The organism is Psychrobacter sp. CX18 (genome assembly GCF_057396215.1).
The window spans coordinates 1-57,671 of sequence record NZ_JBXYJH010000007.1; the positions used below are offsets into that span (position 1 = coordinate 1).

Here is a 57,671-nt window from a genome sequence, read left to right on the forward strand (position 1 = left end):
AAATGTGATGCTGACCATTTCAATAATCTGCTCATCATTAAACATGCCACTGCTTTTCAAAAACCCTAACACGGGGTCACATGCCTTAGCATAGACAGAATACAGAATACATAAAGGTGGTACTTCGGCATTCAGCTTGCCTTCTGCTTGTGCTTGTTCAATCCACCCCCCAAGATCATCTGACATGGTTACTAGCATATCCATATAACTTTCGTGCGCGAGTAAATACTCACGAAGTTGCGAATTCTCACTGGGTAGATTAGGCATTTGATGACTAAGTTTCAGCCTCATCGCCCATTGCGTGACGGCTTTTAACTTATCTAAAGCAGATAAATCTGTTTGATTGATCTGATTAATTTTACTGACCCCTTTATGCATCGTATCGACCAGTGCTTCTACAGCAAGCGCTTCTTTACTCGGGAAATGCCGATACAAAGAGGCTTTTGCGATACCTACAGTATCCGCAATTTCATCTACCGTCATAGCATCATATCCCTTAGTCGCTAGTAGTGTATTTACCGTCTCTATAATAAGTTTCTCACGTTCAATCATCATTCTTTGCTTGAACGTAATTTTCGCACTCTTTGCTTTATCAGCATTGTCGACTGCTGTCATAGATTCTTTAATGGTTTTGCTCATCTACCTTCTCGAAGTGTGTTTCTATTCAGAATACAAATATTCTCTATATTATTCATTATACCCAATTGGTATGATATTTACTAACTTGTATTAAATTTTACTAAATAGTATATAAAAATATTGTAAGTTATAAAATTATACTATACAGTATAAAAATACACCGATAAGTTCGATGATTAAAATCTATATTATCAACAATGGGCTGTATAGATAGAAAGAGAAAGAGAAAGAGTGTATGAAAGAGAGTTAAACCACCACTAAAGATAAAAACTTACCATAGGATAAAACAATGAAATTTAAAAAACTAACCACATTAGTGGCTGTTGCAGTATCCAGCTTAATGTTAACGGCCTGTATGAGTAGCCCTTATAAAATGGATCGCTCTCATCATCAAGGCGCTCAGAATCATGCTGGTCATGGTGAACAAGCCATGACAGCGAAAAATCTCGTGCAAGTTGCTCAAAGCAACAAAGACTTCAGTATATTAGTAGAAGCAGTGGCGGCGGCAGGACTAGTTGATACGCTTGCCACTACACCCAACCTAACCGTCTTTGCGCCAACCAATCAAGCATTTGCCAACTTATTGACTGAGCTTGGTATGAGTAAAAGTCAGCTATTTGCCAATACCGATTTATTAAAGCAAGTGCTTACGTATCATGTCGTTCCTGCGACAGTTTACTCCTATCAAGTGAAACCCGGAATGATAAGTACAGTTCAAGGTAGCAAGTTTGCTATTACTAATGACGGTAAAATTAGTGACGGTAAAGGACGGGTTGCAAACCTTGTAGCTACCGATGTGAAAGCTTCTAATGGGGTGATTCATGCTATAGATAAAGTGCTTCTGCCATAAGATAACTTGAATTACCTTATATTTAAAAAGGTAAATTGCTCAGGGTAATTCTCATTCTCCTATCTACTCTGAGCAGTTTTATCTTTAAATGACCTGCAAACTTCACGATAAAAATTTTCAACTTTGGATAATATTTTTAAACCATAAAATGTAAATATTGCCATTATTGACATCACAATCAACGTTTTATGCGAGAATTTTTCTAAAATAACCCTTAATTTAATACCTATACCCGCTAATACTCAAATAAACTCTGCAACCATTAAGTAGACAGCAATGACAAAACGTATTCTTATTACGGGAGCCACTTCAGGTATGGGGTATCAATTAGCCATTGACTACTTACATGCCGGCTGTGTTGTTTATGCGGTGGGACGTAACGAAAAAACCTTGAATGAATTAAGTGACCTAGGGGCAATCCCTATCAATGTCGACTTAACCAATCATCAACAGGTCATGAGGACGTTAGCTAACATAACTTCGCTGGATATCGTTATTTGCTGTGCTGGGGTTTGTCAATATATTGATATTATCGATGAGGTAAGAGCAAACGATAGGTCTGACAACGGCTTAATACCTCTAGACACGCTTAATAATAAGACGCTGAATCTTTCAAAATTAGGATTTGATAGCTTGAAGATTATGCAGGTGATGAATAGCAACTTTAATTCATTGATCTACTCCATTGAAGCAGTATTACCTGCGCTTAAAAAAACACAAGGTAGATTGGTTGCTTTAGGGTCTGCTTCCGCTTACGTCCCCTTTGCTCGTGCTGAGGCTTATGGTAGCTCTAAAGCCGCAATACATTATTTAATGCAGACCTTGCAAATTAGTCTAAAACCACACGGCATAAAGGTAAGCTTAGTCATACCTGGATTTGTCGAAACGCCAATGACGGATAGAAATGATTTTGAGATGCCTTTTTTACAGACCCCTAAGCAAGCCAGTCATGCCATACGTCAGGGAATTGATAATGGTCAGGATATAATTGCGTTCCCGAAACATCTCACTATTCCACTAAAGGCCTTGGGTATTTTGCCCAGTAGAGTGTGGCAATTTGTTTCTAATAAACTATATAACCGCTAACGTTAATAATCCTAATAGATATAGTCGGCTAACTTATAAAAGAACGAATATCTAAAGAATACATGATCAAAGAATCATGATAATAAGAGACAGTTATGAATCGTTCACATACTCAAAGAACCAAACCAAAGACGATTGCCATTATTGGTTCAGGTGTTTCAGGCTTAACGTGCGCTCATTATTTGGTGGGAGAACATGATGTGACTATTTTTGAAGCCAAAGACTACCTTGGCGGGCATGTGAATACCATTGATGTCACACTAAAAACACCGAGAAAATTTAGCAAAGATAGTATTGAAACCGCTGCAATTGATACCGGTTTTATTGTGTTTAACGAGCGAACTTATCCCAATTTTTTCCGACTACTGGATGAACTTAGAGTACCGTTTCAAAAGACAGATATGAGCTTTTCGGTACAAAACCCTGCTATTCATTTTGAATACAATGGGCATAGGTTAAATAGCTTACTATCTCAACGTAAAAACGTAATTAGTCCGAAGTTTTGGCGCTTTGCCAAAGATATTATTACCTTTAACAAGGACATAAAACAACTCTACCAAGACTATAAAGACCTTGATCAAGAGATCAAATCACTTACTTTATCTACTGAAGAAGCCAAACAAAACTGTAAATTCACTAATATAAAAAGCCAGAAATTAAAACGCAAAATAGCTTCTAAAACCAAACAGCTTAAGCACCTAAGACAAGAGACCTTATATGATTACTTAAGCAAGCATAAATATGGCAAGTTATTTCAGGAAAACTACTTATTGCCAATGGTCTCCTCGATTTGGTCAATGGAAATTGGGACATCTCAATCATTGCCATTGATATTTTTTGCTCAGTTTTTTGTTCATCATGGTTTGCTTGATATCGTGAATCGACCTCGATGGTTTACCATTAAAGGGGGTTCAAAGCAGTATGTGAATAAACTGGTCAATCGATATGCCAAACTTGGCGGTAAAGCTTTGGTTAATAGCCCTGTTCAATCGGTAACCCGCCATAGTGCGAATTTAGATACGAATAGCGGAGCTGGCGTTACTATTATCTATAAGGACATTTATGATAATGATAAATCGTCTGATTTTGATGAGGTAATCTTTGCATGTCATGCTGATGTTACAAAAGTTCTGTTATCTGATATCAATGAACTAGAATCGAAAGTGTTGGGGTCATTTACCTTTAGCGACAATGAAGCCATTTTGCATACCGATACAAGCGTACTCCCCAAAAAATCGCTGACGTGGGCAAGCTGGAATTATCTGCTGCCTAACGATGCAGAAACGTCTTATCAAGATTTAAAACCCTTTTTGACCTATAACATGAACATCTTGCAACGCTTGGTTAAAAAACATAATTACCTAGTGACGCTGAACAAGCAAGTGGATGATGCGCATGTGATTAAACGCATTAATTATCGACATCCTGTCTATGATGTTGAGATGACCCTTGCTCAGCAGCAATGGCTGCGTCTTACCGCTCAAGATAATCATACGCACTTTTGCGGGGCTTATTGGTTTAGTGGCTTCCATGAAGACGGCGTCAAAAGCGGCTTAAGAGTATGCCAGCATTTAGGAGCCAACATAAACATTCTTGTTAAAGTGAACCTTTATCATTTATCCCATAATGCTGAGCCTAATCCAATTTTCAAAAGAGGCGCGCTACCTGTTAAAGCCGATAAAAATGCTTACAAATTAAGTAAGCGAGAAGTGTTCTCAGCCAGCACCAATACCGCATTAAATGCCCTATTTGAATAGGGTCTGTTGAACATTCAAATATTAATTTTAAAGCACAACAACCTATACTGTAGAACGCACGGATAGCTATGACTACGCATACCAACACAACCTTTAGTTTCAAAGAAAGTTGTCACAACTTGCCTCACCAAATACTGACCGGCACAACATGGCACGTCCGTCACATACCTAGCAAACACCGTTTCAACTATCCATATCGCTACTGGGGACTAAGCTTAAACAGACTTGCAGAAAGTGACTTTCCTGTAGAGTTGGGGCTAGATACTTTACTAACAAGTGAATCTAAACTTAGTAGATACCTAAATACTTTTAAGATATTTAGCACTCAAGCCAAAAGCTTTAAAAGCCTACATAGCTTTGATTTTTCAGATTATTGCAAACTAGATAGTCTCGATGATAGTAATTTAGAAAATGCTGACTATTTATATGATTATCCAAAAACGCAATCAACAATTAGTCATATCCAAAGCTTATCTAAGGACGTACCAACCAATAATATAAAAGCAGCAAAACTATGGCGAATTAACATTTTACAACAGTTTGAGCGTTTGACGAACAGCCAACCAACGGGAGATATTTTGGCATTAGTGGTTGGTCGCAATTTAGGGATTTATTTCAGCCCTGTAAATTTTTACCTAGGTTTTAATGATGTAGGCGATGTCAGTCATTTACTTGCTGAGGTGAGCAATACACCTTGGAATAAACGCCACTTTTATGGTTTTAAACTCACGGGTAATAACACTGAGTTTAGCCATAACAAAGGATTTCATGTCTCGCCATTCAATCCAATTAACCAACAATATACATGGAGGGTTAATGTTAAAAAGACTGATTTAAAATCAGTCAATATCAGTATTGGTGTGTCCGATAGTAGAGGCCAAGTGTTTGAGGCAGGCATCAATATGCTCGCGCAAGCAATGACCAAAGAAAATGTATCTATAAGTATCAAGAATAGCCCCTTTTTGAATTATAGCTCACTAGGACGTATCTATTGGCACGCGTTTATATTGTATGTAATAAAAAACGTACCTTATGTTGGCTATAACCAATCATTGGTTGGACGGAATCAAACCGATGCGAAACATAGTAGGGTTCAAAGCACAGAAAGTGGATCTAAGACAGACAACACCAATATAGACATAAGTACAGCAAGCAATACGAATACCAAGACTTTTCATCAACAACATTCGAAGCAAGGCAGAGATCATATAATGTCACCTCAAAATAAATACCCTACAGACAGAGTGGCACAGTATCCTACTGAAAAACTTATTCCATCATTTGTCAAACAGGTTGCTAATAGTACCGCACTTGCTCCTATTAAATTTGGTATTGATACAGCATCTCGTCGTATTTTATTTAAAGCCCTATCTTATCTACAGCATGGCAGTATTACCGTTATTGAGAACAATAGCTCCGATGGGGTTAGTAATTCTATTAAAGATAATGGTTTTAATAGATACGCTGATAAGTTTATTAAGCGTCGCCAGAAGAATAAGGTATTCACTTTTTCCAATACACCTAAAGACCTTCATCATAGACTCAACGGTGACGGCGCTGTTGGTGATCCATTACATGCGACTGTAAACGTTCATAACAAGGACTTTTACCGTAAGCTCATTTTAGGCGGTGATATTGCTCTTGCAGACAGTTATATAAACGGCGATTGGGATGTGGATGACTTAACTGCTTTGATTCGCATTGGCGCACGCAATCGCCAAATAGATAAACAACTTGAAGGTATGTTAAGCAAGCTGAGTAAAGTGTTTGAGTTCAGAAAGCATCAGTCTCGAACGAATACGGTGCGCAACTCAAAATCGAATATTTTGGCACATTACGACCTTGGCAATGAGATGTATAAGACGTTTTTAGATGACAGTATGATGTATTCGTCTGGCATTTATTCATCGCCAGAGTCAACATTATTTGACGCGCAACAAACGAAGCTTAAAACCCTGTGCGAGTTATTAGAGCTAAACCCAGAAGACCATGTGATAGAAATTGGCACGGGCTGGGGTGGATTTGCTATTTTTGCTGTACAAAACTATGGCTGTCAGGTAACAACGACGACCATATCAGATGCCCAATATATCGAGGCTAAACGTCGGGTCGAAGAGGCTAGACTGAGTGATAAAATCACACTGTTAAAACAAGACTACCGTAAGTTAAGCGGGAAATATGACAAACTTATCAGTATTGAAATGGTAGAGGCGGTTGGGCATGAATATTTACCTACCTTTTTTGCTAAATGTGATAGCCTTTTGAAATCTAACGGTATTATGGCACTACAAGCCATAACCTTTAAAGACCAGGGTTATGCGGATTATTTGAACTCAGTTGATTTTATTCAGTCGCATATATTTCCTGGTGGATGCTTGCTATCCAATCAAGAAATTATCACACAGTTTACCAATCAAACGGATATGGTCGTTAAATCACTTACCGATTACGGCTACGATTATGCCCGTACTTTAAAAGATTGGCGACAAGCATTTATAGCTCATTTGGACGATATACGAGCAATGGGGTACGATGAGGCGTTTATCAGACTTTGGCAATTTTACTTTTGCTATTGTGAAGCGGGCTTTTTGGAGCGTACCGTCGGCGTTGTACAAATAAAAGCGGTCAAGCCCGATTATCGGTAGTCATTACAATACCTTTATGACTGATGCACTATAACATTCAACCTTAAATGTCCCATAGAGGAGAACCTCAAATGAATTTAGCATACATTTGGATTTATATTAGCTCGGTCATCGTGTTTGTGTTGGTAGATAGCGTTTGGCTAAAGACCATGACGCAGACGTTTTATCAACCACGTATTGGGCATTTGTTGTCTGATACGCCAAATATGCTAGCCGCCGCTGTGTTTTATCTGTTTTATATCTTTGCCTTATGCATTCTGGTCATTTATCCGCAAGTCAAAGCACATGCCCCTCTTTGGCAATTGTTTGTTTTTGGTGCATTGATAGGCTTGATGGCATACGGCACTTTTGACTTTACTGTTTTAGCTTTGTTCAAAGACTATAGTACCTCAGCGGCCTTAATAGATTTTGCATGGGGTGGATTTATTACTGGTACCGTTGCGGTTTCCGCTGGTTATTTAAGTTATAAATTTGGCTGGTTGACGTAAAGTCATTATGGTTATATTACCTAAAAAAGCCACCGTATAAAACGATGGCTTCAATAAATGTTGACACTTAATATATGAGTTCACCTCTTAGTGTGCTCGAGGATTCTTAATATCCAAAGCGGATTTATCAAGCGGCGCTGTCAGATTAATCAACTGATTTCTACGTTGCAGCTTCGCACCACCATCACGAATGAGAGGTTGATAAACCAGTGACGCAGTACCAGGCGACCACTGTCTAAATAGCGTATCAAACGGAATGGAGACGTAAATACCTTTATCGAGACTGCCTTCTCCAAATTCCTCAGAGCTGACATCTGTCTTAGTAATCCAGCCCCCCATCTTCACGCCGTTATCAAATTGACGAGACAGATCCAAAGTAGCCCCTTTATCACCCGCTAAATACTGACCCGCTGACAACTTCATATCGACATCATACCAAGGGGTGTCCCAATATAAGCTCACATTCCCTGTGGTTACTTCATAATTTTGCAGACCAAAATGCTGATCAAAGTCACGCTGACGGACGCGGTTTAAGTCAATACCAACCGCCCAAGGTTGATCAGGACGACGGTATAAAACTTCTGCACCGACACCAGCAAACATCGATTCTAAGTAACCTGCGTAGGCCAAGCCATACCAGTTGTTACCAAATGACTTAAACTGATTCCACTGCAAGTTTGGCATCAGAATTCGGGACGTGGTCATATAATCACCGAAATTAGTACGGACACGGGGTAGTTTGCTGTGCGCCGTGTAGCTATAGTTATCATAATTATCCACCACACGTATTTGGGCATTCGCATCGACCCAAGAGCCTTGCCATAATTTATAATCCGCATTAGCATTGGCAAAAACACCAAATAGATAGCCATCAGGACCACCAATACTTTGTTGAATGCTTGGTGAGAACCTTATAGACCCCTTTGGTGTATTAGAGTGCGCCACAACTTGAGCGCTTGGAGTGTTGTAGCTTGGCGCAGCCGACGTTATGGTTAACGGTTGTTCAATGCGTTTTGAGGGTGGTAACAATTGTTTATATTGCTGTGCCCATGTTTGAGGGTCGATGTTAAACACACCAACAGGCTCACCATATCTCGACACTTGAATTTGAACCATTTTAATATCAGACGTAAGAACTTGACTTAATATCTCCATGCCTTGTTGCAGTCGTTCTTTGATAAACACGCCGTTATAGTCTTCTACATTGATAAGAACATTACCTTTATCTATCGTTAAATCTGTAGCCTTCCAGCCTGTAGCTTGAGATAATGCATTTAATAATGGCGCATTCTGCGACAATGACTCATCTTCAATCCCTAAGTTAACCCGATATTTAAGTCCAGAGTATTGAGTAAAGGGAACCTTATCAATATGTTGGACCTGTTGAGCTTTAGGTTTAATTTGCCCCAGTTTAGTCAAATCACCTGCTAAAGACAGTCCGAACATCATCGTGTCACCGCGCTCATATCCAGCGCTAAGCGCATAGCCTCTATCGATGTCTTGCCAAGTCAGACCTACATTAATAGGAAAGTCCTTGGATTCATAGTTTTCACCAAACAGTCGTTCAGATTTATAGTCATTACCATCATATTCAATCTTCACTGTGAGTGGATCATAAGGGGTATGCCATTGCACCCCACCAAAGAAGGAAGCCGGTCCAGTAAACCATGATTTTGGACTTAATTCACCGCCTAATCCTTTTTTATCAGCAACGCGCTCATCAAAGCGATCATCAATGACGCCCAGCGGATTGTCGATATTGCCCCGAGCGCCCAAATAGCCCCAGCCCATACCTAAGCTAAAGTCAAAGTCGCCATAGCGTTTATTAGCAACAACGTATTCACCACCAAATATACTGGTACCTGCTGGATCTCGCCAACCAACAGCTACCTCTGGAATCCAGCGATCTTCCTTTAATAGCTTAAGTTTAACGTCTAGAGACTTATCTTTAAGGTCTTGGGTTGGGCTAACAGGTCCATAAGAGACCCCATCAATATTGGTATAGCGGACGGTAGTCTCTAACCGATCAAACGGCTGTAATAAGATATTGTATTGCGTATATGGATCGACATGAGACACATGTGTCACTAGAGTACCTTTGTCATGCATACGAGCAGTAGGCGTCTGTAATAGACCTACTACGCCCCAATCGCTAGAGCTAACAGGCAGATCCCTGCCCGTTTCAGGTTGCTTATTATTAAGATTAAGATTGAGATTGAGATTAATAACCGCACGGTCTTGTCCATTAGGTAATGATAAGTCTAACCCTTGAGTGGCAATAAACTGAGCAACTTCCTCAGCCAGCTCATCTGACCAGCCATTTTTAGCACTTGGCACCCATAACCAAGACCCAGAGTTCGGTGCCATTTGATGTTGGGCGTTCCATTTAGCAAGCGTAATATACTGCACTGTGCCATCAGGTGATATTAGATAGGCGTCATCAGCTTGTACATTTTTGTTCAAATGAGAGTGGCACTCATCAATATAGCTTTTTGCACTCACTCCAGATTCAAAGCTGACGTTGCAGGCTTGAGTGTCATCAAATAAGACAGTGATAGTATTAGGACGGGTCTGTACACGTACTGAATCCCCTGCTTCAAAAACAGGTTCGACGCTTGGGTTGACTTGCAGATAACGAGGATCTTGCTTAGGAAGAACAACACGTCCTGTCGCAGATAACGACTCAATCCACTGCTTTAAAGACAGTAAATCTGCTTGACTACTGGGGTCGCTGTTGATTGCGAATTGTTCAATTTTCTGGCCTAATATATTTTGTTGTTGTTGTTGCAGAGCAACTTCTGACTTTGACTCCCATATCAGCGCAGGTTCATAGTATTGTTGAGGATTTTGTTCAAGCTCTTGGATTAACCACTCCCCCATTCGCTGTCCTTCAGGAGGAGTTAACGCTTTGGAATGACTAGGGGTTTGTATATAAGAGTCTACAACCTTATCATTTCCAAATTGATGAGTTTCAAATTGATGAATATCTTGAGGCTGTTCTGTATTGGCATAACTGGGCAAGCTGATACAGGTCGCTAACGCAAGCACTAACTTTTTATAACTTAATGTTGGGGGAGTAAGTTCTTTTAGCTTCATGATGTTTTCCATACTTGCCACGATAGACAATAATTTTTGGAAATACAGTGTTGTCCATACACAGGCTCGTTCATATTATTTGATTCAAAGGCATACCAACTATCATAGGAAGGCTTATCATCCATGGCCGCTGATTTTGATACAGTATATTCATGTACCCACTGAAGCGTGGATTTATCTCCGACATAACTGTCATTATCAGGAATGGCACTACCCATCAACTCGCGTCGCTCTTGTACAGCAGTCATACCATCAACCGTATCAACTTCTCGGATAAACTGGATCGGTTTTGATGACGACCAGTTTAAAGGTGTAATCGTACGTTCACGCCAGCTATATTCTGGCGTAGTGACCGATATTAATCGACCATTTGACCACTTAAAAACAGAGCGGTCAGCACTGTAATAAACCTTTGTATGGACATTTGGCCATTGATCCGTTGCCCCTTGAGCCAGCCAAGCTACCTGACTATTCATTGTGAGTCTAATGTAGTTAAAATCTGGACTTAAATTCGGTTGAGTCGCCTTATTTTTAAATAGACTATTCGATACGCCGAAGCATTGAGTACGTTCACCAGAGCAACCCGTTTTAACCCCACAGCCGAACAGGCTTAAAGCACTAGTTACGACCAATAGATTGATAAGAGACTTATATGATTTTTGCATTTTCTTTCACTATTTGATTATGAAAAAATATGCCTTAAATTTCTACAATTTAAGGCATATTACTATCAACCAATCACTATTAACTAATTTAGCTAAATAAAGATTATTTAGTCGTTCCAGAAGTTCCACTTGTTCCAGAGCTACTAGATGAGTCAGAATCATTACTTGCTGCAATAGCGATACCGATAATACCGGCAGCGGCTAGCGGTGCCCATGAAGGAAGCCCACCAACGGCAGCATTAACTGCTGGTGTCGGTGCTGGGGCAGGTGCTGGTTGCGGGACAGCAGGGGTAGGGGTTGGTGGAGCCGGCTGAGGAGCCGGTTGCGGTACTGGCTGTGGCGCAGGTTGTGGTGCTGGTTGCGGCGGTGGCGCTACTGGCATACCTTGTGGAAATGCACTACTGAACCAGTTATCACACTGTTGCATAGATACGCGTACGATATCGCCAGATGAATTGACATATTGATTAATCATCATATCAGGTGAATAAGGAATATATTTACCTTGAATAGCACTAGCAACGCCATCACGTCCACCGCGACGACCCGTCCCGATATCACAGGTACCATTGGTATACTGCGGTGCTAAGTCACCCAAACGACCTTTCGATACCGCGACTTCATTACCACGTAGTAGTGGTTTATGAAAAGTACTCGATCTATAAAATTTAGCGTTGCCTGATTTAATAGCACTTTGGCATTCAGCTAAAGTATCATAACCCACATTACCATGAGAATCGTAATGCATTGCAGCTTGAGCAGAGACACTAATCATACCTAGTGTCATTAACGAAAGAGCGCCTAGTATCTGTTTCAATTTTAATTTCCTTTTTATTTATAGTTAAAAATATTATTAACAAAACTAAATTTAACTACTAGACTAGCATTTTATTTAGTAGATTTACACTATAATTTTACAAAAATTAAGGTTATTTTCAATAAAAACTTTAAAAAAGTCACCCTATTAAAGTTTAAGTTATTCTTCTTAAATGCTGCCTAAGATTTGAAACCCTGACGAAGTCTTTGTTTTTGCAATTATTATTTTTGAAATAAAATCATCAACTATTCTTAAAAGGCATAATGTTTTAAAGTTATTATATTTATTAATTTTATAATTAAACAAAAATTAAGTCCTATAAACTGTGATGGTCTAAAATTTATCGTTCTTTAAAGGCTATATTTTTAAGAGCTATAGTGTGATGAGATAATTTATCTTAAAGACCGCATAAGATACTGCAACTTAATCATCATAGATACTCATACATTTTCAGCATTAACCCTACTCATTTAACCTGTTACACTATCTATGAAGTACATTGAAGTACATTACTAATCAGATATCCGTTCTTCTTAAAAAATCTTAGCTTTTATTAAATACACTATAATCCTTGCAAATGCTAAATTTGATATCGATGCAAGTTACCTAAATACTATTATCAGACCCAACACTATTGTCTAATGAGCCATCCTCTATCTGACGTTCCAGCTATCGCGGCGACACTTCCTCAGCGTAAAATAATCCATCTGGATATGGATGCATTTTATGCCAGTGTTGAACAACGCGACTTCCCCGAACTTCGCGGTAAGCCTTTGGTAGTAGGTGGTGATCCAAATGGACGGGGTGTGGTTGCTGCAGCTAGTTATGAGATTCGCAAATTTGGCGTTCGCTCTGCAATGTCCTGCTATGAGGCGAAACGTCGCTGCCCTGACGCCATATTTGTACGTCCTCGATTTGACGTTTATCGTAGCGTCAGTCAACAAATCAGACAGATTATGCTCAGTTTAACCGACCTTGTTGAGCCATTGTCCTTAGACGAGGCGTACCTTGATGTAACGGGTATCAAAGCACATCATGGATCAGCAACGTTAATGGCAAACTGGCTACGCGCTGAAATCTATAACAAGACCCAACTACGAGCCTCTGCGGGGGTGTCATTTAATAAGATGTTGGCTAAGATTGCCTCAGACATTAACAAGCCAAACGGCATTGCGGTAATTACACCCGAGCAAGCCGATGACTTTATCACGGCGCTTCCCATTGAGCGCTTTCATGGGATCGGCAAAGCAACAGCGCGTCGTTTACATGAGATGGGAATTTATACTGGGGCTGATTTAAGAGCCATGCCAGTCGATACATTGGTAAATGAGTTTGGCAAGCGCGGTCGCTTTTATTCTGAAATTGCGCATGGCAATGACACCCGCCCTGTCAAGGCAGAGCGTAAACACAAATCGGTAGGCAGTGAGACTACTTTTCGTGACAACATCAGTGATACAGAGCGATTATTGGATCAGATATTTGAGCAAAATGCCGATGCGTTTACCCAATTGAGCAAAAAAGGTCGGCTCGGCCATACCATAACCTTAAAAATCAAGTATTCCGACTTCCACCAAATTACCCGCTCACACACCTTGCACACCCCCTTTCCTACCGCTGAATCTGCCCATTATTGGCTGCGCAAACTGCTGGATGATGTGCCTCGACACTTACCTATTCGCTTGGTTGGCGTTACCTATTCTAATTTAACCACTCCTGACAGCCTTAACGCTCAACCTGACTTATTTGGACTATAAAAATACTATAGGTAACTCAAAAAAGGCTTGTTTCTGTTAAACTAGCCACTATTGAATTTGGGGCAGACTAGAACAGATCTAAGTCATAGTTTTCCTAAGTCATAGTTTTCGCCTTTTTTATTTGAACGCCTTGACCACTTTTATTTTAAGACGATTAAAGACCGCCTATGAGCCAGCATAACAATCAATACCCTACTCCTGACGACACCTTAAACCATTTAACAGATACTGAGTCCGTATCTTCAACTGAGGGCTATCTAAGTGTCGACGATTATGACTATGAGTTACCTGATGAATATATTGCACGTTATCCTTTAGAGCAACGCAGTGCGTCACGTCTTATGTACTTGCCGGCGCATAACGACTGTCAATTTGAAGTACTGGATAAAAAATTTACCCAGTTGCCTGAGCTATTAAATCAAGGCGATTTAATCGTATTTAATGACACCAAAGTCATGAAAGCACGACTTTTTGGAAAAAAAGACAGCGGCGGAAAAGTTGAAGTGTTGGTAGAACGTCTGACCGATGATAAGCAGTTTACCCAAGATCAAGCTAAGGGCGGCAAGATTTACGATAATGTCGCTCTATGTCATGTACGTGCCAGCAAGGCGCCCAAATACGGACAGAGACTATTGTTGGCGGATGGCAATATAGACTGTGTGATGATAGGTCGTCATGAGAACTTGTTTATACTAAGCTTCAAAAATCCAATCCTTGCAGATTTGGAGCAATATGGCGAATTGCCAATTCCGCCCTACTTTGAGCGTCATGCTGATGAAACCGATAATATCCGATATCAAACCGTATTCCATGACCCTACTAAGCTTGCAAGCGTTGCAGCGCCAACTGCAAGTCTCCATTTTGATGATACGGTATTAGCTAAGCTTGCTGAAAAAGGAATTAATACCGCTTATGTGACCTTGCATGTTGGAGCAGGTACTTTTGCGCCTGTAAAGACCGATAATCTTCTGAATCATACCATGCACAGCGAGTATGCGAATTTGCCACAAGATACGGCTGAATTGATTAACCAGACTCATAAAAATGGTCATAAAGTGATTGCCATTGGTACCACAGTGACCCGTGTGCTTGAAACGGCTTATCAAAAAACTGCCGATACCCAAGGTCAGATTTCAGCATGGGCGGGCGATACTGATATATTTATCTATCCCGGTTTTAAGTTTGGAGTGATAGATACTTTATTAACCAACTTTCATTTGCCCAAATCTACTTTGCTAATGCTAGTATCAGCCTTTGCGGGTAAGCACAATATTGAGCGAGCTTATCAGCATGCTATCGAACATAAATATCGCTTCTTTAGCTATGGTGATGCGATGCTGCTAGAGCGTAACGACTCTTAACCCCGGATCAAATCCACTTATTTTTATTAATCAAAAGATATATAAGAGAAGACTATGCAAGCGTTGACCCCTATCGACCCTAATGCTGATAAGATTGAAAAATATGAGCTGCTATTAAAACAAGCTGAAGCCATTGTCAGTAGTGAAAGTGATTTGATTGCCAATATGGCTAATCTGACTGCGTTATTAAAAGACACCTTTGGCTGGTTTTGGATAGGCTTTTATCGAGTGGATACTGAGTCTAATCAGCTTATTCTTGCACCTTTCCAAGGCCCACTGGCTTGTACACGTATCAATCATGGCAAAGGGGTGTGCGGTGAGGTTTGGGCAACCGGCAAGACGCAAATTGTCGATGATGTTAATGCGCATCCGAATCATATCGCATGTTCAGCATTATCACAGTCAGAGATTGTGGTGCCGGTCAGAGATAGAAATAATGAGATTATTGCCGTATTAGATATTGATTCGGATAAACTGGCGACGTTTGATGACATAGATGGGGAATATTTGGAGAAGTTGATTGAGCTGTTTAGATAATACCTTCTCTATGAAATACCTTCTCTATGTCATACTCTTTGAATCTTATATTTTAGCGTTTGCACTCACCTTCATCGATAGGTTAATTTCTAGATTTGTTATAAAATCTAGTGACAAAAAAATAGAGAGGGCTCTTAATTCTTTATATAGGGCGCTCTCTATTGTTAGGATTTGAAATCTTTTCAATTTAAAAGGGTTTATTATTTCTATTTAGACTAAATCATCTTGCCCACTACTTTAATCGCTATGCCACCACCAGGAATTAACTCACTAGCGATATCGGCACTAATATCAACCAGCATTTCACGAGTTAAAATTTCGCTAATTTTATTTTTGTACCATTCCCCGTTTTCGATGACTTCCCCTGTTAGTCCATTTACTTCAATAACTCCTGTTTTATCAACCGTACCCCAAACGAACTCAAAAGCAAAAACAGGCACTAAAAATAGATGAATTTTATCAAAGGTGATGGTGTCATTATGGATACTATGAGCATTTACAGCTTCACTATTTAATAAAGAACAAGCTTTTTGAATAACTGCTTGCTGAGGAATAAGGGGTTCAATGACATTCTGGTTTTCAGAAACGGCAGTTTGCTCCTCAAACTTATATTTTTCATTATAGTTTTTAAATATGTCTGGATTAATATCTCGGTTTAGCCCATCAATAAGTCGATTACAGTATATTTTTCGATGACATGATTCTAGTGCAGGTATATCAATTCTTGCTTTGTCTTTAGTACGAGCCACCTCATAGGTTTCATCTCCAACCTGAATTGACTGTACGTAAGGGTTATGGATAGGCACTTGATAAGTGATTTGGCATTCATAGTCAACGGATTTGGTCGCTTCTATATGCCAGTATGGCTCTAAGCGACTTTCTTTGCGCGATAACTGAACGGTTTCTTCTTTTGGACGCTTTAGGGGATTAAGTTTTGCCATCATACCAAAGGCATTGAGCTTCTTTTTTTCTGCTTGTTCCTGTGCCGCTCTAAAGCTATACACTTCATCGAATACAAATAATTTACTTGCTTCTTCTTTAATTAATACTTGTTGTTGAGTCGTTGCCATATTTAGTCCCTAGCCTTTATATTTATGAGATAAACCATATTACTATTTTAGGGCATTGACTACTATAATTTATTTAAACTCAGTTTCTCTAGTGAGAGTCCATAGGCTCAATATTTTAATTTTGTGATAATAAATTGAAGCAAATATAGATATACTGCTTAGGTAAGAAGATAGTAGCGAAAGCGGGATAAGCTCCATATATTAAACCCCTCTTTTAAACAAATTTGCAATTCATCAAGAAAAAATGTGCTAAATGGCGTATAATAGCCCTCCTAAATCACAAAGCGATGGCTTATGACTCGTTTTAATTTAGCTTTGTGAGCGTCAAACCCTATTCTACATTGTGAAATGTAGCCACTCACCGATTCAAGGAAGCTACCTATGCCTCGTATTAATCATAAAACACACCCTGACAAAACCTCTGAAACATCCGATCAAGATGTAGCCTCAAAAAACGCACCTATCCCAAACCATGTTGAGTTTCAGTTTGAGGAACCGACGACCAAAGCCAGTACAGCAGGTACTGAAAAGCTGCAAAAAGCATTGGCACGTATGGGTTTAGGCTCACGTCGTCAGATGGAAGAAGTCATTAAGTCTGGTCGTGTCTCAATCAATCAATCCCCTGCCACTATTGGCGACCGCGTTACCCAAGGTGACGAAATCCGTGTGGATGGCCGTCTAATTAAGTACAAATCTGAGCGTGAAAAGCGTCGTCGTGTGCTGGCCTATTATAAGCCTGAAGGCGAGATTTGTTCTGCCAATGATCCTGAAGGTCGTACCACAGTATTTGAGCGTTTGCCGAAGTTGACGCATGACCGCTGGGTAATGGTGGGTCGTCTGGATATTAACTCAACGGGTCTGTTGTTATTTACCAATGATGGGGAGCTGGCGCATCGATTGATGCATCCGTCAAATGAGATTGTGCGCGAATATGCGGTACGTATCTTGGGCGAGTTGACCCCAGAGATGATGCGTAATCTTACTGAAGGCGTTATGCTTGAAGACGGTTTAGCGAAGTTTGAGGAGATCAGACAAGGCGGCGGTGAGGGTGTGAATAAGTGGTATCACGTCAAGCTCAAAGAAGGCCGTAATCGTGAAGTGCGTCGTCTGATAGAGTCGCAAGGTCTTAAAGTAAGTCGTCTACTTCGTACCAGTTATGGTTCGGTTGATTTGCCAAAAGAGCTACGGACGGGCCGCTTTATTGAGCTTGATCGAAAGGATATTCACCGTTTAATCGAGTTGGTTGATATGCGTCCTCGTGAAGATATGGGCGTTCATGGTAAAGCGAAAATTAAGAAAGAGCGCTTCCAGAAAAAACCCCTTAAAGCCCGTCCGGTTCGGGATGCCCGTAAACAACGCTCTAATAAGCGTTAAAAGCTAAGCGCTAATCAGAACTCATAGCCATTACCTTCCTGAAAATTTAAGCCCCTTTATACAGTGTAAAGGGGCTTTTTGAAGTTATGCCTTTTTAGGTTATCTTCAGTAGTAACACCTATTATATTCTTTATTTTTTAACCTTTATGCTCTATCGTCCAGATAACGCTGCATGGCCTGCATTTCTTGAATACTCTCTTGTTGACAGCGGCTTAGGAGCGCATCAAGCTTTGTTTCAATCTGTATGAGTAACGCAATTAACAAATCTAATGCCTGAGCTTGATTATTTGCAAGGGTTGCGTTTTCGGCAGTGGAACTATTGGTATGTTGTAAGCGGTTGTCATGACGGGCAATGATCTGATAGCTTTCAATGACTTGGGGTAATCGGGTATTTAGTAGCTTTTGAATAACAAACTCATCTTCTGTCGTATTTAAAGTACGATGACTTAAAGGTTGTCCAGATTGTTCAATATCATCTCGCCATGCTTGATAGACGTCAGCTTTATGATCAATTCTTTGGATGTACTCAAGCGCACTGCTAGGTAAATGTTGTAATTGCTCAGAGGTCAAGTCCAGCTGAATCATTTCCGGTGGCGGTAACTGTGTCGGCTCAACATATTTTAGTGTGCCAGGGGTAATACCGACAGCACGGTGAAAGGCAATCCAGCCTTTGCGACCTAGGTAGCCTGTCACTGCTAGTGCGGCTAAGCCTGCTCCTATTGATACTATCATTTATTGATACACCCCGTTAATGGCTGTGATATGTGTTTTATTTGTCCTATTTTTCCTATTTTTCAAAGCGTTGCTGCAGATAACGGTTGGTAGCCAGTAGTTTTTGACCATCTTGATGATAAGCGGCGTCAAGCAAGTCATCAAACTGTTTGTTCACCGTATCGAGTACTTCTAATAGCGCTTCTCGGCCAGTGACATTTGAGTTCCTAATCTTGGTCGTATCGGCTCGGCTTAAGGTATTATTGTCTGTAACGCTATTCGACGGTCTAATATCCTCAATAATTGTCCTATTTGATGAGGTATTTACTTGATCTAAGTCATGCAAACGACGATAGTCAGCGACCGCTTCTGGAATATGCTTGTCCATGACATTTTTTATCATGATATAAGTTTCATCTACCGCATCTTTGTCATCGATGACGCCGTCATTGTTGGTATCGCCATAGAGCATGCGAAGCTTTTCACCTTTATCATTAATAGCATCTAGCTTTTGCTTGATATCATTCGGTATGCTCTTTTCAGGTATAAAGCCAAGTTTTGGCATCGCCTTATATGCTAACATCTTGGGCTGGGTGATTTTTTTGACACCGCGATATCCCAAATATAGTCCAGCAGCAGGCAGCACGCCATACAGTATAAACATCAATAGCATTGCGGTGGCTTGAGTCATAAACTATTCCTTTACTAATATCGGTGTGACATCACGGTGTCAAATCAATTAAATATTTGATGTAGCGGTTTAAGGTTAGTATCTATTTTATAAAAATTATTAAGGTTAACCAGATGGATTATGTATCAGGCTTTGCACTAGGGTTATCGCTCATTTTTGCTATTGGCTCGCAAAATGCCTTTGTCTTAAAGCAAGGTCTCAAAAAACAGCACGTGCTTGCCATCTGCTTATTTTGTGCCGCTTCAGATGCGTTACTGATTTCAGCCGGGGTGGCAGGATTTGGTGCTATTACTGCAAAATACCCGAATGTGGTTCAATTTGCAAAGTTGGCAGGAAGCTTATTCTTGTTAGCCTATGGTTTGCAAAGCTTATACGCCAGTGTTCGTAAATCACATGCGATTACCGCAGAGTCGCAAGTCGTGACTAGCTTACGAAAGTCATTGTTACTTTGCTTTGGATTTACGTGGCTCAATCCTCATGTTTATCTGGATACATTGGTACTGGTGGGCATGGTATCGACGGGTGCTGCAAGTAAATTATGGTTTGCGGTGGGAGCGGTCAGTGCGTCATTTGTGTTCTTTTTTAGTTTGGGCTATGGGGCAAGATTACTCTCCCCCCTATTTGCTAAACCCAAAGCTTGGAATGTGCTCGATGCATTGGTGGGAATACTGATGATTTATTTGGCGTGGCATTTGTACAGTGGTTAAGCTTTTTTCTATATAGTTTTAAAAGATATAGTTTTAAAAGATACAGTTTTAAAAGATACAGTTTTAAAATACGGTCTCAAATAGCGTGTTAAACATGACTCTTTCAGTTTAAAGTAAAACGCTAAATTAACTGCGGAAAAATAGTACGTAGACCACTGACTAAGATCTCAATTGCTACCGCAGCTAGCAACATACCCATTATACGACTGATAATATTAAGTCCAGTATCTCCCAACAGTTTACTCAATCGTCCCGCTGCCATTAACGCTAAATAACAGAAGATTGCTATCATTAATCCAGCAATAATGATGGCCAGTTTTTGTTGCCAAGAGTGCACTTGAGCAGAATAAATAATTACCGTAGAAATACCGCCAGGACCAACCATCATCGGTATCGCTAATGGCACAACTGCCGCCGCTGAGCTTCCCATAGTTTCAATACTGTCATCAAACTCAACATTTTCTTGGTCAGGTTTGACAGGGTTACCCTCACCATTCATCATATTGATGGCAATCAAAAGCACCAAGATACCACCCGCTACTTGGAATGAGCCGATAGATATCCCTAACGCTTTTAGCAGAAGTTCACCAGCGATAGTAAAAAAGCCGATAGTAATAAACACAGTGAGACTACTAATACGCGCAAAACGGCGCCTATCAACCATGTTATAGCCGCGAGTCGAATCTAAAAAAAGCGTTAAAGCACTAAACGGGTTAATTAGAACCACAAACGCTAAAATTATCTTAACAATTTCGGTGTCCATAATGGGCGCCTTAGTTTGCAAAAAAGGGCGTTATTTTAACCCTTACTTACCTCGTTATAAAGACATTCTGAGAGCGTCATTTAAAATACCTTGATCCATACCTTAATCTTCATAAGCATACGACATGACAACATATACGCTTTGACATTTTAAACGCTATTATTAGGCGGAAAAATCCATGCCAATATCAAGCGCTGTGGTGCTGTGAGTAAGATAACCCATCGCAATAAAGTCTACTCCTGTTTTGGCAACATCAACCACACTATCAGGGGTAATACCCCCAGAGGCCTCTGTTTTGACTCGTCCACTGGGATGAACTTTGCATATCGCCACCGCTTCTCGCAAGGTATCAGGGCTCATATTGTCAAGTAGTACCAATTCTGCACCGGCATCAATGGCCTGTTGCAATTGTGCCAGCGTATCCACTTCTATTTCAATAGGTATAAGATGGCCTGCTAACTGTTTCGCCTGCGCTATTGCATTAGGAATATTCCCAGCAATCGCAATATGATTGTCTTTGATCAAGATGGCATCGTCCAAGCCCATTCTATGATTGCGGCCACCCCCACAGCGTATGGCATATTTTTGTACCGCTCTTAATCCTGGAATGGTCTTACGGGTACAGGTAATTTGCGCTGGATAATCGGCAATTAAATCAACAACTTGTCTAGTCGCAGTAGCAATACCACTTAAGTGGGTCATAAAGTTTAACGCCGTACGCTCTGCCGTTAGCAAGTTACGCGCATTGCCGCTAATAGTCGCTAAGGTTTGACCTTTCGTTACCCAAGCGCCGTCATGCGTTTGCGGTGTAAACTCAATATTGGCATCAACTTGTGCAAAGGCCAATCTTGCCAAATCAAGCCCACAAACAACCCCATTCTCTCGTACTGTCAGTGTGAGTGTAGCCTGCTTATCAGCCGGTATCGTTGCTTGGGAGGTAACATCTCCACGGCGACCCAAGTCTTCTAATAATGCGACTTCAATCAATGGCACTAGCAACACATCATTTAAGGGTGGCTCATGAACATCCGTGGAAGAACTTGAGGGTACATCGCGACTTGAGGCCGAAGTTGACATAAAAGGTCCTTATTGGATAAATATTATTTGATGAAGATTTTAATTAACTTTTATCAATTTGATTAGTTTGGCGGTATTTTAATTAACGGTGCCTAGCTATGCAGCGTTTTTTAGTTTCTAACGCTTATTAACGCTAGTTAAATGCTATCTAATTTTAATAAAGCTTATAAATTTTTAAGAAACTAAGTGCTTAAATAAGAAATTAAGTGCTTAAAAATGACTAATTTATATTAGTTTTAATGCTCAATATGAGCATAAATATAACGAAGATAAGTATCTTTAGCAAACATTAATCAATTATAAATATTATGTTTTAGACAAAACAGTGATAAAACAATTTTATAATTCATTATCAACGGTTACTTTTAGGCAGCTTACTATCCATTAGCAAGCTTTGTAACTCAACATCAAATCGGAAACGATATAACTTTGCCGGTCGCCCTCTTCCGATATGGCTGCTATTTCCCGTCAGCTCTAGTAGGTTTTGACTTTCTAGTAGACGCCTAAAGTTTTGCTTATGTAATGGCACACCAGACAAGGCTTCCACGCTCTGTTGCAACATCAACAAAGTAAACTCTTCTGGCATTAAACCAAATATCAATGGACGATATTCAATCTTTGCCCGTAGCCTTGATATGGCAGTAGCAATGACGCGGCGATGATCATAATACATTGGCTCACCGGTAACCTGTTGCCAATTATCAGGTAGCTTAGTGGCATCATAAAATGGTGATTCAGGAATCAAGCCTGCTTCATAAAGCATCTCGTAGCGCAGCAGGGCATGCTCAGCGACCCACTTGGTAAACATCTCATTGGCCGAGTCACTCTGATTATCATCACTGGAGAGGATGCTTTTAAAGTCCGTATCTTGTTGACAGTCCCCTCCCCAACATAAATAAATACGTTGCAGGCGCTTTTTTCTTTCACCTTTATTTTTCGCTGAGTTGGCCCAATCCTTTAGCCTTTCTGCAATTTGAACGCTGTGTCGGATAGTGTCTTCATCGGTATGATTTTCCCATGGGAAATAGTCGTACCAATCTCGCCAAATCGAACCCAAATGAGTTGCTTTATTGACGTCATTGCGCTCATTAGACTCTTGTACGAGACCCATATAGCTAACATATACCAATGCATGGCCGTCCTTGTTACGCCTATTGGTATCCACAAAGGTATATAGCTGCTCAATATAGCCCAAAGGTTGCTGGGTCTGCTCTTCCACCCACTGTCGCACACCAGCTTGTAAAGAGCGATGCAACGGCATAAGCGGCCCATTTGGCAGTAGCTTACCCCCCTCTACCGTAAGGACGCGGGCCTTATTGTCGGTAATAGCAATCAATACCGCCACCACTTCTGTAGTGCCGCTACCTTGACTATGGGCGTGGGAAAACGACAAGCTCATACTTCTCTTCAATCAGGTTATTAACAATAGGGCTTATTAGCAATAGGGCAATCTTAATCAAGCTATCTACCCTATCTTGTGTTGCAGTTAGTTGCAAATTTAGAGCCGTAGTATACCGTTTAATAGCCACAATTACACGATATGTAAATCCTATTTAGTGGATAAATTAAGACGATCTAACCGTAAAAAACAGATCCAAATTGGATATTAAACCTCAAATTTATTACACAGATGTAACAAATATTTTTGGAAAAAACTTGTATTTATGCTCAAAATGAGCATAATTAAAGCTCAATACTATTTTAGATGAAATTAATTATTTTAAATTGAAGCTCAAAGACTAAGAGTTTAGCTACTGAACTAATTAGCAGCGATTCATTGCCTACTAGTATTTATTGGCATTAAGAAATTATGAAATTAAGACCTAATGGGATAAAGACTTAAAGAGACGAACACTTAAAAAAACTACGACTAACATAAAAATGGATTTAAATGTTTACTGGGTTTAAGTGCTTAAGGACAATTACTAATGATTGATTAAACGTCTTTCTTCACCTTGCAGACAGTACCAATAAACAACCTCTAGTCACTATCATTTTTTAATTTTGCATCAGTTCTATAAACGTTACAGGGAACTTACTATGACCACCTTACATGCCAGCTCAACCGCGCCAGCAGAAAAAGTAGAGATTTTTGCCTACGATGCACCGACCCTTGCTCAAAGCAATCAGCAATCAGCCATCAAGACCATTGATATAGAGTATGCCAAAGCAAAGATACCCGCTGAGCTTTCTCGTAGTGAGCGTCAACAGGTAGAAGCCAATATCAAACGACTGTTAAAAGAACACAATGCGGTATTGGTTGCCCACTATTATGTCGATCCCTATATTCAAGATTTAGCGTTAGAGACAGGTGGCTGCGTCGGCGACTCGTTAGAGATGGCACGCTTTGGTAAAGAGCATGAAGCTGACACTTTAGTGGTGGCGGGTGTGCGCTTTATGGGAGAGTCGGCCAAAATTCTAAGTATGGAGAAGACGGTGCTAATGGCCGACTTAGAAGCAGAATGCTCTCTCGACTTAGGCTGTCCTATCGATGAGTTTAGCGCCTTTTGTGACCAGCACCCTGATCGTACCGTGGTGGTCTATGCCAATACTAGTGCTGACGTAAAAGCCCGTGCAGACTGGGTAGTAACCTCCTCTATCGGTCTTGAAATCGTCACTCACTTGCATGAAAAAGGCGAGAAAATCATCTGGGGTCCTGACCGTCATTTAGGGAAGTACATACAAAAACAAACTGGTGCCGATATGCTGCTTTGGCAAGGCTCTTGTATCGTCCATAATGAGTTTAAGGCCCGTGAGCTTGAGCAATTAAAAGCAGAACATCCAGAAGCCGTGGTGTTAGTGCATCCTGAGTCACCCGATAGTGTTGTGGCACTCGCGGATGTCGTCGGATCTACCAGTAAGCTGTTAAATGCAACGCATGAGATGGATGCCAAAACATTCATCGTAGGAACTGATCTTGGTATTCTTCATGAAATGCGTAAACAGTCGCCTGACAAGCTCTTTTTAGCCGCGCCAACAGCAGGTGAAAGTGCCACTTGTAAAAGCTGTGCCTTCTGCCCTTGGATGGCAATGAACGGTCTAAAAGGCATTGAACAGTGTTTAGAGCATGGTACAGGCGAAATTAAGCTTGATCCTGAGCTTGCCACCGCCGCTCTTAAACCACTACAACGTATGCTTGACTTCGCTGCTGAACAAAAACGTCGAGTGGCCGCCAGTGGTGATATCGTTAAAGACCGTCCCTTATTTGAAAAAGTTGGTCCTGCTTAAGTCAGAGCCTATTTATTAGCCTTTTTATTAGCTGAATAATATTTATTCAGCTGTTCTGCACCGAGCATATCAGCTGAAACACATTGCCCCATTATTCATTTTATTGAGATCAATTATGTCACTGCCTAAAACCCACCTCGAGAATCGCATTTCAGATCTGCATCGCACTGGTATGCGCCACTCTGATATGCGCAGCTCAGCAGCTCAGTTGACTGATCATTGTGATGTGTTAATTATCGGTGCGGGTTTGGCAGGTTTGACCACTGCCCTGTCTTTACCTAACGACCTTCACGTTATCGTCTTAGCCAAAGAAGACTTGCAGGCGTGCTCTAGCCAGTATGCTCAAGGCGGTATTGCGGCAGTGATTGATCAAGAAGATAAGGTGGCAGATCATGTTAGTGATACGCTAATAGCTGGCGATGGCCTCTGCGATGTGCAGGCCACCACTCACATTCTCTCACAAGGTAGGCAGGCCATAAACTGGCTACTTGAGCGTGATGTGCCTTTCACCACTCAAGAGGCTGATCATAAAAATGGTCATAAGACGGGTCATAAAACAGATGCAAGCAAACTTAAGCTGTCAGACTTGCACTTAACTCAAGAGGGCGGACATGGTCGGCGCCGTGTTGCCCATGCCGAAGATGCAACAGGTCGCCATATCATGACCAGTTTGCATCAACAGCTGGCACTTGCAGAGAACATTACCGTTTTACCTTTCCATGAAGCGTTAAGCCTAATAACGGAAGGTGACAATAACCCTGTCTGCACAGGTGCACAAGTGTTAGATGCCCAAAATAATTGCCTAAAGCAAATCAAAAGTAAGGCTGTAGTCCTTGCCAGCGGTGGTCTGGGTCAGCTATTTAGCCGAGCCACTGCACCCAATGTGTGTGTCGGTGATGGGATTATGATGGCATGGGAAGCGGGTTGCCGTTTGGCTAATCTTGAGTTTATTCAATTCCACCCGACTGGTCTGGTCTATGATGATGAGCGTGGCGATAGGAACTTTTTGATTTCTGAAGCGGTACGCGGTGAAGGTGGTTTGCTAATTAACCCGTTAACTGGCAAACGCTTTATGCCAGACTACGATGAACGGGCGGAATTAGCGCCACGTGATATCGTAGCTCGTGCTATCGCTAACGAAATAGCACTCAATGCTAATACTATTTCTAATACTATTGATCACACCATTGCTCACGTGAACGACAACGACCATACCAATACCAATACCAATACCAATACCAATAACAAGATAGATGCCAATGACAAGTCTGGCTGTATCTCAAGTGAGGTCGATGAACCCAACAAGCTTGGCTATGTACATTTAGACATATCGCATAAACCGGCTGAATTTATACGTGAACATTTTCCAGATATTTACGCCCATTGTTTAAGCTTGGGTATTGATATCACCACTGACCCTATACCGGTCGCCCCTACTGCTCATTATACGTGTGGCGGTGTGCTAGCGACGGCAACTGGGCTGACCGATGTCAAAGGATTGTATGCGGCAGGTGAAGTCGCCAATACCGGACTGCATGGAGCCAATCGTTTGGCCAGTAATTCATTGCTTGAGTGTGTGGTAGTGGGTCAACAAGTGGCTAACCATATCCCTAGCTATTTGGCAGACCTTTCTCATTGGGAAGCGCCACCACAGGTATCACATTCAGGCGCTCAATTTGCAGTCGCTATTAAGCCGCACGTTGAATCTACTCACCTTGAATCTACTCACCTTGAATCTACTAAGGCCAGTGATAAAGCAGCATCAAAGCTTCTGAGAAACATGACAAACACAACAAACTCCACTGAGCACCATTGGGATAGTGCCACTCATATTGCGGCGTTAAAGCAACTGATGACGACCAATATGGGGATAAGACGTCATGAATCTAGCTTGCAAAAGGCATTAGAGCAAATCTACTTATGGCAACAGCAATTCCATTCCCAGCTAACTCAAGCGGATAGGGCTCAGTCTGATGGTAACTTTAATCTAGATTATTATCGTTTTAATCGGTTGCTTACCTTAGCCTCATTATTGCTTCAGTCTGCGCTCACTCGTGAGGAAAGTCGCGGTGGTCATTATCGGAATGATTTCCCAACGCCGACAACTTCCCCCGCTAGCAGTATCATTTATCCGTTATCTGGTTATCCTTTATCAGATAATTTAAAAAATCCTGCTCCGGTGATTGGTGCTGACACTGGTACTGATATTGGTGCTGACATCAAGACTTTAGCAAATCTAGACAATCGTCAAAAGACGCTTGAAACTGTAATTTTAGAAGCGCAAGCCTCTTAGATTGTAGATGCGCAAGTCTCTTAGAGTCTTTGCAATATTCAAAAAGTCTTTGCAACATTTAAAAAGTGAGCATCTGTATTCATATACCAAACTACGGTGCTTTCAGGCAAAAGACACTCTGTTTTTATAAGCAGGTTGTCTTTTTTAATGTCGTCTGTCCCCTCAGCTAACCTGGCTATGGTAGAATCGCAGCGATTTCCGTTCATTTTAGCTATCAGCAATGCTAATTTGCGAATGTTCTACACGCCCTAGCCATAGATAAATATCGATATAGACATATACATGATACCAAATCTAGAAATTAACCTATTAAGAAATGCAAGTCCAAACACAACAAATCAAACGCTACAAGTAGCTGATTTAATCCGCCTGACCGAGTTTAACAAGGGATAGGTTAATTTATAGAAAAGCTATGAAACAAAAAGCAAAAGCAATCGAGCTTACCACCACACCCTTTCAAATATCGACGAACCCCTCATGCAATTACCTGAAAACCTCGATAGTTTTATCACACTCATATTGGTATTAACGCCTTTATTTATCGGCTTTGCCTTACCTTTAAATAGTACCGTCATGCGTTATTCAGAACGCCTGCTTGGCTATTTGGTTTATATTATCCTCACCTTAATTGGTATTGAGCTGGCACAGGTGCAGGGTCTAGGTAGCCAAATAAAAGACATTGTGTTGTACGTTGGCGTATTATCGGTACTGACCATTGGCGCTGGGTTGGCAGGACTGATGCTATTTGATCGGTTTATACCGTGGCGACCTGTCGTTAATAAGGGCAGTACTGAGCACAAAGTCAGTATCAGAGGTAGTTTGGTTCAGGTATGTTGTGTGGTACTTGGATTTATTATTGGGAAGGTGTTGCCCTCAGGTTTTATGCCTCCAGAAAACACAATGACCGTCTTACTTATGACCCTGATCTTGTTGGTGGGCATTGGTCTTAAAGCATCAGGCATTACTCTAAAAGAAGTGGTACTTAGCAAACGTGGCATGCAAACCAGTGTGATATTTACCTTATCGGTACTGCTCGGCGGCGTGATATTCGCGATGATATTTGATGATGTGTCGTTGACTCAAAGCTTGGCACTAGCATCGGGCTTTGGTTGGTATTCTCTCTCTGCTATCGTCATGACCGATGCTTATGGGGCTGTTTGGGGCAGTGTCGCGTTATTTAATGATTTGGTTCGTGAATTTTTCGCATTACTGTTTATTCCGCTATTTATGCGACGCCATCCCTCAGCTGCCGTCGGACTTGGCGGAGCGACCAGTCTTGATTTTACGTTACCTGTTATTCAGCAGTCAGGCGGATTGACAGTCGTGCCGTTGGCCATTAGCTTTGGGTTTATAATTAATATTGTTGCGCCCGTACTGATGGTGGTATTCGCCTCGTTTGGATAGGTTTGGGTAGGCGTCATCAAAAAGGACGCCTATTAATACTCTATTTGGACTTACACAATTTGGATTCACACAAAAGTTGCAATGTCAGCCATCAATATGATTATTAGAACTCATAACCTATAAAACTATTCCCCACTTGCTTGCTTGGTAAATAATCGCATTAACCGTTTGATTTTCCCGACGCGGTACATTCCCTCACTACGAATCTGTTGCACGGGTCGCAAAGCGGCAAAGTCACCTGCAAACAGCCAATTCATCAAAGAAAAACTGTGCATCATCATGCTGTTATGTGGGCGACGCACACGCTCATAACGGCGCAACGTGGCAAGCTCCCCCCAGCATCTACCGCCACTACGCTGATAGTCTTCCATCAGAGTATCCACCAAAGCTGCCACATCCAGCATACCTAAGTTTAGACCCTGCCCTGCCAGCGGATGCACCCCATGTGCCGCATCACCGACCAATACTACGTTTTCTTTCACATAGTGCTGCGCTTGCTGAGCGGTCAATGGGAAACTGGCGATGGACTCAAGCTGCTCAATATCACCGAGCGCATATTGACTAGCGGCGGCCAATTCTGTTCGTAATGTATCACCATCTTCTTCATTTAATTGCAACAGCTCAAGGGCTCTATTACGCGGTAAACTCCATACTACAGACTGCCAATGTTGCGGATGAGCTTTGTCCTCAGTGGTGACATCTGCTAAGGGCAGCAATGCCAATGTCCCTGTCGGTAGCATTAACTGACGGGCCGTCGCACGGTGCGGTTGTTGCGTCTTAATAGCGCAGCAAATTGCCGTCTGTTTGTAGTCGAGACTATCCACACCAATACCAGCCTCATGTCGCACCATGGAACCTCGGCCATCCGCGCCAATTAATAGCTTGGCTTGTAGTATCGTTTTAGGGTGACCCTCATCAGACTCCAAAGTCACCTGATAGCCTTTTTGCTCGCCGTACCAGTCCAAAGCTACCATTTTATGACCGGCTAAAACCGTTAGATACTCACTGATATCGGTTTCTGCCAGACGCTGATACAAGGCACGTTCAATGACAAATGGCTCAACCATACTGCCAAGCAGTTGTGGCACTGCCTCATCACCAAACCTAAGCTCACCTTTGCCATCTTGTTGCCATACCTGCATTTGGGTATAGTCCGCTTTTCGCCCTGACGCCGCAATGAGCTGCCATGCCCCCACTTCTTTTAACAGCTCAATACTGGCGATACTTAAGGCAAATACCCGTGCGTCACGCTGCTCAAGCTTTTGTAGCCACTGTGCGTCACTAAGCTTGGGACGGGCATCCACTAAGGTGACATGCTGCTGCTGTTGAGCCAGTTTTATCGCTAAGGTAGCACCAACGATGCCCCCTCCGATAATAAGGGTATTCGACGATTTTAAAGAGTTGACGGACATAATGTAGTTCCACGAATGAAGAAACGAGTAATGACACGAATGATGAAACGAATGAAGAAACGAGTACTGACAACAAGAATTAAACGAATGATAAAATAATACCAAATTTAAAAATTATTCTATCGATAAAGGTAAGTCCAAAATGCGACAAATCAAATGTTCAAATAACAGGGTCAATTAGTCTAACTCCGTCTAACCCAGTCTTATATATATAAAGATAGGCTATTTGATAGAAACCATATTATGAGGACTCACATCATAGTCATAATTTGGTTCTTTTATTAGCTAACACTTATTGGCTAACACTATTGACAGGTTGACTAGAAAAAGCGGTTTAGCCTCGATTGCAGCGGATATACTGCTTGAGCGCGCAAATTGCGGAGGCTTAGGATGCAGTGGCTCGCGAAGCAGGAGACACGGTATCCTTTAGCATTCCGCTATGCGTGCTCAAGCAGATAGTAGCGAAAAAGCGAGATTGGCTCCCTTAACTTAGTCTTTAGAGTGTAGTGTGCACATATCCAAAGCTTAGAAACCGTTTAAAGACAAGCTATGCTAAGACTTTAACCCCATTGCGTAGCTTGCGACCAAGGGCTTCACATTTGGTATTTTGTCAAAGGCAATCAAGGCCACATTACGCGCCAGTTTGACAGCGGGGTTGGTATGGGTGAAGCCATGAACCACGGCATCACAGAAGCGAATGACTCGCTTTTGGTCTTTTTGACGTGCCTGCTCATACGCTTTAAGCATACTTGCCTCGCCAATATCCTCGCCTCTTAATACTTGATTTTCAAGCATCTTAGCAAGCACATGCGCATCACGCATACATAAGTTAAACCCTTGTCCTGCCACAGGATGTAAGGTGTGAGCCGCATTGCCCATAATGACCACTCGCCCTTCAACCTGACGATCAGCCAATACCCGAGTTAACGGATACGCCCCGCGTCTACCGGCTTTTAAAAATGTACCGGCACGCTGTCCAAAGGCCTTTTGCAATGTCGCTAAAAACAGCGCATCATTATCCAAGTACTGTTGCTCTTCACCGCGTTTACAGACCCATACCACCGAACGTCGATAGCCTGCCTGTATAGCGTTGTTATCGTTGCCTGCACTATTAAAACTGCCATCTGTTAACGGTAATACCGCCAATGGCCCCGCTGGACTAAAGCGCTCTATCGCAATATGCTCATGCGGTTTGTCGGTCTGCACCACGCCAACGATAGCAGATTGCCAATAGTCATAATCTTTAGTAGCAATGCCCATCAACTTGCGAACCGTCGAGTCACGCCCATCACACGCGACTAGTAAAGTTGCACTTAGCGTTTGCTGCTGTGCTGAGTCGGTATCATAAGTAATCGTTACGGAGCTACCCGACTGCCCGTTACTATTACTACTGGAGCTGTTACTGGTGCTATTTCTGACATCAGTCACTGTTGCCCCATCAATCAGGGTAATCAAAGGACTTGCCTGCACCGCTAGCAATAGCTTGCGACCTAGCCAAGCGTTTTCCATCACTTGTCCAAACGACTCTACTTTCTCTTCTTCTTTATTCAGCTGCGCATAGCCAAAGCTACCCTGTTCACTGACTTGCACCGAATCAATACGGCAGGCATGACTTTGTAGCTCATCCCACAGGTTAATCTCTTGATAAATCTGTACCGTCCGACGTGACAGCGCGGTATTACGACTGTCCAAATAATGCGTGCGTTTTGCATCCTCTTCTGGACCCATATTAGGATAAAGATTGCGCTCCACAATAGTACTCGCAATACCTTTATCAGCAAGCAACAAGGCAAATGACAAGCCAACGTGCCCGCCCCCTGCGATTAAAACGGTTTGCTCTGTTATGGCCTGCGATGTTGACATAGTATCAGTATCCTCGTTTGATTTACCTATTGTGATAATTGTCGTTATTAGCTAGGTTTAATTAGGTTTGATAATTAAGTGTAGTGACTATTTTCATTGATTAAGGTTTATGGTTTATTGATTAAGGGTACTGCAGTGACTTATGTTTTATTTAATAATGTTTCGCACCATTTTTCTTACCGCAACCCAATCCTCTTAATCTATTTCTTTACCCTTTATATTACCCTGATTTGACCCTTTAATACACATTCAATCACTCGGGATAATATTTACCATTGTCATACTTTTGTCTATTGTCCATGTTACTCTTTAACAGAGATTTATTTAAGCATGATTGCACCGATAAATTACATCAATAAAATGCTTAATAAGACTTATCAGCAGCCTCATTGATACAGCTTAAATAAAAAACCATATTATAAAATGCCTGCTTTGAACGTCACCATTTACAAATTTCGACTTTTAGCCTGTGCTAATTGGCTTGAATTTCGATATTAAACAGCCATAATAAACAGAGGTCTGTTCATAAATCACTCCATGAATAAAGCCACAAATTAAATAATAGATAAAACCATAAATAAGATAAGGATTATAACTTGACTGAAACTGTCACTCGTAAAGTAAACTTAGACTTCTTAACTTCCCCTCAGCTCAAAACGGTCGTTGGGGAATATAATAACCATCTAAAATATATCCAAGACCGTCTTGGCATCCATATTAATCAGCGCCAACACAAGTTTACCTTGGCAGGTGATTTAACCGCCGTAGAGCGTGGCGACTTTATCTTAAACAAACTTGCCAATGAAGCCCAAACCACCGAAGATATCGCTCCACAAGAGCTACACCTCATTATTCAAGCCAGTATGTCTCGCGACTTTGATAGCTACGCGACTCCAGCAAAAGAAGACTCAGATGAGGCTGTCTCTGAAGACGATGACCTTGACCCTGAGACTCCTAATACCATCGCCTTAAAGACTCGTAAAGGTAAAATCATCCCACGCGGTGGCAACCAAACCCGATACGTTAACCGTATCTTGACCTCTGATGTGTCATTTGGTGTGGGTCCTGCCGGTACAGGTAAGACGTATCTTGCCGTAGCCTGTGCGGTTGATATGCTTGAGCGCAATGAGATAGAGCGTATTTTGTTGGTCCGTCCAGCAGTGGAGGCAGGGGAAAAGCTAGGCTTCTTACCCGGTGATTTAACCCAGAAGATTGACCCTTACTTACGTCCTTTGTACGATGCCCTATATGAGATGCTTGGCTTTGAAAAAGTAGGTAAAATGATCGAGAAACAAATTATCGAAATTGCACCACTCGCTTATATGCGAGGCCGTACGTTAAACAACTCATTTGTTATCTTGGATGAGGCACAAAACACCACGCCTGAGCAAATGAAAATGTTCCTAACCCGTTTAGGCTTTGGCTCACGAGCAGTCATTACTGGGGATGTGACCCAAGTTGATTTACCCCGCGGTCATAAGTCTGGTCTTGCGCAAGCCATTCAAATCTTAGGTAAAATTGATGAGATTCACGTCACCTTATTTGAGTCAAAGGATGTGGTACGCCATCAGCTGGTACAAAAGATTGTCGAAGCGTATGGGGTTTGGGATGAAGAACAAGAAGCGTTAAAAGAAGCGCGAAAACGTGCTCGTATTATGGAACAAGAGCGCAAAGAAGCTGAGGCTAACTCAAAGTCTTAGCGTCATTCAATTTGATGGCAATACACTTTTATTGTCAACTAAAGCTTTTTGTTCGCGACGAACGTAGGACTCACAATCCTTTGGTCCTACTTCTTTGGTTTTAAGTGTCATTTTTAGCAGTTTAGAATTTAATATCAAAGAAATAAGGCTAGATAGGTTATATCTGGCCTTTTGTTTGTCTGACACTTTATAGTCCTTTCCATCCTCTTAGCTCTTAGCTTTTAGATATCCAATCTATTAAACTTGAACGATTCTATTAAGCTTAAACGATACATTGAATTAACCCCTGAGTCCTCATATGAATAACTTTAGTAACCATATCGTTAATGTCAGTCATTCAGAATCTGTCCTGAATGACTTTATTGAAACTAATTATTCGGTAGACTTTATCGAAATAATATTAATAACCACGCTCAACGTTATGGATAAAAAAGCTGAGAATGGTATTCGTCTGCCCTATTTTGCAGAACTAAAGTCTTCAGAATGGCTTCAGAAGCCTAAAGAGCTGGGTGTTTATATCACTGATTCGACTGAGGGTCGTGCGTTGAATTGCGAAGCGCGTGGTAAAGACTATGCGACCAATATCTTATCTTATCCCAGTGATCTGCCGTTATTGCTTTTAGATGAGATGCCTGCGATACCCTTAGGCGAATTAGTGATTTGTCATGAGGTGGTGGTGTCGCAAGCTGAAGAACAACATAAGACGGTGCAAGATCATATCACGCATCTTTTGGTACATGGCATATTACATCTTTTAGGGTTTGATCATGAATTAGGTCAGGCTGAGCAAGACGAAATGGAGAGCTTTGAGATAGAAATTTTGGATAAATTAGGGGTAGCCAATCCTTATATTGCCAAGTAAGATGGTTTAAGACGGCTCATTTAGGACAGCTCATTGAAAACGGATCATTTAAAACAGGAAGTTTAATGGCACTCATCAATATAAAATCAGTCAAAACCATACCCTCAATAGTTATCGCAACCCTGTTAAGTGGCAGCTTATTAACCGGTAGTCTATTAAGTAGCTGTGTCAGCTCGACGGGTGAGATACCTATTACGTCGCAACAAAGCGGCAATCAAAGCATTAATCAAAGCCTTGTTCACTCTCAAGAAAGAGAGGTTGTCTTTATTAATAAAGACGAGGCCATTAAACGGTTAAGCTCAAAAGATGCCTATATAAACGCGTTAAGCGATTTTGACTGGCAGGCTATTTTTAAAAGTGACCATAAACTTAGCCAAGATGAATTAAAAACATTTTATGGCAAATCCGTACTAGCGTGGGATGACAGCTCGATAAGTAAAGTAAAGATAGCTGTAGATTTACTTAATAGTAGGATTGCCAAGCTGAATTTAAACGCTCCTAAAACGATAAATATCATATTAACCGATGGCACAGACAATGGTGGTTCGGCCTATACTCGAGAAGACTATATCGTTTTACCGATTACCTTTATCGATGACAGTAACTCGCAAGCGTTCATTAATTGACTGGTGGCTCACGAATTCTTTCATGTTTATTCTCGCTATAATGCCAAAGACCATGACAAACTTTATGCCACTATCAACTTCCATAAAGTGCCACCCGTTGTTTTATCTAAGCCATTTGAAACCCTTAGAATCACTAATCCTGATGCACCCTATTTAGAGTATGGTATTGATCTTGACTATCAAGGCCAGGAATACACCTTTATCCCCTTATTGCAGTCTTTTATGCCGTATGACGTTGAGAGTAACTTACCCTTTACGTCCTATGCAATTGACGGTTTACTCGCTGTAGAAGAGGTCAATGGGACGATGCAACCTATCAAGCATGAGGGGGAACCCGTGTTTGTCGATCGAGATGAGACTAACTTTAAACAGGTTGTCAAAATTAATACTTCATACGTCAGCAGTCCTGAAGAGGTTTGCGCTGAAAATTTTGCACTATGGGTAATACAAGAGGATATTGAGCACCCCCAACCTGTCAATCGGCTGATTGATGTGATGAAGCGTATTCGGTAAAGGTATGACAGTTAATAAATAATTTTAGTCTATCAAATTAAACTGTTTATTCTGAGAACGCTAACTATGATAACGATAGCTCTCTCAAAGAATCCGATGTGACATCTAGCCACGATAGTAGCGTAAAGCGTGATGAACTCCAGAATTAAAATTATATCGGAATAATAAAAAAGACCTTGTCATAGGTTATGACAAGGTCTTTTTATACCCTTAATTAACGATTTGAATTAGCTAATAAAATTAGCTTATTGAACTAACCTTTAATTTTCTTAATGGATTTGGCGTCACAGCCTTTATAAAGGAATTCATTGTTCGCATTTTGAATGTTGACGCTTGATTTATGATAGTTATTAAGTCGTAGGGCGTCACTCATTATGCTAAAGTTCTCTTCATCACCAAATACGGTGTCCACATCGTCTGAACGTCCAAGATTTATCGGTAAAAATCTAGATTTCCCGTTTAGATAAGCTTCCGCATATGTTGGTAGGTTTTGTTTATTAAATCCATATTTAACGCTGATTTTATTGTTATTTTGGCAAGTATAATTAACTTGTCTGATTTTCACCGCAGAATCATAGCTCTTTGCAGGATCCATAACTTGATCAGTATAAGCAAGCGCTGATCCTGACGTTAAAGTTGCTGCTAAAATTGTGGCAGATGATAATAAGGTTGTTAATGTCTTCATAAAAATACCTCTTTTGAGTAAATAAAACATGATAAATGACTTCAAATAAAACCAAGCCTTTACCACCAAAAGAGAAACTAAAACAGCCTCTAATTAGTGTCTATGTTAGGGTCTGTTGAACGGACCCTATATATAGCGTATAGCTTTTCGTTGAGTTTTACTTTAGTTCCAATTGAGAGAATATAATAAATTAATTTTGATTTTATGCTGTTGTTGGCGCGTAAATATATTAGAATGTTTTGTTATAACATAACATGAAATGTGAGTAATTAGCCGTTTATTCTGTATGGAATGTTACTGGTCGAGTTTTTTGTGAGAATAAAATTGTAAGGATAAACCTTAAAGACTAGCTGACTCACTAACTCTATACAATTTAACTCATAATGTGGCCTTGGGGTGCGGTTTAGCCACGATTGAAGCGAATATACTTGGTGAAGAACGACGTTGTGGGCGCTTAGCCAGTCGCGTTATCGCAATGCAGGAACGCGACTGGCTTTAGCGCCCGCCGTCGATCTCACTAAGATAGTAGCGCAAAGCGTGAATAGCTCCAGAATTAAAACTTATAGAGTCACGAACGAAAAGACCTTGCCATATGAAATGACAAGGTCTTTATTATTCAATAAACAATATTATTAATCTTGCATATCTGTGCAGAATTTGAGTAGCAAGTCAATCAAGTAAAAGCACGAAAAGCCATAGGCTGAGCTTGATTCATACTTAAACTTAAGTGGGTTAAATTTGAGTCTGCTACAAGGCGACCGACCGAAGATTGTAGCTAATTTATTAAAAGGCGACATCTAGGACGGTCAACATGTTATAGAAATAACATAGTTTGTTAGATATGACTTTGCTACTAGGAAGACGAGCGCTCACTGTACAAATCGTACAGTAAGCGAGTCTGACAACGTAGCAGAGTTATATATGATGAACTATTTAGGGTGAACCATATCGGCTGGCGTCACCCACTCATCAAACTGCGCTTCGGTTAGTAAATCAAGCTCAACCGCCACTTGCTTAAGGGTTTTGTTTTCTTTATAGGCGGTTTTGGCAATCTTAGCGGCATTCTCGTAGCCTACATGACGGTTTAGCGCGGTTACTAACATCAAGGAGTTGTGCAAGAAGTGGTCAATTTTGTCTTTAACCGGCTGAATACCTACTGCACAGTTCTCATTGAAGCTGTTGCACGCATCGCCAAGTAATTTAATAGATTGCAGTAAGTTATAAGCGATAACTGGCTTATAAACGTTTAATTCAAAGTTACCAGACGCACCAGCCATGCTGATGGTCACATCATTACCCATCACTTGCGCCACGACCATGGTCATCGCTTCTGACTGAGTGGGGTTGACTTTACCTGGCATGATTGATGAGCCTGGCTCATTTTCAGGAATGGTTAATTCGCCAAGACCACAGCGAGGGCCAGAGGCTAACCAGCGAACGTCGTTAGCGATTTTGTTCAGGCTTGCCGCTAGTGTTTTTAGCGCACCTGATGCAAATACTTCAGCATCACGGGCAGCTAGGGCTTCAAATTTGTTTGGAGACGTTACAAAAGGCAGACCAGTCAGCTCTGATAATTGCTCGGCAGCTTTGACGGCATAATCAGGGTGTGCGTTAAGACCAGTACCGACGGCTGTACCGCCTAGTGGTAATTCATATAAACCTTGTAAAGCATTGTCAATACGCGTTAAAGCATGGTCTAATTGGCTCACATAGCCGCTGAATTCTTGACCTAAAGTCAATGGCGTTGCATCTTGTAAATGTGTACGGCCAATTTTTACGATGCTATCGAATTCTTTGGCTTTTTTGTCTAGCGTGTCACGTAGTGCTTTAACCGCTGGGATTAACAGGCTATTGATTTGACGCGCTGCTGCCACACGAATAGCCGTTGGGAAGCTATCGTTGGTTGACTGTGCATGATTGACATGGTCATTTGGATGGATTGGCTTATAAGTACCACGAGGGTTGCCGGCAATTTCGTTCGCACGGTTAGCAAGCACTTCGTTCATGTTCATGTTTGACTGTGTACCAGAACCGGTCTGCCATACAACTAATGGGAACTGATCAGTAAGACCACCATTAATCACTTCGTCAGCGGCTTGGATAATTAAGTCACGCTGGCTCTCTTCAATACGGCCAAGGCTTGCATTAGTGATAGCCGCTGCTTTTTTAACCAATGCCATCGCTTCAATCATTGGACGAGGTAGGGTTTCGCCACCAATTTTGAAGTTCTCACGGCTACGCTGAGTTTGAGCACCCCAATAGGCATCCTGAGGTACTTCTACATTGCCCATGGTATCTTTTTCGGTACGAGTTGACATGATGTCTCCTGTTTTTGTTATAAAAATCTAAAAGAATTTGTTATGGTACTACTGATTATAAAATAATGACTGGCTATAAAATAACTGGCATTGATTGCTCAGATCACCAGCAAAGGCGGTATAAGTTAAATCGAGCGCAATTATGATAGCATGACTCACTGCCAAACGCATTTAGAGCGGCCATAAAATCATGATGAAAGTAAGCACTCACTTACGATAAGATGCCGTTAATAATACGCCTAGTTTGTCAAACAATTCAAGCTAAGTGCTGTGTCTATATTTTACCAAGCCCTTACTACTCAGCTCCCTAAATTTTGACCCGACTATTATAAAGCAAACTATGACCAATAACCCTTCTCGACGTAATATTAATAAACAGCGCCGCGCCCTAACCGAGCAGCAGCGCCGCAATGCCGGCAGTCTTGCCAGTCGGCACTTGTCAAAGCTTGCCTCTCGCCTGCCTAAAGGCGCTAAAGTGGGTGTTTATATCGATGATTTTGGTGAATTACCGACTCAGCCTCTACTTAACTGGTGTCAGCGTATGGGCTATCAGGCTTATCTGCCGGTGATTAATACTCGAGGTCGGGATAATAAACACATCCGCTTTGCACCTATCTATCACAGCAAACTAGTGAGCATTCCAACGGTTCGCCACAGCTTCGGGATGAAAGAATCTAAGAGCAAGCACTTACTCAATGCTGATGCATTAGATCTGATTATGTGTCCGCTTGTCGCTGCCGATGAGCATGGCAATCGTATGGGGATGGGAGGTGGCTTTTATGACACTACTTTAGCCCGCTCTTATAGATACAATCGTAAAAAACCATTACGTGTTGGTTGGTGTTATGAGTTCCAAGTCGTTCCACAACTACACACTCAGCCGTGGGATGTGCCGCTTCATGCGTTAATTACCCCTAAAAAAATAAGGTGGTTCAAATGAGTGCTGATAATAAGTTACCTGCTAAAGCAAGTTTAAACTCCTCAAACCAGAGTACAGACCATAATGATGATAATGCCTGCACCCTCTCTAGTGCTGATAGCGTGGACCGACATTTGCAGCAGTTAGAACAAAAGAATAGCACTCTTAATCAGCGTCTGTTATCGCCTGAAGAGCAACTTTTTACGCAAAAGGAATTGGGCCGTTTAATTAATCCCGACAAGTTGAAAGTCTTGATGGAAAGTGGTGATGATCTAGTCGGCTATTTGACGTCTGAGATTGATAAGTTTGCGGACTAACTAACGCATTAAAATACTAGGGCAAACTTCTAAAAGGACCATATGAAAAATACAAGGCAGTATCTACCTTCAGTTATCGATTATATAAAAGCCCATCCCTTTAAGGTTGTCTTTGTCATTTTGTGGGCAGTGTTTGTCTATAAAATTATTATGGCGGGATATACGCCCGACCCATTCGCTTCACGTTATTCTAAAGATTCTGATCCAAACAGCTATCCTATCGACTTAATTATCAATATGAATGCGGTGATGTTTTTTCATATAACTGTATTGGGGGTGAGTGATTTTTATATAAAAAGTCGCTGGAAGTTCCTGCTGATGTTAGCCATCACTTTGTTGCTACTAAGCTTCTTTATATTATTTATCATGCATGCGTCGCCACCACTGGCTAACCTTGTATTTTGGCTATTACTCTCTTTTATTTATCTGTTATTAACCTGCATTTGGCAGGTGTGTCGCTATTTTTATAACTAGCACATCTAATCTCAATCCACAAAAAAGCGAGCGTCGAATAGTCGTCACTCGCTTTTTTATTTTAAAATTTACCACAAATACAGCAGGTTACAATACCATCGCTGCAATCCATCCGAAGAGTAATAACGGAATATTAAAATGCAAAAAGGTCGGAATAACACTGTCTTTAATATGATCGTGCTGTCCATCCACGTTTAGTCCCGAGGTAGGTCCTAAGGTAGAGTCAGATGCTGGTGAACCTGCATCCCCAAGCGCACCAGCTGTACCGATAATAGCGACCGTCGCTAAGGGTGAAAAGCCCATTGCCGCACAAAGCGGGACGTAGATGGCGGCAATAATTGGAATAGTGGAGAAAGAAGAGCCGATACCCATGGTGACAATCAGCCCAATCGCTAACATGACCAAAGCGGCTACCGCTTTATTACCCGCAAATAAATTCGTGGCACTCTCAATAAGCGGCGCAATTTGATCCGTGGCTTTCATCACCTCTGCAAAGCCTTGTGCGGTAATCATAATAAAGCCAATCATCGCCATCAGCTTAATGCCTTCATTGAACACATTGTCCGCTTCGTTCCATTTAACAACCCCCGTTGCCATAAATACGCCAAACCCAATTAAGGACCCTAAGAGCAACGAGTCCGTATAAAGCTGAACGATAAATGCCGTTACGATGGCTAATAAGGCTATCAGTGTCTTACCTTTACTTGGGGCAGTGGCTGAAGTCGTGGCCTGAGTCAATACATCCGCGCTTGTCCCCGCATTATTTAAAGTATCTCCATCTAATGGTTGGGCGCTTAAGCTATAGTGACGCGGCTTACGATAACTAAAAAATACTGCGATTAATAAGCCGCTTAGCATGCCAAGTGCCGGAATAGCCATGGCGTGCATCACTGAAATATTTGCGGTATCAAGCCCTGCTTCACCGACGTTTTTTAACATAATTTGGTCGAGATAGATTTCACCAAAGCCGTAAGGCAGGAACATATAGGTGGTGACCAAACCAAAGGTCATCAAACACGCCAGCAGACGCCTGTCTATTTTAAGGCGATTAAATACCATCAGCAGTGGTGGTATAATTAACGGAATAAACGCAATATGAATGGGTATCAAGTTTTGACTAAACACACTCATCAAAATCAGCCCAAAGAACAGCACCCATTTAATCGAGCGAATGCCGCGACCGCCTTGCTGGTGGTTAATATGATTGATGACTGTAGTTGATAAAGACTGCGGTAATCCTGAATGGGCGATGGCCACGGCAAAGGCACCCAGTAAAGCATAGGACAACGCAATTTCAGCCCCATTTTTAATACCGTCTTGGAACGCAACTAAAGTAGCATCGATACCCAGCCCCCCTACTAGCCCACCAACGACAGCACCTATTAATAGGCTAAGCACCACATGTACTCTTGCAAGTGATAGGCCCAACATCACAATTACGGCTAACAATACCGCATTTACCATATTTACTCCTAATAGTTACTCCTGGATATGGAACTGATTGATTAAACAAACACTAGGGTCTGTTGAACATTCAAATATTAGGACTGCTGATAGCTAAAATTGTTCCAAACTAGGCTTAAACCGACGATAATGTCTAGACCTTAGCTAGGTTTATAACAACGTTTGGGGCAATTTTAGCATCAGCCTCACTCGAGCATAGCTCTCGCCTTGCAAACGGGCAAAGCAGTGCTTTGCTTAATACGTGCTCAGGGGCAGGACTGTTTTTTGTCAATATATTGCGAAATTTTCTAACTTAGACTGACTAAGCGTCAAAAATTTCCCTGCATATTGCCTAAAAAACAGCCTCTGCCAGTTCCACATTTGAATGTTCAACAGACCCTTATATAACAATATTTGGATAGTATCTCACCCCAAAAAGATCACCTCTTCCTGCCAATGTCAGTCAGATAAAGCAGACTGCCATGACACCATAACTCGGATATTTTACTTAATTTCGAGTCGATTGTTAGGCTAAGCCTTATAAGACATGACATGATAAGGTAATAAGAATTAAGATAATAAAACTAAACTTGCAATTAAGACCGATGACCACCATTTAATGAGACATAGCATGAAATTATACCTTATCTATTAAATAACCTATCCTAGTTAGACTCGATGAGGCACGCTGAACCTATTATTGGTAGTATTTAATTTGTTGCGTTAGTAATTATCTTGCTCGATAGGGTAATTTTTAGACAGGGTATCACTTCTGATAAAGAAGACATGTGTCACACGAAAAGGAAAAAATATGAGTAAATCCGATAAAGATTATGACAGTAATGTTGAGCAACAACATGATGACAGTATCGATCAGGAACACGTTAAATCAAGCGATACGGAAAGCTCTGCTGATGACGCTGATTTAGCGCCAACAGATTCAGAGTCAATGAATGTGGCACCGAGTAATGAGACCGAGCCAACCTCTTTACCCTTGTTGGCTCTTCGTGATGTCGTGGTATATCCGCATATGCAGATCGCCTTGTTTGTGGGTCGTGAGCCTTCTGTCAAAGCAGTCGAGTCTGCGCAACAGTCCTACAATGACTTGGTGTTAGTCGTCGCTCAAAAAGACTCGCTCACTGAGGATATTGACCAAGACAATCTTTACGAATATGGCACCGTGTGTCGTATAGTGAGTACTATGCCTCATGACAGTGATGAAAACTGTATTAAGGTTCTAATTGAAGGTCAATACCGAGTAAAAGTTGACAGTGTGTTTAATGTCGGTACTGAGTTGCATGGTATTTTCAAACGTAGTGATATTACTTTGGCGATGGATGAGACGCAACAACAAAATACTATTGAGGCATTACGTAGCCTTTTTGCCAATTATGCTGAAGCGCGTCTGCGTAATAGTCGTGAACTGATACGCGTATCAGAACGTATCGAAGATTTGTTAGAGCTGGTGTATTTTATCGCCACCCGGGTGTCAATGGATCTTGATGTCAAACAGCAATTACTCGAGCAAGATGATCTTGCTTTGCACATCAATACTTTGACCGAGTACCTTGCAAAGCAAAGCGCTGAACAATCTATCGAACAAGACATTCAAGACGCTGTACGCCGCCAAATGGAAAACAATCAGCGTGAGTACTTCTTAAATGAGAAGATGAAAGCCATTAAAAATGAGCTGTCTGATTTAAGTGATGGTGCATTTGATGCCGAAGACGATATAGATGAGCTTGAGAACCGCTTAAAAGAAGCTGACTTACCTGATGATGTTCGCAAAAAAGCAGAACAAGAGTTTAAAAAGCTAAAAATGATGCCACCGGCGTCTAGTGAATCATCGGTTGTACGTAACTATGTTGAGTGGATTTTAGATACCCCGTGGAAGAAGACCACCAAAGTATCCATCAAGCTTGATAAAGCAGAAGCGGTACTTGATGAAGATCATTACGGTCTAAAAGATGTCAAAGACCGCATTTTGGAATACTTAGCCGTGCAATCTCGTGTCAAAAAGTTGCGTGGTCCGATTCTATGTTTGGTCGGCCCTCCGGGTGTCGGTAAGACGTCATTGGGTGAGTCTATCGCTCGTGCCACTGGTCGTAAGTTTGTGCGTATGGCGCTAGGCGGAGTACGGGATGAAGCTGAAATTCGCGGTCATCGCCGTACTTATATCGGAGCGATGCCCGGTAAGATCGTCCAATCTTTAGCCAAAGTCGAAGTGAAGAACCCACTGTTTTTATTAGATGAAATCGATAAAATGGCGCAAGACTTCCGTGGCGATCCAGCTTCTGCATTGCTTGAGGTATTAGACCCGTCACAGAATGATAAGTTTAATGACCATTATTTGGATTTAGATTTAGACTTATCTCAAGTGATGTTTATTTGTACCGCCAATAGCATGGATATACCGCCAGCGCTTCTCGATCGTATGGAAGTTATTCGTCTACCCGGTTATACCGAAGATGAAAAAATTAATATTGCTGAGAAGTACTTGGTGCCAAAAGCCATTAAGCAAAACGGTCTTAAAAACAACGAAATTGAGATAGTGCCTGAAGCCTTGCACAGTATCGTTCAACGCTATACCCGTGAAGCGGGTGTGCGTAACCTTGAGCGGGAAGTCAACAAGATTTGCCGTAAAGTCGTACGCGAATCTATTGATAAATATGGGGTTAAGCCCTCTAAAAAGACCAAAATTGACACTGTCGTGGTTAACGCTAACAACATCAGCGACTATCTAGGCGTGCATCAATATGACTTTGGTCTTGCTGAAGAAGAGCCTGAAGTTGGCCGCGTCACAGGTCTGGCTTGGACCAGTGTTGGTGGTGAGTTATTAACCATCGAAGCCATCACTATGCCGGGTAAAGGTGAGTTTGTTTATACAGGGTCACTTGGTGATGTGATGAAAGAATCGATTCGTGCTGCCATGAGTGTGGTTCGGGCACGAGGTGAGACCCTTGGTATCAGCTATGAAGACTTTAAAGCTAAAGACGTCCATGTGCATATGCCAGAAGGTGCGACACCCAAAGACGGTCCTTCAGCGGGTATTGCTTTAACTACTGCGTTAGTGTCTGCAATGACGGGGATCGCTATCCGTCCAGATATTGCGATGACAGGTGAGGTTACCCTACGTGGTAAAGTATTGCGAATTGGGGGTCTTAAAGAGAAGCTTCTAGCGGCACATCGAGGTGGCATTAAGCATGTACTGATACCAGAATCTAATGAGCGTGATTTGGTTGAAATTCCAGACAATGTAAAAGAAGGTCTGACCATTCAGCCAGTTGCAACCATAGATGAAGTGCTTAAAGTCGCTTTGGTAAAAATGCCGAAGCCGCTTAAGCCCAATAAGGTCGCTGTAGATACTACTAAGTCATCAAAAGCGCTACGTAGCTAACCTATGAATTGACCTAAGTATAATAGGAAGCGACTAGATACTTAATTTTGATGTATTTCCAATAGAACGTTATTTTCAAAAGCTGCTTATCTTATAGATAAGCAGCTTTTTTTATTTGTCAGGTTTGTCTCATAGAGATGTATGATACAAGAATAAAATGCAACCATTGTTTACTTTATTAACATTAAATAACTTATTGCAACGCTTACACTAATTGTTTCATTAATCATAGCGTTATACTAATTCCTGTAAGTATTCTAAATATAATAAGCCCAAACATCATTTTAGCTCGTATTTATAATTATTAGTTAAATATACAGTCAATTTATTGGAGTCAAATATGAAAAAATTATTAACCGCCTCAGCTATTATAGCTTCTGCCATTACCCTTAGTGCTTGTCAAAGCAGCAATCCTAATATAAATGGTATTGATCATACGGATCCTGTTCTAAAGTCAAAAATTTATACTGTTGATCAAAACCATGCACAACTTGGCGAGATGTATTTGCGCCCTGTGGATGGGGGTATACAAGTATATGGTAAGCTTGAGGGATTAAACCCTGGTTCAACAGTTGCGGTACATATCCACGAAACGGGTAGCTGCAAAAATATGGGCAAAGCAGCAGGGGGCCACTATAATCCCTATGATAAGCCACATGGTAATCCAGCTTCTGCAGAAAGCCATGCAGGCGATTTGCCTAACGTAACTGCTGATGAGAATGGTGTTGCTACTATGAACTTCGTTAAGAAGGACATTTCTGTTGCAATGTCAGGTTCTAACAGTGTCTATCGTCGTGCCTTTATCGTACATGGCGGCGCTGATGACTATGTTAGCCAACCATCAGGTAATGCTGGTGACCGCATCGCCTGTGGTATCATTGAAAAAATCTAATTATCATTTAGAAAATCTAATGTGATAAGTTCGAATTAATATTCGGTTAACTTATACATTGCTACTATATTGCTATAGTCAAAGGGTCAGCTTTTCATTAAGCTGGCTCTTTTTTGTCATGTGATAACTGTGGTTTACTATTAGTTATTTTCTATCAGTTAAGTGTAGATAGTAATGTTAATGTTTAAAGGGTTGGTTCGACTAAAGCCTCTATCCACACCTTTAGCCACCTTGGGTTATGACCTAATACGTTTCATCCAAACATCCCTTTTATACTTCACTCTATCCGTTTTAGTTATTCACGACAATACCTGTCGCATGGTCACTGCTACCCCCTATCTAGTTACGCTCAATTTGTTATACTTACCCCATACCAGAGACACTCAGTCTCTCCTCCAGTTAACTCAACGCTTATTAACCCAACTATAAACACAATAAATCCACTTAAGCGATATAATGAAACCCCTTTAACTTCAACCTTAACGATAAATAATCAATACAATCAGGACATCACTATGGATGACAACAAAGCCAAAGCGCTCAAAGCTGCCTTAGGTCAAATCGAAAAACAATTTGGTAAAAATACCATTATGCATCTCGGCGACAACTCTGCAGTATTAGATGTTGACGTTGTATCAACCGGTTCACTGGGTCTAGATATTGCCCTTGGTATTGGCGGCTTACCTAAAGGTCGTATCGTTGAGATTTATGGTCCAGAAAGCTCAGGTAAAACCACTCTAACTCTACAAGCGATTGCAGAGTGTCAAAAGCAAGGCGGTACTTGTGCCTTTATCGATGCTGAGCACGCCTTAGACCCTATTTATGCGCGGAAGCTTGGCGTGAATACCGATGACTTATTAGTGTCACAGCCTGATAATGGTGAGCAAGCGTTAGAGATTACCGATATGTTAGTGCGTTCAGGCGCTCTTGATATGATCGTCATTGACTCGGTTGCCGCTTTGACGCCACGTGCTGAGATTGAAGGCGAGATGGGTGACAGCCATATGGGTTTACAAGCACGCTTAATGAGTCAGGCGCTGCGTAAAATCACTGGTAACGCCAAACGCTCTAACTGTATGGTGATCTTTATTAACCAAATCCGTATGAAAATCGGGGTGATGTTTGGGTCACCTGAAACAACAACTGGTGGTAATGCCCTTAAGTTCTATGCCTCAGTTCGTTTAGACATCCGCCGTATTGGTGCTGTTAAGAGTGGCGATGAAATCATCGGTAACCAAACACGCGTTAAGGTTATTAAAAATAAAATGGCACCCCCTTTCCGCCAAGCAGAATTTGAAATTACTTATGGCGAAGGTACCAACCATTTAGCCGAAGTCATTGACTTAGGCGTTGATATTGGTGTCGTCGGTAAAGCCGGTGCTTGGTATAGCTATGGTGATGAAAAGATTGGTCAAGGTAAAGCCAACTCAGTGCTGTTCCTAAAAGACAACCCCGCCATTGCTGAAGAAATCGAAGCCAAGATTCGAGCGGAAAAGTTGGCCGTCGACCCTGAAAAAGGCGCTGAAACAGAGGCTGATAAGCTTGCAGACCCTGAACTTGTGGCTGAAGAAGACTCTGAGGTTTAAACCCTTATTTCTTAATCCTTAATCCTTATTGAATGATGAAAATAAAAACGTTAGCGCAAATTCTAGCGGAGGCTCCGAAGACATCAAAGGGGTCTCACGAGAATAAAGCGCTAAAAAAACAACCGATACCAGCCCAACAAAAGCCACGTGCAGCGTTAACCTCTGCCCGTGGCTTTGCTGTGTCTGACAATAATCAAAATGCACACTCAGACTATTTAAATCTAGACACAAGCTTAGACTCAGTCACTTACTCCTCTCATTCTTCTTGCTCCATTGAGCCTCACAACGACGGACATAAACATAAGACACGAACAAAGCGGCGAAAAAAAACCTTTCACCCTGCCTCCCCCTACCTTCCTAAAATTAACACCAATGAGCCTATTAAAGAGGTCGATCCTAACAGTATCAAAAATCTGTTGGCTCAAGTAAAAGCAGAAAGTGATACCAATACTCAGACCGATAACGATAGCGATAACCATAAAAAAAATAACCATTTTGAAACTAAAAAACCCGACTCGAATAAAACTGCTTGTGCAACAGACCAGAATTCTGGTATAGATAATCTTCCAGAAGCCCTTAAAGCGTACTTAAAAACCCCTGAACAGCGTCAAGCTGAGAAAGAAGAAATCAAAGCAAACAGTCGCCTACGTTGGTTGGCGTTTTATTATCTGTCACGCCGTGAACACTCCGCGGGAGAACTGCGTCAAAAGTTAATCGATAAAGAACAAGACCCTGCTAAGATTGATGAGTTGTTGGCAGAATTTGCTGAAAAAGGCTTTCAGAGTGATTACCGTACGGCGTTAATGCTCATTCGAGAAGGTATTCGAAAACGTCATGGACGAGTACGGATTAAGAACGATTTTTACAAGCGTAAAGTTGAAATGCCCTCGAACATCGACGAGCTCATTGATATGGCGATGGCGGACAATGAAGAGTTTGCAGATGTATTATCAGATAATGAGCTAGTCGAAGGCGTCGACTGGTTGCGTTTGGCAGTGGAAGCTCGCGTAAAAAAATACGGCAATGCCATTCCCACAGAACAAAAACAAAAAGCAAAGCAGTTGCGTTTTTTGCAATACCGAGGTTTTAAGCCGAATATTTGTTTTGAAGCCATTAAATATAACTTAGATAATCTTGATAATAGGTTTTAAGGTTAGGTTTTAAGATTAGGCTTGGAGCTAAGATTTGAATCTAAGGTAAGTTAAAACTTAAGTCTCTTATGGGTTATTATTACCTGTTCCAACATTGTTTAAAATAGCCAGTAAGGTAGAATAAAAATTATGACCAACCCTATTATTGGTATTGACCTTGGCACTACGAATAGCCTCGTTGCTATCTGGCAAGACGGAAAAGCAATCTTAATCCCGAATTCTTTGGGACGACCCCTAACCCCCTCAGTCGTCAGTGTGGATACCGATGGATCGATATTAGTCGGACAAGCCGCGAAAGAGCGTTTAATCAGTCATCCAGAGCAGACCGCCAGTGTCTTTAAGCGCTTTATGGGCAGTCAAAAAATGTATCGCTTGGGTCAACAAAAGTTTAGCCCCGAAGAGCTGTCCTCATTAGTATTGCGCTCCTTAAAGGCAGATGCCGAAGCCTATTTGAATACTTCCGTTACCGAGGCCGTGATTACGGTACCTGCTTATTTTAATGACTATCAACGTCAAGCAACTAAAAATGCCGCTCAGTTGGCAGGGTTAAATGTGCAACGACTATTAAATGAGCCAACTGCCGCTGCGATGGCGTATGGTCTGCATGAAAATAGCGACGACCGTAAGTTCTTAGTTTTAGATCTAGGCGGTGGTACATTTGACGTGACTTTACTTGAGCTATTTTCGGGAATCATGGAAGTAAGGGCTAGCGCAGGCGATAATGCACTAGGCGGTGAGGACTTTACTCAAGTCCTTATCGATGGCTTTATCAACCATCAAAAGCAGCAAGGCTTAACAGAATCTGATGAATTTTGGCAGCAACAACGGCCGCTGTTGTATGCGGTTGCGGAAAATGCCAAGCGGGATCTCAGCAATAACCAGTCAACTGATATGACGCTGACCATCAATGGGACTCCTTATAGATGGCAGGTAACTTCTAGCACTTATGAAGCACTGGCTGAGTCAATATTGCAGCGCTTTCGCACCCCTATCGAACGTGCCATCCGTGACGCGAAGCTGCGTATTAAAGAGCTTGATGACATCGTGCTGGTGGGCGGTGCCACCCGAATGCCTTTGTTCCGTCAACTGATGACGCGCTTGTTGGGTCGTTTCCCTTCGGTAAGCCTAAATCCTGATGAAACCATTGCCATTGGCGCCGCTATCCAAGCAGGGTTGGTGGTAGAAGATGCTGCCTTAGATGAGGTGATACTGACGGACGTATCGCCCTACTCTTTAGGGGTAGATACCTCTATTAACATCAGTGAAAACCATTATCAGCATGGGGTCTTTGCGCCTATCATTGAACGCAATACGGTCATACCCGCCAGTAAAGTCCACACCTTCTATCCCGTACATGACAGCCAAACCGAAGTGCAATTTAACATTTATCAAGGAGAAGCGCGTCTAACACGAGATAATATTAAGATTGGTGAAATGACCGTCGTATTACCGTCTCGTTATCGAGGTAAGGCTCGGGAAGTCCCTCTTAACGTGCGATTCTCTTATGATGTTAATGGGCTGTTAGAAGTGGATATTGATGTTGAAGGCAGTAGCGAGCAGTATAATTTAGTAATCCAAAACGGTGCTAAACAGCTTGATCAGGCCGAGCTGCAACGCTCAAAACAAAAACTGAGTGCCTTAAAGATTCATCCACGAGAACAAGCAGAGAACCGCAACCTACTGGCACGTGCAGAGCGTCTGTATACTCAGCGCCTAGGGTTTGAGCGTGAGCAATTAGCGCGTTTAATTGGCTGGTATGAGGTCACATTAGATAGCCAAGACCCTTTAAAAATTCGCCAAGCCAATATTGAGCTACAAAAAAGCTTAGAGCAGTTTGAAAAAGACGATTGGTTCTAGGAAGCTTAGGGTTTATTGACCCTGTATTGCCCCTGTTAAGTTGGGAATTACGAATGACTGAAACCTGCTGGAATATACTTGGCATTGAACCGACTCATGATGAGCGTGTCATTAAAAAGGCCTATGCGCTAAAGCTAAGAGACAATAAACCGGATAAAAATCCTGCAGGATTCCGCGCATTACGTGAGGCTTATGAGCAAGCGCTTAGCGAGCGTTATTGGTATGAAGAAAATGACGAAGAAAAGTGTGACGATGAATACGATGACAAAAATAATGACGTGGTTAGCGATGACATTGATGAATCGCTACCAGCCATTGGGCCTCAAGCACAACAGCCTCAAGAACGTAAAAATACTGTTTATTTAAATGACAATAGCAATGATGTCTTTCAAGACCATCAGTACCATCAGGACGGTCAAGACTCTCAAAATGGGTTTGAACCGATCAATGACAGCTTATCAAATAAACTTGATAAAGCATTAGACGATGCATTCAATACCCAAAACCAGCACCTTCCCAATGACGATTATTCCAAAGACACTGCTTTTAGCAACACTTTATCAGAACAAAGCACTGTAGTAGATCAAAGCATAGATGAGAACAACTATCCTTTGGTTGATGCCCAGTCGCAGCTTATACAATGGTTTGAACAGTGGGATCAAAGTATCTTAGACCCTGCTGTTAAAGATGACCAAGACGATAAAGATACTGTGGCGGCTGACCTTTATGAAGATGCGGTTAATGAGGTTGATCTACTCCACTCCTTGTATGCCGACTATCATATAGCAGATGAGACGCTTGCTCAGCACTTAAATCAACAATTAGAGCAACTCAAAGACTTTGCACTTGATGATATAAATGATTACGAGCAAACATTGATTGTATTCTTTGAGCATCATCCAAAAGCTTATAGTGAATCATATTTTTTAGCCAAATCTCATTTTGATTGGCAACAGCGTATTGATAGCTGGGACAACTATGAGTACCCGTGGTATCTATTGCGCAGTATGGATGAAAGCTATTCCAGAATCGCTCATTTTGATACCAAAGATAACTTCCTTAAATATATTGCTTCTAAATATCCTATGGTGTATCAACACTGGGACTTTACTCTGCCTGAATTGGTTGTGCCAAGAAAATGGCAGTTTATTCGAGAATTTTTTTGGCCGCACATCGCCTATGATGTCAAGCAACAGCTTAATAACTTAAAGCAGGAGCTTACTTTTTATAAACATTCTGAGTTTGATAATGATTCCTTTGCACACATGGAATACTGGTTAAATCATCCTCAGCTTAAGACCCTAGACAAACGTCTAGGTATTTTTGGGGTTATCAATCTTATAGATTTTATCGCGATAGGATTGGGGTGTTGGGTAGTATTCCAATTTTTAGGTTCTGTCATTGGTTATCAAACAGCCTTTGATGATGGTTTACAAAGTTGGCTAATAATCAGTCTTTTTTATATTTATTGGCAATTTCAATTAAATATTTTTACTCATAGCAAGTTAGATTTAGACTTCATTCCAGATAACTTTTTTTTGGTTTTAGAAGCAATTATACTTTTAATGTTATTTACATCAGCGATAGAAACTTTTCAAAATCCTTCTTTGACAGATACCTATGCTGCATTGCATTTATTTTCATATATCTTTGTATTAATATGGGCTTTAAGACAGGAAAATGTCATCGAGAAAGCTCTTCTAATTCTGAACGCAACGCTTTTATTTATAGTGGTAGGCACGATAAGCGCTGACAATATAAATCCAATAGTTTGGATATTGTTTAGCATACCGATTACTGTCCAACTGCTTAAAAATAAAACACGTCTTTCAATGACATTTATTAGTAAAAAAATACTGTCCGCTTTGGTATTTATGCCATTAATTACATTTTATTTATTGGTTTTTAAGACAACCCCATTATTACTAAATCAAGGTTTATTACTCTCTTCTTTGCTACTTATCCTCGGTGTCATGCTAGTCATGGGCATGACATATAAGGCAATTAATTATTTTAAAATTGATGCTTAACAACTGCATTATGGCTAGATAAATATTTATGTTATATAAAATATTACAAATAAATCAGCGATATTCAAATGACTGAAACCTGCTGGGATATCCTTGGTATTACCTCAACTAATGATGAGCGTGTCATTAAAAAGGCCTATGCGTTAAAGCTAAAAGACAATAAGCCGGATAAAAATACTGAAGGTTTCCGCACGTTACGCGATGCTTATGAACAAGCGCTTAGCGAGCATTATTGGTATGAAAATGACCATTTAGATAGCTTGCAAAACCATGCCAGTGCTGTTGATCCAGACGCTGATTTAACGGCTATTTCAGATATTGATATACCAAATTTAAAAATCGACCTATCGGGGGATGAGAGTGCAAACGCTAGTGCCCATGATTCTTCAATAACTTACTCGCCTATTGATGATTCTTTAGATAATGACTTGTCAGTGCGATGGTTGGTAGATATACCCCCCGAAGAACTGGCGCAGCTTATTGAAGAAAATACCTATCAATTTAAGCCTACAGAACAAGCCAATCAGAATAACGATCTTTTATTACGGCAAGCACAGCAACAGCTTATTCAGTGGCACAATGATTGGCAAGATAGTATTGATAATAATAGTATTGATGTAAATAGTATTGAGGACAAACTCAGAAATGATCTAGAGCTTCTTGTCGACAACAACCCACAAGAGTTACAGCCAGATCATCAAACCACACTGACAGCAGACACACGCCTAACTCAATGCTTGACCGAGCAATTTGAGGCACTTAAAGACTACCCTCTGGATATTGTTGATGATTATGAACGCGCACTGATCATCTTTTTTAATGACTTTCTGAAGGTCTACCCTAAAGCCTATGCACTTGCTAAATCTTACTTTAATTGGCAACAACATATTGATGGCTGGCATGACCCTGATTACCCCTGGTACTTGCTTGAAGAGGCGGAGGAAGGTTACTCGTTAGGTATCAAGTTTGGTAATAAGCCTCGGTTTCGGAACTATATGGCTGACACGTATCCCGTGCTTTATCAGCATTGGGATTTTGACCTGCCTTACTCAAAATCCCCCGATCGTTGGCAGTTTTTTTGTCAACTCTGGTTTCCAACACCCGCTATCGAGCTGAGCAAACAGATCAATGTATTGCAAGCAGAGCTGAAATCTCTAAGCGCGTCCTATTTAATAGATAATGAAGCTATAAATTATCCTCAATTGATAACATTGAAAAAGCGTCTCAGCCCTTTTGGCGCTATCAAATTGACTGACTTCTTGTTTATTGCCATTGGTGCCGCGGCGGTAGTTAGCTCATTGGCATTACTGTTTCATTACCCCTCTGCTTTATGGGATTATATCGGGGTGGTGAGCGTGCTTAGCCTGACCTATTTGTACTGGCAGCTGCATATTAGCTATCTTGTCAATCCAGCGCATCATCTTTTAAGCAAAAACATCCGCATTAGCTGGGGTGTGATGAGTCTCCTGTTATGGATACTGTTTGCAGGTCTTATTCCTGTTATTAATGATTCGTCTATGTTGCCGCTTGCATTTGATAACTATTATGGTGCTCACCTTACGGGCTTTAGCGCACTATTAGCGGTAACTAGCTTTATGCGACCCGCTCACTTAAAGCACATTATTTGGATGAGCGCATTTTGTCTAGTGCTATTCACTACAGTCTTACCATGGGCGGTTGAAGTCACTAATAGTCTTGGTTTTATGGGACCCCAACAAGGTGATATACCGCCACTGATTTGGCTAGTGCCTATGTTACCTGTCTTGCTGGCCACTTTTGGCTCGTACGTTTATCCGCTCAGACCACTGATTCTCATTGGCAAAAATATAATAAGTTTATTTAGCTTAGGCTCTGCCTTATTGGCGTTTATTCTGTTACTTATAGGATCAGATATATTTACCTCACACTACCTGTTATTAACGCTGTTAATGCTCGTTTCTGCTTTAGTATTGCTGTTTATGCTAATGTTTGTCACTACCAACAGCTTTAATGAGCCAGATATGGTTTAATGCCTGATTTCAAGCAAATCTTAGTTATACCGTTTTAACCAGCTCTAACAGATGTAAACCCTCAACCTTTGGTTCTCCATTATTGCTGTCAATAGGAAAAGGTTGGTTCTGACCACTGAGCTGATATCCGCGGCGCTGATAATACGCCAACAAGTCAGGGCACTGCGACAAAATACTCATGGTTAATCGCATCTGACCAGTACTATTTGACCGCAAGTGCCGTTCTGCAAAGGTCTCGGCTGCTGATAAGATTTGATTACCCACACCGACGCCTTGCAGGTTTGGATCTACTGCAAATAATCCAATATAAGCGCTATTGAGCTCCGGCTGGAATTTAACAGAGATACTGCCTAATAGCTGTCCTGTTTCAGGGGCGTCAACGTTTGAATCGGGTTTAGAATTCTGCTCACTTAATTCTGAGCGATCGACTTCAGGATAAACAAAAAAGTAAGAGTTATCATCGTTAATAATGGAAGTGATTTCTTCAGGTGTGGTACGAATACCACCCACTAAGTGTGATTCGTTGGTCCAGCCGACGTCACTTCGAAACGTTAGGTTTAATAAGTCAACGATGGCGGGTACATCTTCTAACGTTGCTTGTCGTAAAAATATTTCTGGCTTTGACATAGTAAATAACTCGTAAAATAAAGTTAGGTAGCATTAAAGAGCAAATGCATTAGTGTGAGCATTCTGCTCTGTCTTATTTATTCTGCACTTAATTAATCGACGCTTAATTAGGCTAATATTACACGCTACAATCAATTTATAAAATACTGTTTTGCACTCTCTTCGATGCCAATATGATACCAAATCTAAAAATAGACCTATCAAGGAAGGCAAATCCAAACGCTACAAATCAAACCCTTTAAATAGTCGGTTCAATGAGTCTGACTGAGACTGACCAAACCCGAAAAGGATAGGTTATTTTAAAAAAAGGTATGGAATACCGTCGTGAGCGTAAAAAGAGAGTGCGGTTTAGCCTCGATTGTAGCGGTATACTGCTAGGTTAGGCGTGCTGCTATGACAAGTGTTGGCAAGGCAACGCGAAGCAAGTGACTTGCCAACACTTAGTCATCGCTGCGCCTAATCTGGCAGATATAGCGAAAAAGCGAGATTAGCTCCCACAAAATTTTAATCTTAAAACCCGTACTGACAACATAAGCCATTATCCATGATATTATCACTGCAAACTTCCAATCTGAGTGTTTTATGACCGATACCCGCCCTCTTGAAACGATACTGTCACCCGATGATATCAAGCAATTAACCGATACCAGTCAGTTAGCACAGCCTTATCGACCGCCTATTTTGAAGGCAACGTTTAAACAAACGCCTCAAGACTTTGAGGTCACTGAAGTGCTCGATATTGAGTTCAGTGGTGAGGGTGAGCACTTATGGATGCTGATTAAAAAGACGGGGATGAACACCAGTTATGTCGCTGAGCAACTGGCCAAATGGGCTAAAATATCAAGCCGTGATGTGGGCTACTCGGGCTTAAAAGACCGCCAAGCCGTGACCACTCAATGGTTTAGCCTGCGACTTCCCAAAAAAGAGCTACCAGCAACGACGTTTAGTGATTTTATCGCATCAACGGCATCAACACAGGACATATCAGTTCAATCGCATCAACATCATCAACATCAATCCCATCAACCTCAAAATCAACCTACAGAAAGCATTGAAATACTTAAGCAAGTTTGGCACAGCAAGAAGCTTAATAGAGGCACGCACGACGCCAATCACTTCGTTATCGTGTTGCGTGATATTGAGCTCGACCCTGATGTGGCATCTAATCAAAACGCAGTCGATGAGCTGTTAAATGTGATTAAAGGACAAGGCGTGCCCAACTACTTTGGGGAACAGCGCTTTGGTCGTAACGGCAGCAATATCGCTGACGCGGTTGAGTGGTTTGAGCACGGTACCATCAACGGGCGAAAGCCGCATCCGAAAAAGAGCCGTGATCGACAGTCGATAATACTATCCTCTGCCCGAAGTGCTATTTTTAATCAGATACTAAGCAAGCGCGTGGCAGATAATAGCTGGCATATGGGATTAGACGGTGATGTATTCAACTTAGATGGCTCAGGCTCAGTGTTTGCTACTGAGCAACTTGATGATGAATTACGCAATCGCTTAGCGACTGGTGACATTCATCCAACAGGACCACTTTGGGGCATTAACAATGACAAAGTTACGGGGGTTGCTAAAGCGTTAGAAGAGGCCGTTATTAACGAAAATCCGGTGCTGCAACGTTTGGCTCAAGGTCTTAAAGCCAGACAAATCAAAACCATGCGCCGTGCACTGCGTATGCCAATTAGTGACTTGGATTGGTCTTGGGATACCGGTGACTTGCACACGCACTCACAAAACCCAAACCTGACGTTAGCGTTTAGCTTACCGACAGGTAGCTTTGCCACCAGTGTGCTCGCAAGCTTAGTCCAACATTTGCAACGCTAAATTAGGCAATCATATCTTCGATGACTAGGGTTTGTCCTTCCGCTAAGCTTGGGACATCCCCCAATCGACGCCAAGGCATACTGGTACCATGAAAGTCGCTACCGGTAGAGACCTGTAGACCATGCTCGGCGATACAGCGGTCTACCA

General features: G+C 41.5%; 46 protein-coding genes (1 of these 46 running past the window's edge). 28 read left to right on the top strand and 18 right to left on the bottom strand.

Annotation, left to right across the window (positions count from 1 at the left end; all coding sequences use genetic code 11):
* The coding region (locus AC2SLT_RS07120; protein WP_486546961.1) for a TetR/AcrR family transcriptional regulator at positions 1 to 639 on the bottom strand (639 nt) is incomplete at its 3' end.
* Between the two features lie 289 nt (positions 640 to 928).
* Here AC2SLT_RS07120 and AC2SLT_RS07125 point away from each other — a divergent pair.
* From AC2SLT_RS07125 to AC2SLT_RS07145, 5 genes are all read left to right on the top strand, one after another.
* Positions 929 to 1,489 carry a fasciclin domain-containing protein gene (locus tag AC2SLT_RS07125; RefSeq protein ID WP_486546962.1) on the top strand — a complete coding sequence of 187 codons (561 nt, stop codon included), beginning with the start codon at positions 929 to 931 and terminating at the stop codon, positions 1,487 to 1,489.
* 276 nt (positions 1,490 to 1,765) lie between these two features.
* A complete protein-coding gene (locus AC2SLT_RS07130) occupies positions 1,766 to 2,575 on the top strand; it encodes an SDR family NAD(P)-dependent oxidoreductase (RefSeq protein ID WP_486546963.1) in 810 nt (269 codons plus the stop codon).
* 95 nt (positions 2,576 to 2,670) lie between these two features.
* Positions 2,671 to 4,332, top strand: a complete 1,662-nt coding sequence (locus AC2SLT_RS07135; RefSeq protein WP_486546964.1) for an NAD(P)/FAD-dependent oxidoreductase — start codon at positions 2,671 to 2,673, stop codon at positions 4,330 to 4,332.
* Between the two features lie 68 nt (positions 4,333 to 4,400).
* Positions 4,401 to 6,977: a DUF1365 family protein gene (locus tag AC2SLT_RS07140; protein ID WP_486546965.1), complete on the top strand. Its 2,577-nt coding sequence runs from the start codon at positions 4,401 to 4,403 to the stop codon at positions 6,975 to 6,977.
* A 71-nt stretch (positions 6,978 to 7,048) separates the two neighbouring features.
* Positions 7,049 to 7,465 carry a DUF2177 family protein gene (locus tag AC2SLT_RS07145; RefSeq protein WP_486546966.1) on the top strand — a complete coding sequence of 139 codons (417 nt, stop codon included), beginning with the start codon at positions 7,049 to 7,051 and terminating at the stop codon, positions 7,463 to 7,465.
* Between the two features lie 87 nt (positions 7,466 to 7,552).
* Here AC2SLT_RS07145 and AC2SLT_RS07150 read toward each other — a convergent pair whose 3' ends face one another.
* The 3 genes from AC2SLT_RS07150 to AC2SLT_RS07160 form a co-directional block, all read right to left on the bottom strand.
* Entirely contained in the window at positions 7,553 to 10,561 is a 3,009-nt protein-coding gene (locus AC2SLT_RS07150; RefSeq protein WP_486546967.1) for a YjbH domain-containing protein, read from the bottom strand.
* Positions 10,558 to 11,226 (bottom strand): hypothetical protein, encoded by a 669-nt coding sequence (locus AC2SLT_RS07155; RefSeq protein ID WP_486546968.1) that lies wholly within the window; start codon positions 11,224 to 11,226, stop codon positions 10,558 to 10,560. Before AC2SLT_RS07155 ends, AC2SLT_RS07150 begins: the two co-directional genes overlap by 4 nt.
* Before the next feature lie 103 nt (positions 11,227 to 11,329).
* A complete protein-coding gene (locus AC2SLT_RS07160) occupies positions 11,330 to 12,043 on the bottom strand; it encodes a hypothetical protein (RefSeq protein ID WP_486546969.1) in 714 nt (237 codons plus the stop codon).
* 641 nt (positions 12,044 to 12,684) lie between these two features.
* Between AC2SLT_RS07160 and dinB the strand changes: the two genes are divergently transcribed.
* The 3 genes from dinB to AC2SLT_RS07175 all read left to right on the top strand — a co-directional run bounded on the left by dinB (position 12,685) and on the right by AC2SLT_RS07175 (position 15,695).
* Positions 12,685 to 13,797, top strand: a complete 1,113-nt coding sequence (gene dinB / locus AC2SLT_RS07165) for a DNA polymerase IV (protein ID WP_486546970.1) — start codon at positions 12,685 to 12,687, stop codon at positions 13,795 to 13,797.
* A 167-nt stretch (positions 13,798 to 13,964) separates the two neighbouring features.
* A complete protein-coding gene (queA, locus tag AC2SLT_RS07170) occupies positions 13,965 to 15,158 on the top strand; it encodes a tRNA preQ1(34) S-adenosylmethionine ribosyltransferase-isomerase QueA (protein ID WP_486546971.1) in 1,194 nt (397 codons plus the stop codon).
* 54 nt (positions 15,159 to 15,212) lie between these two features.
* On the top strand, positions 15,213 to 15,695 hold the full coding sequence (locus AC2SLT_RS07175) for a GAF domain-containing protein (protein ID WP_486546972.1): 483 nt from the start codon (positions 15,213 to 15,215) through the stop codon (positions 15,693 to 15,695).
* A gap of 215 nt (positions 15,696 to 15,910) precedes the next feature.
* Here the strand turns inward: AC2SLT_RS07175 and AC2SLT_RS07180 are convergent, their stop codons facing one another.
* Positions 15,911 to 16,765 carry a hypothetical protein gene (locus AC2SLT_RS07180; RefSeq protein WP_486546973.1) on the bottom strand — a complete coding sequence of 285 codons (855 nt, stop codon included), beginning with the start codon at positions 16,763 to 16,765 and terminating at the stop codon, positions 15,911 to 15,913.
* 381 nt (positions 16,766 to 17,146) lie between these two features.
* On the opposite strand from AC2SLT_RS07180, the gene rluB reads away from it, so the two are divergent.
* Complete coding sequence (gene rluB / locus AC2SLT_RS07185) at positions 17,147 to 18,139, top strand: 23S rRNA pseudouridine(2605) synthase RluB (RefSeq protein ID WP_486546974.1); 993 nt, start codon at positions 17,147 to 17,149, stop codon at positions 18,137 to 18,139.
* A 144-nt stretch (positions 18,140 to 18,283) separates the two neighbouring features.
* On the opposite strand, the gene AC2SLT_RS07190 is transcribed toward rluB, so the two are convergent.
* Complete coding sequence (locus tag AC2SLT_RS07190) at positions 18,284 to 18,871, bottom strand: hypothetical protein (protein WP_486546975.1); 588 nt, start codon at positions 18,869 to 18,871, stop codon at positions 18,284 to 18,286.
* Positions 18,872 to 18,926: 55 nt separating this feature from the next.
* Positions 18,927 to 19,541, bottom strand: a complete 615-nt coding sequence (locus tag AC2SLT_RS07195; protein ID WP_486546976.1) for a hypothetical protein — start codon at positions 19,539 to 19,541, stop codon at positions 18,927 to 18,929.
* A gap of 113 nt (positions 19,542 to 19,654) precedes the next feature.
* On the opposite strand from AC2SLT_RS07195, the gene AC2SLT_RS07200 reads away from it, so the two are divergent.
* Positions 19,655 to 20,248: a LysE/ArgO family amino acid transporter gene (locus AC2SLT_RS07200; protein ID WP_486546977.1), complete on the top strand. Its 594-nt coding sequence runs from the start codon at positions 19,655 to 19,657 to the stop codon at positions 20,246 to 20,248.
* A 121-nt stretch (positions 20,249 to 20,369) separates the two neighbouring features.
* Here the strand turns inward: AC2SLT_RS07200 and AC2SLT_RS07205 are convergent, their stop codons facing one another.
* The 3 genes from AC2SLT_RS07205 to AC2SLT_RS07215 form a co-directional block, all read right to left on the bottom strand.
* Complete coding sequence (locus AC2SLT_RS07205; RefSeq protein ID WP_486546978.1) at positions 20,370 to 21,011, bottom strand: MarC family protein; 642 nt, start codon at positions 21,009 to 21,011, stop codon at positions 20,370 to 20,372.
* A gap of 162 nt (positions 21,012 to 21,173) precedes the next feature.
* On the bottom strand, positions 21,174 to 22,088 hold the full coding sequence (nadC, locus tag AC2SLT_RS07210) for a carboxylating nicotinate-nucleotide diphosphorylase (protein ID WP_486546979.1): 915 nt from the start codon (positions 22,086 to 22,088) through the stop codon (positions 21,174 to 21,176).
* 352 nt (positions 22,089 to 22,440) lie between these two features.
* Positions 22,441 to 23,487 carry an NUDIX hydrolase gene (locus AC2SLT_RS07215; protein ID WP_486546980.1) on the bottom strand — a complete coding sequence of 349 codons (1,047 nt, stop codon included), beginning with the start codon at positions 23,485 to 23,487 and terminating at the stop codon, positions 22,441 to 22,443.
* Between the two features lie 641 nt (positions 23,488 to 24,128).
* Here AC2SLT_RS07215 and nadA point away from each other — a divergent pair.
* From nadA to AC2SLT_RS07230, 3 genes are all read left to right on the top strand, one after another.
* On the top strand, positions 24,129 to 25,316 hold the full coding sequence (nadA, locus tag AC2SLT_RS07220) for a quinolinate synthase NadA (protein WP_486546981.1): 1,188 nt from the start codon (positions 24,129 to 24,131) through the stop codon (positions 25,314 to 25,316).
* Between the two features lie 172 nt (positions 25,317 to 25,488).
* The gene (locus tag AC2SLT_RS07225; RefSeq protein ID WP_486547051.1) at positions 25,489 to 27,609 is read left to right on the top strand and encodes an L-aspartate oxidase; all 2,121 of its coding nucleotides are present in this window, start codon (positions 25,489 to 25,491) and stop codon (positions 27,607 to 27,609) included.
* Positions 27,610 to 28,086: 477 nt separating this feature from the next.
* Positions 28,087 to 29,013 (top strand): LysO family transporter, encoded by a 927-nt coding sequence (locus AC2SLT_RS07230; protein WP_486546982.1) that lies wholly within the window; start codon positions 28,087 to 28,089, stop codon positions 29,011 to 29,013.
* A gap of 125 nt (positions 29,014 to 29,138) precedes the next feature.
* On the opposite strand, the gene AC2SLT_RS07235 is transcribed toward AC2SLT_RS07230, so the two are convergent.
* Together AC2SLT_RS07235 and AC2SLT_RS07240 are read right to left on the bottom strand one after the other, a co-directional pair.
* On the bottom strand, positions 29,139 to 30,425 hold the full coding sequence (locus AC2SLT_RS07235; protein ID WP_486546983.1) for an FAD-dependent oxidoreductase: 1,287 nt from the start codon (positions 30,423 to 30,425) through the stop codon (positions 29,139 to 29,141).
* Between the two features lie 552 nt (positions 30,426 to 30,977).
* Positions 30,978 to 32,288 carry an FAD-dependent monooxygenase gene (locus tag AC2SLT_RS07240; protein ID WP_486546984.1) on the bottom strand — a complete coding sequence of 437 codons (1,311 nt, stop codon included), beginning with the start codon at positions 32,286 to 32,288 and terminating at the stop codon, positions 30,978 to 30,980.
* Between the two features lie 596 nt (positions 32,289 to 32,884).
* Between AC2SLT_RS07240 and AC2SLT_RS07245 the strand changes: the two genes are divergently transcribed.
* Complete coding sequence (locus tag AC2SLT_RS07245) at positions 32,885 to 33,988, top strand: PhoH family protein (RefSeq protein ID WP_486546985.1); 1,104 nt, start codon at positions 32,885 to 32,887, stop codon at positions 33,986 to 33,988.
* Positions 33,989 to 33,994: 6 nt separating this feature from the next.
* On the opposite strand, the gene AC2SLT_RS07250 is transcribed toward AC2SLT_RS07245, so the two are convergent.
* Positions 33,995 to 34,174 carry a hypothetical protein gene (locus tag AC2SLT_RS07250; protein WP_486546986.1) on the bottom strand — a complete coding sequence of 60 codons (180 nt, stop codon included), beginning with the start codon at positions 34,172 to 34,174 and terminating at the stop codon, positions 33,995 to 33,997.
* A gap of 112 nt (positions 34,175 to 34,286) precedes the next feature.
* Between AC2SLT_RS07250 and ybeY the strand changes: the two genes are divergently transcribed.
* The 3 genes from ybeY to AC2SLT_RS07265 all read left to right on the top strand — a co-directional run bounded on the left by ybeY (position 34,287) and on the right by AC2SLT_RS07265 (position 35,989).
* Positions 34,287 to 34,850, top strand: coding sequence for an rRNA maturation RNase YbeY (ybeY, locus tag AC2SLT_RS07255; RefSeq protein ID WP_486546987.1), 564 nt, complete (start codon positions 34,287 to 34,289; stop codon positions 34,848 to 34,850).
* A gap of 65 nt (positions 34,851 to 34,915) precedes the next feature.
* On the top strand, positions 34,916 to 35,476 hold the full coding sequence (locus AC2SLT_RS07260) for a hypothetical protein (RefSeq protein WP_486546988.1): 561 nt from the start codon (positions 34,916 to 34,918) through the stop codon (positions 35,474 to 35,476).
* A gap of 3 nt (positions 35,477 to 35,479) precedes the next feature.
* On the top strand, positions 35,480 to 35,989 hold the full coding sequence (locus tag AC2SLT_RS07265; RefSeq protein ID WP_486546989.1) for a hypothetical protein: 510 nt from the start codon (positions 35,480 to 35,482) through the stop codon (positions 35,987 to 35,989).
* A 253-nt stretch (positions 35,990 to 36,242) separates the two neighbouring features.
* Here AC2SLT_RS07265 and AC2SLT_RS07270 read toward each other — a convergent pair whose 3' ends face one another.
* Both AC2SLT_RS07270 and fumC read right to left on the bottom strand, forming a co-directional pair.
* Complete coding sequence (locus AC2SLT_RS07270; protein ID WP_486546990.1) at positions 36,243 to 36,674, bottom strand: ACP-like domain-containing protein; 432 nt, start codon at positions 36,672 to 36,674, stop codon at positions 36,243 to 36,245.
* A gap of 929 nt (positions 36,675 to 37,603) precedes the next feature.
* Positions 37,604 to 38,992 carry a class II fumarate hydratase gene (gene fumC, locus AC2SLT_RS07275; protein WP_486546991.1) on the bottom strand — a complete coding sequence of 463 codons (1,389 nt, stop codon included), beginning with the start codon at positions 38,990 to 38,992 and terminating at the stop codon, positions 37,604 to 37,606.
* 340 nt (positions 38,993 to 39,332) lie between these two features.
* Between fumC and AC2SLT_RS07280 the strand changes: the two genes are divergently transcribed.
* From AC2SLT_RS07280 to AC2SLT_RS07290, 3 genes are read left to right on the top strand one after another with little or no spacing between them, the layout of a single operon-like run.
* Complete coding sequence (locus tag AC2SLT_RS07280) at positions 39,333 to 39,932, top strand: 5-formyltetrahydrofolate cyclo-ligase (RefSeq protein WP_486546992.1); 600 nt, start codon at positions 39,333 to 39,335, stop codon at positions 39,930 to 39,932.
* The gene (locus tag AC2SLT_RS07285; protein WP_486546993.1) at positions 39,929 to 40,228 is read left to right on the top strand and encodes a hypothetical protein; all 300 of its coding nucleotides are present in this window, start codon (positions 39,929 to 39,931) and stop codon (positions 40,226 to 40,228) included. The genes AC2SLT_RS07280 and AC2SLT_RS07285 overlap by 4 nt, the downstream gene beginning before the upstream one ends.
* A gap of 42 nt (positions 40,229 to 40,270) precedes the next feature.
* On the top strand, positions 40,271 to 40,702 hold the full coding sequence (locus tag AC2SLT_RS07290; RefSeq protein WP_486546994.1) for a hypothetical protein: 432 nt from the start codon (positions 40,271 to 40,273) through the stop codon (positions 40,700 to 40,702).
* 87 nt (positions 40,703 to 40,789) lie between these two features.
* Here AC2SLT_RS07290 and AC2SLT_RS07295 read toward each other — a convergent pair whose 3' ends face one another.
* The gene (locus tag AC2SLT_RS07295; RefSeq protein ID WP_486546995.1) at positions 40,790 to 42,166 is read right to left on the bottom strand and encodes a Na+/H+ antiporter family protein; all 1,377 of its coding nucleotides are present in this window, start codon (positions 42,164 to 42,166) and stop codon (positions 40,790 to 40,792) included.
* Between the two features lie 928 nt (positions 42,167 to 43,094).
* Between AC2SLT_RS07295 and lon the strand changes: the two genes are divergently transcribed.
* From lon to AC2SLT_RS07330, 7 genes are all read left to right on the top strand, one after another.
* Positions 43,095 to 45,542: an endopeptidase La gene (gene lon / locus AC2SLT_RS07300; protein WP_486547052.1), complete on the top strand. Its 2,448-nt coding sequence runs from the start codon at positions 43,095 to 43,097 to the stop codon at positions 45,540 to 45,542.
* 340 nt (positions 45,543 to 45,882) lie between these two features.
* Positions 45,883 to 46,434: a superoxide dismutase family protein gene (locus AC2SLT_RS07305; protein WP_486546996.1), complete on the top strand. Its 552-nt coding sequence runs from the start codon at positions 45,883 to 45,885 to the stop codon at positions 46,432 to 46,434.
* A 515-nt stretch (positions 46,435 to 46,949) separates the two neighbouring features.
* A complete protein-coding gene (gene recA / locus AC2SLT_RS07310) occupies positions 46,950 to 48,020 on the top strand; it encodes a recombinase RecA (protein ID WP_486546997.1) in 1,071 nt (356 codons plus the stop codon).
* A gap of 35 nt (positions 48,021 to 48,055) precedes the next feature.
* Complete coding sequence (locus tag AC2SLT_RS07315; protein ID WP_486547053.1) at positions 48,056 to 49,171, top strand: regulatory protein RecX; 1,116 nt, start codon at positions 48,056 to 48,058, stop codon at positions 49,169 to 49,171.
* Between the two features lie 129 nt (positions 49,172 to 49,300).
* The gene (locus tag AC2SLT_RS07320; protein WP_486546998.1) at positions 49,301 to 51,028 is read left to right on the top strand and encodes an Hsp70 family protein; all 1,728 of its coding nucleotides are present in this window, start codon (positions 49,301 to 49,303) and stop codon (positions 51,026 to 51,028) included.
* Between the two features lie 53 nt (positions 51,029 to 51,081).
* On the top strand, positions 51,082 to 53,058 hold the full coding sequence (locus AC2SLT_RS07325) for a hypothetical protein (protein WP_486546999.1): 1,977 nt from the start codon (positions 51,082 to 51,084) through the stop codon (positions 53,056 to 53,058).
* Between the two features lie 68 nt (positions 53,059 to 53,126).
* Complete coding sequence (locus tag AC2SLT_RS07330) at positions 53,127 to 55,067, top strand: J domain-containing protein (protein WP_486547000.1); 1,941 nt, start codon at positions 53,127 to 53,129, stop codon at positions 55,065 to 55,067.
* Positions 55,068 to 55,091: 24 nt separating this feature from the next.
* Here the strand turns inward: AC2SLT_RS07330 and AC2SLT_RS07335 are convergent, their stop codons facing one another.
* On the bottom strand, positions 55,092 to 55,694 hold the full coding sequence (locus AC2SLT_RS07335) for a GNAT family N-acetyltransferase (protein ID WP_486547001.1): 603 nt from the start codon (positions 55,692 to 55,694) through the stop codon (positions 55,092 to 55,094).
* 582 nt (positions 55,695 to 56,276) lie between these two features.
* Here AC2SLT_RS07335 and truD point away from each other — a divergent pair.
* Positions 56,277 to 57,524: a tRNA pseudouridine(13) synthase TruD gene (gene truD, locus AC2SLT_RS07340; RefSeq protein ID WP_486547002.1), complete on the top strand. Its 1,248-nt coding sequence runs from the start codon at positions 56,277 to 56,279 to the stop codon at positions 57,522 to 57,524.
* Position 57,525: 1 nt separating this feature from the next.
* Here truD and AC2SLT_RS07345 read toward each other — a convergent pair whose 3' ends face one another.
* Positions 57,526 to 57,671 carry the 3' portion of a PHP domain-containing protein gene (locus AC2SLT_RS07345; protein ID WP_486547003.1) on the bottom strand. 772 nt of this gene lie beyond the right edge of the window, so the window shows 146 of its 918 coding nt (coding positions 773-918); its start codon lies beyond the right edge, outside the window — the gene reads right to left on this strand; the stop codon is at positions 57,526 to 57,528.

What these genes read in the sequence shown, in the direction of transcription:
- AC2SLT_RS07125 (WP_486546962.1), top strand. Translation starts at nt 929, where the DNA reads ATGAAATTTAAAAAACTAACCACATTAGTGGCTGTTGCAGTATCCAGC.
- AC2SLT_RS07130 (WP_486546963.1), top strand. Translation starts at nt 1,766, where the DNA reads ATGACAAAACGTATTCTTATTACGGGAGCCACTTCAGGTATGGGGTAT.
- AC2SLT_RS07135 (WP_486546964.1), top strand. Translation starts at nt 2,671, where the DNA reads ATGAATCGTTCACATACTCAAAGAACCAAACCAAAGACGATTGCCATT.
- AC2SLT_RS07140 (WP_486546965.1), top strand. Translation starts at nt 4,401, where the DNA reads ATGACTACGCATACCAACACAACCTTTAGTTTCAAAGAAAGTTGTCAC.
- AC2SLT_RS07145 (WP_486546966.1), top strand. Translation starts at nt 7,049, where the DNA reads ATGAATTTAGCATACATTTGGATTTATATTAGCTCGGTCATCGTGTTT.
- AC2SLT_RS07150 (WP_486546967.1), bottom strand. Translation starts at nt 10,561, where the DNA reads ATGAAGCTAAAAGAACTTACTCCCCCAACATTAAGTTATAAAAAGTTA.
- AC2SLT_RS07155 (WP_486546968.1), bottom strand. Translation starts at nt 11,226, where the DNA reads ATGCAAAAATCATATAAGTCTCTTATCAATCTATTGGTCGTAACTAGT.
- dinB (WP_486546970.1), top strand. Translation starts at nt 12,685, where the DNA reads ATGAGCCATCCTCTATCTGACGTTCCAGCTATCGCGGCGACACTTCCT.
- queA (WP_486546971.1), top strand. Translation starts at nt 13,965, where the DNA reads ATGAGCCAGCATAACAATCAATACCCTACTCCTGACGACACCTTAAAC.
- AC2SLT_RS07175 (WP_486546972.1), top strand. Translation starts at nt 15,213, where the DNA reads ATGCAAGCGTTGACCCCTATCGACCCTAATGCTGATAAGATTGAAAAA.
- AC2SLT_RS07180 (WP_486546973.1), bottom strand. Translation starts at nt 16,765, where the DNA reads ATGGCAACGACTCAACAACAAGTATTAATTAAAGAAGAAGCAAGTAAA.
- rluB (WP_486546974.1), top strand. Translation starts at nt 17,147, where the DNA reads ATGCCTCGTATTAATCATAAAACACACCCTGACAAAACCTCTGAAACA.
- AC2SLT_RS07190 (WP_486546975.1), bottom strand. Translation starts at nt 18,871, where the DNA reads ATGATAGTATCAATAGGAGCAGGCTTAGCCGCACTAGCAGTGACAGGC.
- AC2SLT_RS07195 (WP_486546976.1), bottom strand. Translation starts at nt 19,541, where the DNA reads ATGACTCAAGCCACCGCAATGCTATTGATGTTTATACTGTATGGCGTG.
- AC2SLT_RS07200 (WP_486546977.1), top strand. Translation starts at nt 19,655, where the DNA reads ATGGATTATGTATCAGGCTTTGCACTAGGGTTATCGCTCATTTTTGCT.
- AC2SLT_RS07205 (WP_486546978.1), bottom strand. Translation starts at nt 21,011, where the DNA reads ATGGACACCGAAATTGTTAAGATAATTTTAGCGTTTGTGGTTCTAATT.
- nadC (WP_486546979.1), bottom strand. Translation starts at nt 22,088, where the DNA reads ATGTCAACTTCGGCCTCAAGTCGCGATGTACCCTCAAGTTCTTCCACG.
- AC2SLT_RS07215 (WP_486546980.1), bottom strand. Translation starts at nt 23,487, where the DNA reads ATGAGCTTGTCGTTTTCCCACGCCCATAGTCAAGGTAGCGGCACTACA.
- nadA (WP_486546981.1), top strand. Translation starts at nt 24,129, where the DNA reads ATGACCACCTTACATGCCAGCTCAACCGCGCCAGCAGAAAAAGTAGAG.
- AC2SLT_RS07225 (WP_486547051.1), top strand. Translation starts at nt 25,489, where the DNA reads ATGCGCCACTCTGATATGCGCAGCTCAGCAGCTCAGTTGACTGATCAT.
- AC2SLT_RS07230 (WP_486546982.1), top strand. Translation starts at nt 28,087, where the DNA reads ATGCAATTACCTGAAAACCTCGATAGTTTTATCACACTCATATTGGTA.
- AC2SLT_RS07235 (WP_486546983.1), bottom strand. Translation starts at nt 30,425, where the DNA reads ATGTCCGTCAACTCTTTAAAATCGTCGAATACCCTTATTATCGGAGGG.
- AC2SLT_RS07240 (WP_486546984.1), bottom strand. Translation starts at nt 32,288, where the DNA reads ATGTCAACATCGCAGGCCATAACAGAGCAAACCGTTTTAATCGCAGGG.
- ybeY (WP_486546987.1), top strand. Translation starts at nt 34,287, where the DNA reads ATGAATAACTTTAGTAACCATATCGTTAATGTCAGTCATTCAGAATCT.
- AC2SLT_RS07260 (WP_486546988.1), top strand. Translation starts at nt 34,916, where the DNA reads ATGGCACTCATCAATATAAAATCAGTCAAAACCATACCCTCAATAGTT.
- AC2SLT_RS07270 (WP_486546990.1), bottom strand. Translation starts at nt 36,674, where the DNA reads ATGAAGACATTAACAACCTTATTATCATCTGCCACAATTTTAGCAGCA.
- fumC (WP_486546991.1), bottom strand. Translation starts at nt 38,992, where the DNA reads ATGTCAACTCGTACCGAAAAAGATACCATGGGCAATGTAGAAGTACCT.
- AC2SLT_RS07280 (WP_486546992.1), top strand. Translation starts at nt 39,333, where the DNA reads ATGACCAATAACCCTTCTCGACGTAATATTAATAAACAGCGCCGCGCC.
- AC2SLT_RS07285 (WP_486546993.1), top strand. Translation starts at nt 39,929, where the DNA reads ATGAGTGCTGATAATAAGTTACCTGCTAAAGCAAGTTTAAACTCCTCA.
- AC2SLT_RS07290 (WP_486546994.1), top strand. Translation starts at nt 40,271, where the DNA reads ATGAAAAATACAAGGCAGTATCTACCTTCAGTTATCGATTATATAAAA.
- AC2SLT_RS07295 (WP_486546995.1), bottom strand. Translation starts at nt 42,166, where the DNA reads ATGGTAAATGCGGTATTGTTAGCCGTAATTGTGATGTTGGGCCTATCA.
- lon (WP_486547052.1), top strand. Translation starts at nt 43,095, where the DNA reads ATGAATGTGGCACCGAGTAATGAGACCGAGCCAACCTCTTTACCCTTG.
- AC2SLT_RS07305 (WP_486546996.1), top strand. Translation starts at nt 45,883, where the DNA reads ATGAAAAAATTATTAACCGCCTCAGCTATTATAGCTTCTGCCATTACC.
- recA (WP_486546997.1), top strand. Translation starts at nt 46,950, where the DNA reads ATGGATGACAACAAAGCCAAAGCGCTCAAAGCTGCCTTAGGTCAAATC.
- AC2SLT_RS07315 (WP_486547053.1), top strand. Translation starts at nt 48,056, where the DNA reads ATGAAAATAAAAACGTTAGCGCAAATTCTAGCGGAGGCTCCGAAGACA.
- AC2SLT_RS07320 (WP_486546998.1), top strand. Translation starts at nt 49,301, where the DNA reads ATGACCAACCCTATTATTGGTATTGACCTTGGCACTACGAATAGCCTC.
- AC2SLT_RS07325 (WP_486546999.1), top strand. Translation starts at nt 51,082, where the DNA reads ATGACTGAAACCTGCTGGAATATACTTGGCATTGAACCGACTCATGAT.
- AC2SLT_RS07330 (WP_486547000.1), top strand. Translation starts at nt 53,127, where the DNA reads ATGACTGAAACCTGCTGGGATATCCTTGGTATTACCTCAACTAATGAT.
- AC2SLT_RS07335 (WP_486547001.1), bottom strand. Translation starts at nt 55,694, where the DNA reads ATGTCAAAGCCAGAAATATTTTTACGACAAGCAACGTTAGAAGATGTA.
- truD (WP_486547002.1), top strand. Translation starts at nt 56,277, where the DNA reads ATGACCGATACCCGCCCTCTTGAAACGATACTGTCACCCGATGATATC.